At 34.4% G+C, this 57,671-nt stretch carries 47 protein-coding genes (2 of these 47 running past the window's edge); 14 read left to right on the plus strand and 33 right to left on the minus strand.

Annotated features, from left to right (window positions below):
* From K0U91_RS15760 to hemN, 5 genes are all read right to left on the minus strand, one after another.
* Positions 1-1,245, minus strand: partial view of a lantibiotic dehydratase family protein gene (locus K0U91_RS15760; RefSeq protein WP_220179419.1) — the 5' portion only. It extends 924 nt beyond the left edge of the window; only the first 1,245 of its 2,169 coding nucleotides appear in the window; its start codon is at positions 1,243-1,245; its stop codon lies beyond the left edge, outside the window.
* 6 nt (positions 1,246-1,251) lie between these two features.
* On the minus strand, positions 1,252-2,388 hold the full coding sequence (locus K0U91_RS15765) for a lanthionine synthetase LanC family protein (RefSeq protein ID WP_220179420.1): 1,137 nt from the start codon (positions 2,386-2,388) through the stop codon (positions 1,252-1,254).
* Between the two features lie 88 nt (positions 2,389-2,476).
* Entirely contained in the window at positions 2,477-2,710 is a 234-nt protein-coding gene (locus K0U91_RS15770; protein WP_220179421.1) for a hypothetical protein, read from the minus strand.
* 244 nt (positions 2,711-2,954) lie between these two features.
* A complete protein-coding gene (locus tag K0U91_RS15775) occupies positions 2,955-4,175 on the minus strand; it encodes a glycosyltransferase family protein (protein WP_220179422.1) in 1,221 nt (406 codons plus the stop codon).
* Between the two features lie 4 nt (positions 4,176-4,179).
* A complete protein-coding gene (hemN, locus tag K0U91_RS15780; RefSeq protein ID WP_220179423.1) occupies positions 4,180-5,538 on the minus strand; it encodes an oxygen-independent coproporphyrinogen III oxidase in 1,359 nt (452 codons plus the stop codon).
* Positions 5,539-5,983: 445 nt separating this feature from the next.
* On the opposite strand from hemN, the gene K0U91_RS15785 reads away from it, so the two are divergent.
* On the plus strand, positions 5,984-7,162 hold the full coding sequence (locus K0U91_RS15785; protein WP_220179424.1) for a hypothetical protein: 1,179 nt from the start codon (positions 5,984-5,986) through the stop codon (positions 7,160-7,162).
* Positions 7,163-7,183: 21 nt separating this feature from the next.
* Here the strand turns inward: K0U91_RS15785 and K0U91_RS15790 are convergent, their stop codons facing one another.
* Genes K0U91_RS15790 through K0U91_RS15805 form a run of 4 tightly spaced genes read right to left on the minus strand, consistent with a single transcriptional unit; the run spans position 7,184 to position 12,739 of the window.
* On the minus strand, positions 7,184-9,688 hold the full coding sequence (locus K0U91_RS15790; RefSeq protein ID WP_220179425.1) for an Hsp70 family protein: 2,505 nt from the start codon (positions 9,686-9,688) through the stop codon (positions 7,184-7,186).
* A gap of 1 nt (position 9,689) precedes the next feature.
* A complete protein-coding gene (locus K0U91_RS15795) occupies positions 9,690-9,980 on the minus strand; it encodes a hypothetical protein (RefSeq protein ID WP_220179426.1) in 291 nt (96 codons plus the stop codon).
* Positions 9,981-10,032: 52 nt separating this feature from the next.
* Positions 10,033-11,046, minus strand: a complete 1,014-nt coding sequence (locus tag K0U91_RS15800) for a beta propeller repeat protein (protein ID WP_220179427.1) — start codon at positions 11,044-11,046, stop codon at positions 10,033-10,035.
* Positions 11,047-11,095: 49 nt separating this feature from the next.
* On the minus strand, positions 11,096-12,739 hold the full coding sequence (locus K0U91_RS15805; RefSeq protein WP_219968645.1) for an APC family permease: 1,644 nt from the start codon (positions 12,737-12,739) through the stop codon (positions 11,096-11,098).
* 164 nt (positions 12,740-12,903) lie between these two features.
* On the opposite strand from K0U91_RS15805, the gene pnuC reads away from it, so the two are divergent.
* The 5 genes from pnuC to K0U91_RS15830 all read left to right on the plus strand — a co-directional run bounded on the left by pnuC (position 12,904) and on the right by K0U91_RS15830 (position 18,748).
* Positions 12,904-13,581, plus strand: a complete 678-nt coding sequence (pnuC, locus tag K0U91_RS15810) for a nicotinamide riboside transporter PnuC (protein ID WP_220179428.1) — start codon at positions 12,904-12,906, stop codon at positions 13,579-13,581.
* On the plus strand, positions 13,578-14,156 hold the full coding sequence (locus K0U91_RS15815; protein ID WP_220179429.1) for a hypothetical protein: 579 nt from the start codon (positions 13,578-13,580) through the stop codon (positions 14,154-14,156). Before pnuC ends, K0U91_RS15815 begins: the two co-directional genes overlap by 4 nt.
* Before the next feature lie 92 nt (positions 14,157-14,248).
* Positions 14,249-15,016: a diaminopimelate epimerase gene (dapF, locus tag K0U91_RS15820; protein WP_220179430.1), complete on the plus strand. Its 768-nt coding sequence runs from the start codon at positions 14,249-14,251 to the stop codon at positions 15,014-15,016.
* Positions 15,017-15,050: 34 nt separating this feature from the next.
* The gene (gene mltG / locus K0U91_RS15825) at positions 15,051-16,076 is read left to right on the plus strand and encodes an endolytic transglycosylase MltG (RefSeq protein WP_220179431.1); all 1,026 of its coding nucleotides are present in this window, start codon (positions 15,051-15,053) and stop codon (positions 16,074-16,076) included.
* A 167-nt stretch (positions 16,077-16,243) separates the two neighbouring features.
* The gene (locus K0U91_RS15830; protein WP_219968640.1) at positions 16,244-18,748 is read left to right on the plus strand and encodes a TonB-dependent receptor domain-containing protein; all 2,505 of its coding nucleotides are present in this window, start codon (positions 16,244-16,246) and stop codon (positions 18,746-18,748) included.
* Positions 18,749-18,797: 49 nt separating this feature from the next.
* Here K0U91_RS15830 and K0U91_RS15835 read toward each other — a convergent pair whose 3' ends face one another.
* From K0U91_RS15835 to K0U91_RS15850, 4 genes are read right to left on the minus strand one after another with little or no spacing between them, the layout of a single operon-like run.
* Entirely contained in the window at positions 18,798-19,232 is a 435-nt protein-coding gene (locus K0U91_RS15835) for an adenylyltransferase/cytidyltransferase family protein (RefSeq protein ID WP_219968639.1), read from the minus strand.
* Positions 19,233-19,262: 30 nt separating this feature from the next.
* Entirely contained in the window at positions 19,263-20,285 is a 1,023-nt protein-coding gene (gene galE / locus K0U91_RS15840; protein WP_219968638.1) for a UDP-glucose 4-epimerase GalE, read from the minus strand.
* Between the two features lie 38 nt (positions 20,286-20,323).
* Positions 20,324-20,758, minus strand: coding sequence for a hypothetical protein (locus K0U91_RS15845; protein ID WP_219968637.1), 435 nt, complete (start codon positions 20,756-20,758; stop codon positions 20,324-20,326).
* Between the two features lies 1 nt (position 20,759).
* Positions 20,760-21,884 carry a DegT/DnrJ/EryC1/StrS family aminotransferase gene (locus K0U91_RS15850; protein ID WP_220179432.1) on the minus strand — a complete coding sequence of 375 codons (1,125 nt, stop codon included), beginning with the start codon at positions 21,882-21,884 and terminating at the stop codon, positions 20,760-20,762.
* A 172-nt stretch (positions 21,885-22,056) separates the two neighbouring features.
* Here K0U91_RS15850 and K0U91_RS15855 point away from each other — a divergent pair, with 172 nt between their 5' ends.
* From K0U91_RS15855 to K0U91_RS15865, 3 genes are read left to right on the plus strand one after another with little or no spacing between them, the layout of a single operon-like run.
* Positions 22,057-23,661: a S8/S53 family peptidase gene (locus tag K0U91_RS15855; protein WP_220179433.1), complete on the plus strand. Its 1,605-nt coding sequence runs from the start codon at positions 22,057-22,059 to the stop codon at positions 23,659-23,661.
* Positions 23,662-23,689: 28 nt separating this feature from the next.
* A complete protein-coding gene (locus K0U91_RS15860) occupies positions 23,690-24,076 on the plus strand; it encodes a hypothetical protein (protein WP_220179434.1) in 387 nt (128 codons plus the stop codon).
* Positions 24,077-24,114: 38 nt separating this feature from the next.
* A complete protein-coding gene (locus tag K0U91_RS15865; RefSeq protein ID WP_220179435.1) occupies positions 24,115-24,498 on the plus strand; it encodes a hypothetical protein in 384 nt (127 codons plus the stop codon).
* A gap of 106 nt (positions 24,499-24,604) precedes the next feature.
* Here K0U91_RS15865 and K0U91_RS15870 read toward each other — a convergent pair whose 3' ends face one another.
* Positions 24,605-27,139: a phosphoenolpyruvate carboxylase gene (locus tag K0U91_RS15870; protein ID WP_220179436.1), complete on the minus strand. Its 2,535-nt coding sequence runs from the start codon at positions 27,137-27,139 to the stop codon at positions 24,605-24,607.
* An 859-nt stretch (positions 27,140-27,998) separates the two neighbouring features.
* Between K0U91_RS15870 and K0U91_RS15875 the strand changes: the two genes are divergently transcribed.
* The 4 genes from K0U91_RS15875 (at position 27,999) to K0U91_RS15890 (ending at position 31,481) form a co-directional block, all read left to right on the plus strand.
* Positions 27,999-29,162, plus strand: coding sequence for an iron-containing alcohol dehydrogenase (locus tag K0U91_RS15875; RefSeq protein WP_220179437.1), 1,164 nt, complete (start codon positions 27,999-28,001; stop codon positions 29,160-29,162).
* Positions 29,163-29,327: 165 nt separating this feature from the next.
* Positions 29,328-29,786, plus strand: a complete 459-nt coding sequence (locus K0U91_RS15880) for a lipocalin-like domain-containing protein (protein WP_219968631.1) — start codon at positions 29,328-29,330, stop codon at positions 29,784-29,786.
* Positions 29,787-29,851: 65 nt separating this feature from the next.
* On the plus strand, positions 29,852-30,508 hold the full coding sequence (locus tag K0U91_RS15885; protein WP_220179438.1) for a GDSL-type esterase/lipase family protein: 657 nt from the start codon (positions 29,852-29,854) through the stop codon (positions 30,506-30,508).
* A 7-nt stretch (positions 30,509-30,515) separates the two neighbouring features.
* Positions 30,516-31,481, plus strand: coding sequence for a tetratricopeptide repeat protein (locus tag K0U91_RS15890; protein ID WP_220179439.1), 966 nt, complete (start codon positions 30,516-30,518; stop codon positions 31,479-31,481).
* Positions 31,482-31,514: 33 nt separating this feature from the next.
* Here the strand turns inward: K0U91_RS15890 and K0U91_RS15895 are convergent, their stop codons facing one another.
* The 3 genes from K0U91_RS15895 to K0U91_RS15905 all read right to left on the minus strand — a co-directional run bounded on the left by K0U91_RS15895 (position 31,515) and on the right by K0U91_RS15905 (position 34,386).
* Positions 31,515-32,867, minus strand: coding sequence for a DEAD/DEAH box helicase (locus K0U91_RS15895; RefSeq protein WP_220179440.1), 1,353 nt, complete (start codon positions 32,865-32,867; stop codon positions 31,515-31,517).
* A gap of 110 nt (positions 32,868-32,977) precedes the next feature.
* The gene (locus K0U91_RS15900) at positions 32,978-33,592 is read right to left on the minus strand and encodes an NADPH-dependent F420 reductase (protein WP_220179441.1); all 615 of its coding nucleotides are present in this window, start codon (positions 33,590-33,592) and stop codon (positions 32,978-32,980) included.
* 20 nt (positions 33,593-33,612) lie between these two features.
* Positions 33,613-34,386, minus strand: a complete 774-nt coding sequence (locus K0U91_RS15905) for a type 1 glutamine amidotransferase domain-containing protein (protein ID WP_220179442.1) — start codon at positions 34,384-34,386, stop codon at positions 33,613-33,615.
* Between the two features lie 106 nt (positions 34,387-34,492).
* On the opposite strand from K0U91_RS15905, the gene K0U91_RS15910 reads away from it, so the two are divergent.
* Complete coding sequence (locus tag K0U91_RS15910; protein WP_219968625.1) at positions 34,493-34,840, plus strand: winged helix-turn-helix transcriptional regulator; 348 nt, start codon at positions 34,493-34,495, stop codon at positions 34,838-34,840.
* Positions 34,841-34,866: 26 nt separating this feature from the next.
* Here K0U91_RS15910 and K0U91_RS15915 read toward each other — a convergent pair whose 3' ends face one another.
* The 16 genes from K0U91_RS15915 to K0U91_RS15990 all read right to left on the minus strand — a co-directional run.
* Positions 34,867-36,510, minus strand: a complete 1,644-nt coding sequence (locus K0U91_RS15915; RefSeq protein WP_220179443.1) for an ABC1 kinase family protein — start codon at positions 36,508-36,510, stop codon at positions 34,867-34,869.
* A 451-nt stretch (positions 36,511-36,961) separates the two neighbouring features.
* Complete coding sequence (gene guaA, locus K0U91_RS15920; RefSeq protein WP_220179444.1) at positions 36,962-38,491, minus strand: glutamine-hydrolyzing GMP synthase; 1,530 nt, start codon at positions 38,489-38,491, stop codon at positions 36,962-36,964.
* Positions 38,492-38,719: 228 nt separating this feature from the next.
* Positions 38,720-39,958: a phosphoribosylamine--glycine ligase gene (gene purD / locus K0U91_RS15925; protein WP_219968622.1), complete on the minus strand. Its 1,239-nt coding sequence runs from the start codon at positions 39,956-39,958 to the stop codon at positions 38,720-38,722.
* Positions 39,959-40,089: 131 nt separating this feature from the next.
* Positions 40,090-41,604: a bifunctional phosphoribosylaminoimidazolecarboxamide formyltransferase/IMP cyclohydrolase gene (gene purH, locus K0U91_RS15930; RefSeq protein WP_220179445.1), complete on the minus strand. Its 1,515-nt coding sequence runs from the start codon at positions 41,602-41,604 to the stop codon at positions 40,090-40,092.
* A 423-nt stretch (positions 41,605-42,027) separates the two neighbouring features.
* Positions 42,028-42,594, minus strand: coding sequence for a phosphoribosylglycinamide formyltransferase (gene purN / locus K0U91_RS15935; RefSeq protein ID WP_220179446.1), 567 nt, complete (start codon positions 42,592-42,594; stop codon positions 42,028-42,030).
* 76 nt (positions 42,595-42,670) lie between these two features.
* Positions 42,671-43,663, minus strand: a complete 993-nt coding sequence (purM, locus tag K0U91_RS15940; protein WP_220179447.1) for a phosphoribosylformylglycinamidine cyclo-ligase — start codon at positions 43,661-43,663, stop codon at positions 42,671-42,673.
* A 243-nt stretch (positions 43,664-43,906) separates the two neighbouring features.
* On the minus strand, positions 43,907-44,458 hold the full coding sequence (locus K0U91_RS15945) for an NADPH-dependent FMN reductase (protein WP_219968618.1): 552 nt from the start codon (positions 44,456-44,458) through the stop codon (positions 43,907-43,909).
* A 222-nt stretch (positions 44,459-44,680) separates the two neighbouring features.
* The gene (locus K0U91_RS15950; RefSeq protein WP_220179448.1) at positions 44,681-45,409 is read right to left on the minus strand and encodes a pirin family protein; all 729 of its coding nucleotides are present in this window, start codon (positions 45,407-45,409) and stop codon (positions 44,681-44,683) included.
* A 257-nt stretch (positions 45,410-45,666) separates the two neighbouring features.
* Complete coding sequence (locus K0U91_RS15955) at positions 45,667-47,070, minus strand: MFS transporter (protein WP_220179449.1); 1,404 nt, start codon at positions 47,068-47,070, stop codon at positions 45,667-45,669.
* Position 47,071: 1 nt separating this feature from the next.
* The gene (locus K0U91_RS15960; protein ID WP_220179450.1) at positions 47,072-47,602 is read right to left on the minus strand and encodes a nuclear transport factor 2 family protein; all 531 of its coding nucleotides are present in this window, start codon (positions 47,600-47,602) and stop codon (positions 47,072-47,074) included.
* A complete protein-coding gene (locus K0U91_RS15965) occupies positions 47,589-48,344 on the minus strand; it encodes a toxin-antitoxin system YwqK family antitoxin (protein WP_220179451.1) in 756 nt (251 codons plus the stop codon). Before K0U91_RS15965 ends, K0U91_RS15960 begins: the two co-directional genes overlap by 14 nt.
* Position 48,345: 1 nt before the next feature.
* Positions 48,346-50,190, minus strand: coding sequence for a glycoside hydrolase family 13 protein (locus tag K0U91_RS15970; RefSeq protein ID WP_220179452.1), 1,845 nt, complete (start codon positions 50,188-50,190; stop codon positions 48,346-48,348).
* Positions 50,191-50,456: 266 nt separating this feature from the next.
* Positions 50,457-52,616 carry a glycoside hydrolase family 97 protein gene (locus K0U91_RS15975; RefSeq protein WP_219968612.1) on the minus strand — a complete coding sequence of 720 codons (2,160 nt, stop codon included), beginning with the start codon at positions 52,614-52,616 and terminating at the stop codon, positions 50,457-50,459.
* A gap of 78 nt (positions 52,617-52,694) precedes the next feature.
* A complete protein-coding gene (locus tag K0U91_RS15980) occupies positions 52,695-53,714 on the minus strand; it encodes a SusE domain-containing protein (RefSeq protein WP_220179453.1) in 1,020 nt (339 codons plus the stop codon).
* A 20-nt stretch (positions 53,715-53,734) separates the two neighbouring features.
* On the minus strand, positions 53,735-55,366 hold the full coding sequence (locus K0U91_RS15985; RefSeq protein ID WP_220179454.1) for a RagB/SusD family nutrient uptake outer membrane protein: 1,632 nt from the start codon (positions 55,364-55,366) through the stop codon (positions 53,735-53,737).
* Positions 55,367-55,378: 12 nt separating this feature from the next.
* Positions 55,379-57,671 carry the 3' portion of a SusC/RagA family TonB-linked outer membrane protein gene (locus K0U91_RS15990; RefSeq protein ID WP_220179455.1) on the minus strand. 443 nt of this gene lie beyond the right edge of the window, so 2,293 of the gene's 2,736 nt are visible here — the last part of the coding sequence; its start codon lies off the right edge, out of view — the gene reads right to left on this strand; the stop codon is at positions 55,379-55,381.

Below are 57,671 nucleotides of genomic sequence, written 5' to 3' on the forward strand. Positions count from 1 at the left end.
TCTTACTGTTTCTAATATTTTTTCAAATAGCAGCTTTTGTTTACTATTCAGATTCAGACCATCGTCACCTTGGGTAGTTTTCGAAGGTAATCTTAATCCTTTAATCAGATCATTCAAATATGGCTCCCCGTTATAACTTACCGGATAACCGATGCCAACATCTGCATCGCAGACGAAAAGAAAATCAACCTCTCTTTCGTTAAATTTTTCAGTAAAAACTTTTTTAAATAATTCTAAATTTTCATTTTTATTACCACCATGATCCAATTTGGTTAAGAATAAAACTGCAGATAATATATCATCGCATATTTCTTTATTCAGATTAGAAATACCAGCTCCTTTATATAAATCAATCTGAAAAATATTTTTCTTACTATAATTGTTTCCAAACCCATCAAGTATATCAATCACCAATTTATAGCTGCTTTCTGGATTTATAGAATTATAATTCTCAATTATATTTTTTATATTAATTAATGGAGAGACAATATCGGATTGTACATTTCTTTGAATTAAGATACTAATTAAACAATTTAATGGATCTCCATTTGTAATAGCAGGTGTAATTTCGCTAATAAGAATCTTAGAATCTATCAACTCCAAAATAAAATCTTCTGCATCCTGATCAGACACTCCATTTTCTATTTTTGTTACAAATGAAACTATATTCTCAATTTTGGCTCCTTTTTGTGAATACTTTAGAATTTTTTTTAATGTAGATGTATTATGAACTGATGAGATTGAATACTTAAAATATTTGCTTTCACTAAACTTTGCTTCATAATATCTTGCTTCATTATGGACATTATATAGAGTATCATTGGGAAAATAAAAAATTTCATATTTTACGATTTTTTCTAACTTTTCTATAATAGAACAAATAACCTCCATGTCCAGTCTGGTAAATCTAATAAGTTGATTATTAAAAATAATCTCTGTAGATTCTTCTGATGTTATGGAACCTGCAGTAACGGCAGAAAACAATCCATATGGAGTTGTTCTTGTTCTCATCCTTCTCCAATATTTAAATAAAGAACTAAATATTTTTTCTTTTTCTTTTTCATTCGTCACACGATTTTCAAAGAATTTTTCCATCTCATAATATAATTCAATAGAACTAATAAATATAGCTTCTTTGAAAAGTAAATTATCTTCAAATTTCACTTTACTTATCTCATCTATATTAAATCCTAAAGCTGGAGTTCTTAATAGAAATTTATTGAAATTTATATATTTCTCGTTCATATCAATTTAAATCAGTAAAAATTTTTGCCATTCAGACCGTATATTATTATGAATAGATAAAATTGCCAATGCAATACCTATTTTCCCTTCCAATAAGCTTAGCCTCTCATTATCATATCGGTTTTGATTTACTAAATAAAATATTTTTTCTTCCCTATATAATTCTATTGTTTTATCGAGCCAATACTTTGCAGTGTCCAAATAATTATCATCTTTCATCTTAAGATATAAACTATAAAAAAACATTGCAATTCCCGAGGCTCCATGACATAGACTAGCATCCACTATAAAATTTTCTTCTAAATTTCTTCTAGTAGATGCACAATTTATTATTAGTAATGCTTTTTTCTTAAGTAAATCATCATTTAATATTTCTGAAGCATTCAATAAACATAGAGCAACACCAAGATCACCGTAGCACCAAGCTAGTCTGCTTCTAATTTCTTCAGAATTTGACTTATTGGGAAAAAATGATCCATACTTAGAATAATCTATTTCCTGTGATAAAATATAATTTACAGCTCCTTTTAGAATACGCAAAATATCTACATTAAAATCAATATTTTGCCTCAGCAGATTGCATAATAAAATAACAATACTTGCCATACCGTGGGATAATGAAATATTTGTACTTTCTTTCCATCTTAGCATACTATTTTCCCAAATACCTGTCTCGTCTAGATGAGATAGTAATGTTTCAATATGATGTTTATACTTTTCTTCATCTTCTTTTAATCTTTCCACATAATAAAAAGCTATTCCTGTTGCTCCATGTAAAAAATCAATATTATCGTCTTTTATATAGCTTAAGTAATCTAAGTCTATAAATTCTTCAACTTCATCTGAAATAAAATCAAACCTGCCATCTTCTCCAAAATTACTGAAATTCAAATAACCAATTCCAAGACATGCTCCAGATACCCCTGCACAATAAGTAGAAATAGAATCATAATTTTCAATAGAATTGAAAATATCCTCTATATAAATTTCATTATCAATATCATTCTTGGGATAAAGCTTTCTATACTCATGCATTAATATTGCTTTCCCCGTTAATCCCGATAAAAGTCCATAATCATTTTGTAGTAAATCTCGGTTATCTTCTAAAAGATCAGTTATTTCCGTTAATATATCTTCATACATATTTTACAGCATTATTAAAAATATTTTACAATGAAAAAGTCGGAATAAATTATTCCGACTTTAGTTATTTTTGAATTTTACAATTACATTAATAACATCTAGCTGTACTGGTATTTTTTGTGGTAACTCCTTTAGTACAATCAGTAGTACAATCAGCATTAGTACAATTAAGAATACTTTGCATACCTCCACAGCCATCTGTACATCCTCCAGTCCAAATTCCGTTATCCATACCAATCTCTCCCCCTTTGATTTTTGATGCTAAAGTTTGATCAAGACTTGAAATAGTTTTCTTTTTTAGCTTTAATGATTTTTTTTGCATTTTTTAATGTTTTAAATGTTTTAATGTATTGCAAATATACTAAATTATTAACATATTTATTAAAATTGTGCTTTAATTTTCACTATTGTCAGAAAAAATAATTTCATTTCTTTGATTCTCAACATTCTGATATTAACATTTTAATTTTTGAGTTTTCTTATTTCTAAAATTTAGCACATAAATACAATGTAAATTAAAAAGATTCTAAATAATCTTTTCTGGATTTTCCATAAATTTCATCATATTAAATATTTGCCTCAAATTTTTTTTGAGGCTTTTTTAAATACCATAAAATCAACGTAATAAAAGGTACTAAAATTAAAAATTTCAAAAAAAGAGAAAACCTCTCAATCTCACCATCAAACAGAGGGTTTGCGAACATTGATACTAAAATAAGACACAGAATAAAGATAAACAACATCCATAATGAAACTTTAGAAGAAGATGTGTCACTTTTATTTTCAGAACTTAAAACCCAATAACCAAGAAATAAAATCATAAAAGGAAAAGACCATATTCTATAAGTATCCCAGGCAATTGCATGGAGAAGCTGGGGTATTAAAACACAGACACCTAAAGACATCAACAAGTATAAATTAATTTTTTTAAACTTTTTATACATCAAAAATCCCATAAATAATATCGGTATACCATACAATAAAGAACATGTAGAAACAAAGATCCGCTGAAAAAAATGAGGACTTTCCATTTTCAAATAATAACTGAATTTTTCTGTATATGCAGATGCAACAGTATGAGCCGGAGCATCATTGATAAACGCAATACTTTTCAGGTAACACACTATTTTTTCGTAGTATGACATTCCGTACATCTCTTGATAAATAGATACCGTTACAGTTGCAACAAGTGGAAGCAGCAAAAACAGAACGGATCTTTTACAAATTCTGGTCACCAAAACGTTTTTCAAGATTTGATCATAATTTTTAAATTCCATCAAAATGAGAGTAAAAAAGCAAATGGGCAACATCAGAAAAAAAGAGATTTCATGAATCAGTACAGCAATTGTTACAAAAATAGACGAAAGAAAAATCATTTTCTTTCTTATTAAAAAAATCACTAAAAAAGTCATTAGAAAAATCAGATGATCAAGATAACCAATCAAATGTGCTGAAAAAACAATATATTGAGACAGAAAAAATAATACATAAAACATAAAATCATACGTGATTCCCTGCTTTAAAATATCGGTTTTCCTGACAGCAATCAAAACCAAAACGGTATATAACAAGAATAAAATAACTGCAGAAAGAATGACAATACTTAATTCTGTTTTGGCAAATAACAGCCCGAAAATTTCTCCCGCCAAACCTCTTTTTATAAATCCGAACCGGTAATCAAGCATCCAATGTGCTTCTGACCAGTCGTTTGGGAATCTTAATGTTTTTAAAACACTAAAAAATAATGCATACAGATAAATTAAGATAAGAAGAAGCCTTCGGTTCATATATTTATATCGTCATCGAAAAAATCCTTGTTTCCGGCTTGTTCCGCATCATTCGCAGGTCAAAAACCATAGCAACGTTTCTTGTAAATGCACGGCCTTTTTCAGTGATCTTTATTTGATTATCGTGAATTTCAACCAATTCATCATTCTCCATTTCTTTCAGCATTTCAAAGGCGTTTTCAAGTTCGGGAAAAGTATTGTTAATATCAAAATTTGTCTCAAGCTGACACATTAAATTTAAAATATGTCTTCTCACAATCAGATCTTCCTGATTCAGAATATGACCTTTCACCACAGGAATTATGCCCTCTTCTACTGTTTTCTGATACTCTTCCACTGTTTTTACATTCTGTGCAAAAGCATACCAAGAATCTGAAATTGAAGACATCCCCAAACCAACCATCAATTGGGTTTGACTTGATGTATAGCCCATAAAATTCCGGTGAAGTTTTTTCTGAATTAAAGACTGATACAAATCATCATGTTCCAGAGAAAAGTGATCCATCCCGACTTCAATATATCCTAAATCTTCCAAAAGTTGCTTTCCGTCTTCATACAAACGGCGTTTTTCTTCCCCGCTTGGAAGATCATTTTCGTCAAATCCTCGCTGTCCGACACCCTTTATCCATGGAACATGAGCATAAGAATAGAAGGCTAATCGATCGGGTTTCAATTCCATAGTTTTATGAATCGTGTGTTGCATAGCCTCCCAGCTTTGATGTGGAAGCCCGAAAACCAGATCATGACTGATGCTTACATATCCTATTTCTCTTGCCCATTCAGTAACGTCTTTTACTTTTTCAAACGGCTGGATTCTGTTGATCGCTTTCTGCACTTTCGGATCATAATCCTGAACCCCAAAACTCGCTCTTCTGAAGCCTAAATCATACAAAGCCTGGAGATGTTCTCTGGTTGTATTATTCGGATGTCCTTCAAAAGAAAATTCGGGATGTTCAGCAATTTCAACAGTTGAAAAGATCCCATCCAGTAAGGTTTTTAAATTTTGTGGAGAGAAAAAAGTAGGTGTTCCGCCGCCTAAATGAAGCTCTTTTAGTTTTGGCTTTTCGCTAAATAATTCAAGATATAATTTCCATTCTTTTAAAACGCTTTCCAGATAGGGAATTTCTACGCTGTGCTGCTTCGTAATGCGCTTGTGACACGCACAAAATGTGCATAAAGCTTCACAAAAAGGTAAATGAATATAAATTGATATGCCTTCTTCTGTATTGCTTTCATTGAATGACCTGATTACAGTTTCTTTCCATTTTTCTGGTGAAAAAGTACTCTCGTCCCAATAAGGGACGGTGGGATAAGAAGTGTAACGAGGTCCCGGAATATTATATTTATCGATTAAAGAGTTCATTCTGAAATTTTAAATAAGATTAAATCCTTACAGATTTTCACATTGCAAAATTAACTATTACAGATGACTTTTTACTTATGAATTATATTAGGTCTTATTTTATAATCAGTCTAAATACTTTATCAATCTGGATAAGATGATTGTGACAAACAAGTATTAATGTGAAAGATTTAATCTACAGAAGTTTTGATGGTTCCGCTCCTACGGAGCTCGCCGTCAACCCTTTTATTTTTCTACAACCATTTTGCACCTACGAAGCAAATCTTTAGTAATACTACTTTTTAAAATCAAAAATTTCAAATTTCGAAATTAATACTGGTGATGAGAATAATTAAAAATAATTTTTTTTATTTTGCACAACCATTTGATAGCCATACAGAATTTGTAGCAAAACGAGTTGTAATAATTGCTGTAAAAATTTTATGGGCAAAAAAAATTCTTAATTATGGCACAGCTGAAGTTACTGGATATCATTAAAGAAACCCTTCCTGATTTTGACGCAGGTAATTCTTCTGATTTGATAAAAGCCGAAAAAATTCTTAAAATTTATCAAAAAACAAATCCTGAATTACAGCTTAATGAGATTGAAAATTTCATCAAATTTTATAAAGATAACGGTAATAAATACGCCGTTATTCTTCAGGATGAGAATCTGCAAAAAATTCTTAAAAATGAAAATTTCAACATCAATTCTTCAAAGAATATTTTTTCGCAACCTTCTTCACTGCGTGACGATTTTGGAAATGATTATGCCGAAAATATTCAGAACTATATCCAAATGAATATTAAAAACAATACCTGGAGTAACCTGCGCATTTTCTACAAAAATTATTTTCCGATTATCAGTTTTGAAAATAAAGACCGTTTGATTGACATTATCACTGCAAAAAATAATCTTGTAAGGGGTACTATTCCGTACACTGATCAGTATGGTTTGTTGCTTAATCAGTATAAACATTCTATTGACCCGGATTTTTATGCGTTGCAGTCGGACATTGATTCGGCTTATTTTAATGAGGAGATCATGGACATTAATAATGACTTGGCAAAGTATCAGCACACCACTCAAAACAACAGAGTTTATTTAGGGAAAATTTTTATTGCTCTTTCAAAATTTGATGCTTATACAGAAGAGTTAAAAGGTTTGTTGATTAAAAATTCAAAAATCGGCAGGAAATGGGCAAATCTTGATTCTACAGTTGTACTTAAAAAGAATTCGACTCAAAAGTTTGCTGAAAAAGATTATGGTAAAACCGCAGAATGGATTTTGCTTTCAATATATCTATCTCTTCTTGCCTTTCTTACTTATTTTCTATACACAAAACTGGGAAATATTTTTTGGGCACTCGTAGGAATCGAAATTTTTCTTTTTTTAGTGTTGAATAAGAAACTCAACGGTCATTATGAAGAAAGCTCAGAGTCGAAAGATGATAAATCATACCGCAGAAAGCTCAAAAAATGGTCATTCAAATTTTTTATTCTTCAGATTTACTTGATAGCTATAGCTGTTTTTCTTGGCATTGCAGGACTTCTCATTGCAGTTACTGTAGGCTCAGGCGGTATCGGGCTCGGCGGAATTATTCTGGTAATTTGGGTAATCCGTGCCGTAATTAAAAAGAAATAAAAAAGCACTCATTTGCTTTTATTACTTTAATCCCAAATTTCCATCTGTGTCTTCAAATGGATTTTTTGGTTTCACTTTAAGCAAATCATATAATCCCTGGATGACATATTTTACTTCTTTAAAATTGTTGTTTTCCATCGCTTTATCGCCGTTCTCAAAAAGTTTTGAAGCTCTTTTCTCATCTTTATATTCATCAATATCCCTGTACTTATAGTAATAGTATAATGATGCATACGACTCATCTTTTTGATAATAAATATCTGCGTGAAGCTTGTCTAGTTCCTTTGTTTTTCTTTTAATGAGCGACTTTTCGTTAGATTCCAAAAATATTTTTTCATCTTTTATGATCTTCTTGAACTGCTCTTTTTGTCTTTGGGTAGCCTCTTCCAGCAAGCTTTCCATATCAGCTTTTGAGATTTTGTACTCATCTATTTCATAGATCACATCACGGAAACGCACGATCTTATCATATTCCTGCAGCGCACGTCTTTTTCTTTCGTCAAGCTGAAAAATTCTTTCGGTTTGCTCATCTTCCTGCACTTCAATCAGATCAAATTTAATTCTGAAAAGCTCGTCCTTGATATTTTTAAATTTCACAAGAACTGATATATCTTCAGGATCGGCCTCATCTACATTGTTGACATAGCTCAATTCGGTTTCAATTTCGTCAATTACTTTGTCGATATCTTCCTGAAATTTATCTTTATTGATGTGCTTCGTATGTGGATTAAAAATTTCTTTTTTTTCAAAATCTACCGAACTGATGTACACCGAAACCGATAGGTCACGAGATTCACTCATGCTGAATTTCAATTCGATATCCATACCTTTTAAAAGATTGATAGGCAGATCTTTTGAATTGATTTCGATATAACCTATGCTCATATTGCTTGCAGGAAGCGTGGCGGTTTTACCTTCCAAAATATTGATAATCAGCTTATCATCAGCTTCTTTGTTGAAATTTTTTGAAGTGGTTTTATAAATTGTTTTGGTAAGCGGAAGAATATCGTTTTTCTTAAAAATCCTTTCAAGATAGGTGCTGCCGAAATTATCATCTACTTCCAGACAAATGTCATTCGGCAAAGGCTGTCCCGAGATATTGTAAATTCCGTGGTTGATGGAGATATTATTCTGTTCAAAAACCACATTCTGATTCTGGTCTGAAACCGTCAGATTAAACAGATTCACCTGCTTTGGAAGAATCTTTACAAATTCTGAAAATTTATTTTTAAAACTCATCAGTCCGGTGTCAAAACCTCCATCTTTTCGGGTAATTCTATAATACCCTTCAAAATCTCCGGCGATATTTCCCACCATTAATTCTTCATCATCCTGTGTATTGACGTCGTAGATTAATTTCAGGCCGATAGCATTAGAGTCTTGATCTTTTGTATTTTCTACTGATATATTTTCAGTTTTAATTAAATCTTCTTCTTTGGTTCCTGCAAAATAAGCTGCACCCACCATGACAGCTGTGGTTGGATCAATGGAATTATCTACTGTGATTTGAAAAATCTCTTTCAAATGCTCTCTGATGTATGGAATGTACGTTGTTCCACCCACTAAAATAATCCTTTCAATATCACTTGCTGATTTTTGATTTTCTTCTAAAAGCTTTTTGATCAATGTAATCGTTTCATCGACTTTTGGAGCAATCACCTGATTGAAATCATTGCGTGAGATGGTAAAATCAATATAGTGATCACCGTCATTCAATTCCACTTCGGTATTGACGATTTCTTTTACAGAGAGCTCTTTTTTAATTTCTTCGGCTTTATAGAGAAGTTCGTAATATAATTTAGCATAAAAACCGTTCTCCTTAGACATCATCTTTTTGAAAAGTGATTCTTCGTGTAAAACCTTTTCAATTTTCGGAACAAATAAATGCTCTATTACCAAATGGTCAAGATCTACACCGCCAAGGAAGTTGTTTCCTTCATGGTCTGTAATTTTCAGTTCGCGTTCATTGATTTTAACCAAAGCCACATCGAAAGTTCCGCCGCCGAAATCATAAACGAGCCAATTCTTTTCTGAAGACTGATCCTGAGTCTGAAAATTGGCATATGCCAAACAAGCTGCAATAGGTTCCTGTAGAAGAACGACCTGCTGAAATCCGGCTAATAAACCAGCTTTTTTAGTAGCATTTGACTGCACGGTATCGAAAGATGCCGGAATAGTAATAACGATCGATTGCGGTTTCTCGTCGGGAATAAAGCTCTGGAGTTCTTTCAGAATCATTGCTGACAGCTCCACCGGACTTTTTTGTTCGTCAGTATCTTTAACATCATAAAGATGCTCGGTTCCCATTTTTCTTTTAAAGGAAGAAAAAACATCCAGATGTGCGGATTTCAAAAGTTCTCTTGCTTTGTCACCAATCAGGATTCTTCCTTTTTTATAAGCAACTATCGATGGCAATGTATCGCTGAAGCCGACAGGATTTTTATAAATATGCACCTTTCCGTCTGCAAACTTTGAAATCCCTGAGTTGGTGGTTCCTAAGTCTATCCCAAAATTTATATTTCCCATATTATTCTGCGATTACAATTCCTTTTTGTAATAATATTGTACCTGAACCGTCATTCTGAAAGATCGCCGGTTTCAAAACTTTTGTTATGACTGGTCTTGCAGAATTTCCCACAATATTGGCTTCCAGCGATGTGTCTCGGGAATCATATATTTTCCCAATAGGATTGTTGACAGAATAGCCTAATTCTGTGAGCTCGTGGTGTATTCTTTCAAAGTTTCTTTCAAAAATTGAAATATCCTGATCTTTTGATTTTTTTTCAATTTCAAAAAGTTGATTGATAATATTCAGCATGAAGTGTTGATATTTTTAAAAGCACAATTTAATTATTTTTTGTTTAAAATAATCAATCCAGTTTCATTTTTATAATTCTGTCTTTGCCTGCAAAAACCACTGCATTTTTATCGATCCATTCACAGACAAAAAGTGCTTTTTCATCGGAAATTTTCTTCCAAGTTTTCCCGAAATCTGAAGAATAACTGATGTGCTGATCTCCTACTGCGATGATCTCTTTTCCTTTTGATCCCGGTTTTATCTTTACGCATGTCGTGTAACCTGAATTTTTACCTGATGCCTGAATCTGCCATGTTTCACCACCGTTATTGGTGGTTGCAATATTGTTGATATTGGCTTCTTGTTTAGTATAATCACCACCAACAGCGATACCGAATTTATCATCAGAAAAATCTATTGAATAAATTCCCTGGGAAGATATACCTTGAACAAAAGGAGTATCAAAAGCTTCTAATTTGTCATTTTTAAGATTTAATCTCAAAATCCTTGAAGAATTTCCTCCGGTTCCAATCCAAATGTAATTTAGTCCTCCAGAAATATTGGTATTACTCGCTGCAAAAGCCGCTTCACCCACATTCATTTTTAAATGTGAGTACTTTTTAATTTCGAATTTTCCTTTATTCAAATTGAATTGCAACAGTTTTAGATTCAAATCTCCAGAAGGATCTGAAAAAGCATAGAACTTATTTTTATTAAAATACAGAGCATCATAAAAAGCTGTTTTTGCTGTATCCTGATAAACTACATTAAATTTCAGGCTCTTTTTGTCAATTTTGAAAAACTGCGCGGGACTTTCTATGTTGATCGTGTAAAATGAATTTTTATCCTGCGCCAAAGTTCTGAACTGCAATTTCTTTTCAGAAAGCTTTATTTGCTTCTGATTTTGAATATTTTTTAAATCAACATATCCAAATTTAGAATCGGTTCCGCTGTACCAGACTTTGCCTTCCGATATTTCCAGGGCTCTGATGCTTATCTTGTCGGTAAGCAGTGTTTCAAATTTCACATTCTGTGCAGAGATAAATGTTCCAAATATTAAAAGGAACAATGGAAAAAGTTTTTTCATAGCAATTAAATTTAATCAAAAAAAATTCCGCAAAACGCGGAATTTAAATTTAGTCTTTATTATCAATATTGATATCTACATCTTCTAAAGGTTGCTGTTCAGCCTTGAAAGTTTCACCATAACCGCCATTTTGCAGCTTAGAATGTTTTTTACTGTAAAGGAAATAAATAATAAACCCGATAATCAACCAACCGAAAGAATATTTTTGTGCTTCTACACTTAAATTAAAAATCAGGTATACATTGATAGCAATTCCTAAACAAGCAATTACAGGCAGTGCAGGAACTCTGAAGCTTCTTACCAGATTGGGTTCTTTTACCCTTAAAACCCAAACAGCAACACACACCATTGTAAAGGCAAATAAGGTTCCAAAACTTGTCATGTGTGCCAATTCGTTAATAGGTGTAAGTGATGCTATAACCGCAATAACCGCACCCAAAATCATTAAGTTTTTTCTAGGAACTCCGGAAGTAGGATTCACTTTTGAGAATGTTGCAGGTATAAGACCGTCTTTAGACATTCCTAAGAAAATTCTAGACTGCCCCATAATCATGACCATCAATACAGAAATTAAACCTACAGTAGCTGCAACGGTGATAATATAACCTGCCCAAGCCTGACCAGCAATATCAAATGCATAAGCTACAGGAGCTTTGATAGCATCAGGATATTTTCCTAGCGGATTAAAATCAGTATAATGCATCATCCCTGTCAAAACAAGCGACACCAAAATATAAAGTATTGTACAGATCACCAATGATGTGATAATTGCAAAAGGAACATCTTTTTTAGGATTAATCGCTTCACCAGCCTGCGTAGAAACCGCATCAAAACCAACATATGCAAAGAAAATTGCAGATGCTCCGGCAACAATTCCGGCAACGCCATATGCTTTGTGGGTGACCCCGTTTTCTGTGATAGTAGTTGCTTCAGGGATGAATGGTGACCAATTTGCCGTATCGATAAAAAATAAACCGGCTATAATTACAAATATAATCGCAGAAACCTTTAAAATTACAATGAAGTTGTTGGCCTTAGCGGCACCTTTTGTACCTCTTAATAAAATCCAGATTACAAATAAAACGATAAGTAATGCAGGTAAGTTTAGGAAAAGTTTAAAATCCAAAAGTTCAGGAGCAGCATTAAAGTTTGCTACTGTTTCCTGAAAAGCCAGCAATTTATCTGCCGGCAGTTTGCCTTCTGCAATCTGTTTGCTTGCCTCACCAAAGGCTTTGTGTGCAGTTCCGGGATCTGTAGTCATCCAGTAAGGAAGATGCAGACCAAACATTTTGAGTAGCTTGGCAAAATAACCCGACCAGGACACGGCGACTGTCATCGATCCCATTGCGTACTCCAGAATTAATCCCCATCCGATGATCCATGCGAAAATTTCACCAACCGTCCCGTAAGCGTAAGCATATGCAGAACCTTCTACAGGAAGTATCGATGCAAACTCAGCATAACACAAAGCAGCAAATACACAGGCAATTCCTGCAATTACAAAAGAAAGTGCCAATGCAGGACCTGCATTATAGTATGCTCCTGTTCCTGTCAGCACAAAAATTCCTCCTCCGATAATAGCTCCGATTCCGATAGCAGTAAGGCTCCATTTCCCCAGAACGCGTTTCAGCTGGCTCTTTTGGATATCAGCTTCATAGGCGCTCATTGGTTTCTTAATCCAAATTTTAGACATATTTTTTTATTTATTAAAGATTTACGAAAATATAAAAATTTTAACGATATTAACATTTATTAATAAAATTTCATCATTTAATTTACATTAAAAAATATAAAAAACTGATTTACACTTGCTTTATAACATTTCAGGGGCACTTTATTTTTCTTATTTTTGAGGTCATGAATTTATATGATCTCTTTATAAAACCTTATGAAACCTATACAAACCTCCAAATTCTGCTGGAAGCTTCGGGTGCAATTTTCGGAATCTTAAGTGTTTTTTTTTCTATTAAAAAAAATATTTGGGTATATCCTACCGGAATTGTTTCTACACTAATTTACGTTTACATTTTATTTAACATCGGTTTGCTAGGTGACTGCATGATCAATGCATATTATGCAGCAATGAGCATTTACGGATGGGTCTTGTGGTCAAAAAATTCAAAAGATCATATTCATGTAGACGTTTCGTGGGCTACGCTTAAAGAATGGATTTTTGCAAGTGCTCTTTTCCTGTTCAGTATTATTATGGTAACTGTTTTATATTATTATAAGCCGTATATCGATAATCGATTTTCTTTTGAGGGCATTAGTCTAGGTTTATATCATCTCGATTGGGCAAACTGGCTAGATGTGGTCACCACTTCTATTTTTTTGGTTGGGATGTGGCTAATGGCGAAACAGCGCATTGAGAACTGGTTTTTCTGGATCATCGGAGATTTTATTTGTATTCCTATGCTAATTTATAAAGAGCTGGGTATCACTTCGGTTCAATATTTGGTATTTACCATAATGGCGGTCATTGGATACGTCAATTGGAAAAAAAGTTTTAAAGAAAAAAAATCAGCAAAGTCATGAAAAATTTAATAAAAATAGCACTCGGAGCATTCGTTACAATAAGTTTATCTTCTTGTATGTCTTACAATAACGGATATGCAGATACATACGGAGATCCATACTACAACAATGGATATTATTATGCGCCTCAAGGATATTACAATTCCGGAGGATATTACGGTAATGACGGATACTACTACAGAGACAATATGAACTACTATTACGACAATGGTGTACCTTATTATTACGGGAATAACCGAACAAAGGTTTATGTAGAAAGACAAAATACAACGCAGAGACCGGCAAGCGGATTTAGAAATACCCCGACCGACAACGGAAGCACATATACAAATTCAAGAAATAATAACAGTAGCAATACTAATAGAAACAGCAGCGGCTTCAGAAATCAGCGGTCGAATAGTAACAGCGGACAACGTTCACAGCAGCCACAACAACAAAGCACGCCGAGATCAAACAGCAACAGCGGCTTCCGAAACAGCTCTAGTACGAACAATACGCCAAACACACCACCTGCGACTCCTCAAAACAATACCCAGGATAACTCTACAAGATCGGGTGGCGGATTCAGAAGATAATCATTCTAAATTATAGAAACGAACAGCAATTGCTGTTCGTTTTTGCTTTAATTATAGTAATTTTGCAAGTCAGTTTTTTAGACGAATAAAGTATGGAATTTTACAAATATCAGGGAACAGGAAACGACTTTATCATGATCGACAACCGTGATTTAGCCTTTCCGAAAGATAAAAAAATCATTGAAAAATTATGCGACAGACGCTTCGGTATTGGTGCTGACGGCCTTATTTTATTGGAAAATGATGAAAAGTATGATTTTAAAATGGTATACTACAATTCTGATGGCGGAGAAAGTACAATGTGCGGCAACGGCGGAAGATGCTTGGTAGCTTTTGCGTCTTTCTTAGATATTTTTGAAAACAAATGTTCTTTTATCGCAACAGACGGAGAGCATGAAGCTGATATTCATAATGGAATCGTAAAATTAAAAATGATTGATGTTGAAACGATTAGTAAAGACGGTGAAGATTTTGTCTTGAATACCGGTTCGCCACATTATGTAAAATATGTGGAAGATATTGCCGACTTTAATGTTTTTGCCGAAGGAAACAACATCAGAAACTCTAAAAATTACAAAGAAAAAGGCATCAATGTAAATTTCATTGAAAATATTTCTGATGACGAAATATTTGTAAGAACCTATGAACGAGGCGTTGAGGATGAAACTTTCAGTTGCGGAACGGGAGTTACTGCTTCTGCTTTAACTTTCTTACAAAAAAGCAATCTAACCTCCATAAAAGTTAAAACTTTGGGTGGTGATCTCAAAGTGTACGCCGAAAAAGATGGAAATTCTTTCCGTGAAATTTGGCTGGAAGGTCCCGCAAAGCGCGTTTTTAAAGGTAAAATAGATCTTCTTTAAAAAAACACAAAACTTTTAAACTATCAATATCATAATGAAAAAAGCTGTTCTCATTATCATTCTCTTCATTCTTGCTGTAGCAGGATTTTTTGGCTTTAAATTTTATAAAAAATATTACGGAAACAACGTACAGAAAGACGGTTATGTTTTGATTCCGCATGGGGCAGAATTTAAGCAGATTTTAGATTCAATTACGCCTTATATTGATAATAAAGAAGCATTCATTGATGTTGCAAAAGATAAATCGATGGATCAGTACTTCAAACCGGGACGTTATCATTTCGAAAAAGGAGCGAGCAACACTGTTCTTGTGAATATGATTAAAGCAGGAAATCAAACTGCAAATTCTTTTAGAATTGGAGATTTTGGAGACATTTATCAGATGGTTGGGAAAGTTTCAAAGAAAACAGAATTGGATTCTTTAAAATTTATAAATGATTTGAATGAAATTGCGTCAGAAAAAGGATATAACAATGCAGAAGATCTAAAAAAATATTTTTTCATTGACACTTATAATTTTTTCTGGACCGTAACTCCGAATGAGTTTTTTAAAAAATTTGAAGATCAGTACAATGAATTTTGGACTGCCAACAGAAAATCAAAAGAACAGAAATCTGGTTTGACGAGAGAGCAGATTTATTCTCTAGCATCGATCGTTTATAAAGAATCCGGTGGTAAACCTGACGAAATGAAAACCATTGCCGGATTGTATTTAAATCGTTTCAGAACAGGAATGAAACTGCAGTCTGATCCTACCGTAATCTATGCAATGAACAAACAAACCAATTTTAAAGATCCTATTAAAAGGGTCTTGTATAAACATTTGGCTACTCCATCGCCTTACAACACCTATGCTAATGCAGGAATTCCGCCGGGACCTATATGTGTAGTCGATAAAAATTCTGTGGATGCTGTTTTAGATGCAGAAAATAACTCCTATATCTTTATGTGTGCTGATCCTGCAAGAATGGGTTATCACAAATTTACGGCCAGTGCAGAACAGCATGTAATCAATGCAAAAGCATATCAGGACTGGCTGAATTCTAAAAATATCAAATAATAAATATATTTAACTAAAAATTAACAATATAGTAATTAACAAACCGCGATCAAAGGCGACCTATCTATTAAAAATAATAAACAAATCTGAAAATCTGAACACTTCAGCGTTTAATAACATTCATAATATTAAATGTGTTTTTCATGATTTGATCTAAAGAATATTTTATGAATCAAACAGAAATAATCAACATTTTTACAAAGAAGACTTTAGCGCTTACTTTTGTATTATCTGCAGCGGCGTTTGCCTTCGGCCAGGAAAAAGTAGGTGTAAGCGGAACAATTGTAGACAAAAGTAACCAGCCGGTGCCTTACGCATCTGTTACTTTTAGTCACAAGCAAAATAAGCTTTTTAGTGATGCTACCCTAACGGATGAAAAGGGTCAATACAGATTAGAACTTACTCCCGGTAACTACGACGTTTCAGTAGAAGCAATTGATTATAAGAAAAGCACGATCAACAAGCAAATTGCTGCAGCAGGAAATATAGGAGCGTTATCTATTGAAGCTGAAGCATCAACAACCAATCTAAAAACACAGGATATACAGGGTGTTACGATTACTGCTACTGTAAAACCTTATAAAGTTGAGCTGGATAAGAGAACATACGACCCTTCTCAGGACATCGTAAGCAAAGGTGGAAACCTTCAGGACGTTCTCTCAAACGTACCTTCTGTGTCTGTAGATACAGACGGTACCGTGTCAATGAGAGGCAGCTCAAACGTAAGATTTTTGATTAATGGAAAACCTTCTGCTCTTCTGGGGATTGATGACGGCGCAAATGCTCTACAGAGTATTCCTGCAGACCAGATTGAAAGAATTGAAGTAATTACCAACCCATCTTCGAAATTTGAGGCAAGCGGAACGGCAGGTATTTTAAATATCATTTTAAAGAAATCTAAAAAAACAGGTTTTAACGGAAGTGTAACCGGAACTTTAGGCTATTTACCTCAAACCAATTTAAATACTAATTTAAGCTGGAGAAAAGGAAATCTGACATGGTTTTTGAATGGCGGCGGCGGCTATCGTGAATCTAAAAACACCAATAGAAACAACGCAACCTATTTTAATGCTGTTGCAGATAAAGATAGAACCGCGATCAATCAGGAATCTATCTCAAATAATAACAACAACAATTACAATGCATCTTCAGGATTCGTTTATGATTTTTCTGATAAAACATCGATAAATGCATCGGCAACCGTGCGAACTTTTGACAGTGAGAATATAGGAAATGTAACCTATGATGAGCGTTTCAAGGACGGAACAGGCGCATTCTCTCAAAGGCTGAACAATGGTTCTAATGACAATCTTGCTTTTCAGGGTGATTTTGGATTGGATCATAAATTTGATGATAAAGGGCAGCTTATATCATTGTCAGCAAGTTTACAGAGCAACAGATCATTTAATGATACCTATGTAAATCAAACTCAAAACGGTTTATATGAGCTAGAAAATTCCATTAATCAGACAACTAAAAATAAGACATTAGTAGGTAAAGCTGATTATGAGCTTCCTATTGGTGAAAATGCTAAAATTGAGGCAGGCTACAGATTAGACATCAATCAAAATGTTTATGATAATGATGTTTTAGAAAGAACAGTCGCAAATCCTGTATTTCATTTTCTGAATAACTATACTTACAATGCTTATTACAGGGAAATTTTCAATGCGGGATATGTTCAGTTCAGAAGTAAAATCGGAAAATTAGGTTATCAGCTAGGACTTAGAAATGAATATTCTCAGGTTGATATCAAATATTCAAATTTAGATTATTACACGGACAATATTAACAGTAAAAAAACTTATAATAATCTATTTCCTTCTGTATTTTTAAGCTACGAGATTGCAAAAGACAATCAGTTTTTAATCAATTATTCAAGAAGGATTGATAGACCGAGATCATTCTTTTTGATTCCAAACCCAAGTTATACCGATAATCAGAATATTTTTGAAGGGAATATTGACTTAAATCCATCTTATGTAGATTCTTATGAGTTTGGATACAGTATTTCAAAAGGTAAATTCACTATAAATCCGACTCTTTATTACAGACATTCAACAGATGATGTAAAAATGCTTGTGTATTCTGACAAGGGAGTTTTTAAAACCAGACCTATTAATTTGGGATCTGATGACCGCTACGGTTTAGATTTAAATTTCAATTGGGATGCTACAAAATGGTTGAAGTTCTTAGGTAATGTTGATTTATTCGGATATAAGACAACAGGAATCTATACTGATCCTGCAATTCTCACCAAACCAATGTCTTTTGAAGGTACAGGTTTTTCTACAAGAGCAAGACTGACTTCCACTTTCAAGATTGATAAGACATTCAGCTTCCAGCTGCAAGGTTTCTACAGAGGTGCCCAGAAAACTGAAAACCAGACAAGAAACGATATGTATGCTTTAAATCTTGGCGCATCAAAAACGATCTGGGACGGTAACGGAACAGTAAGCTTCAATATTCAGGATATTTTTAATACACGTTCTATGAGAAGTGTAACTAATACCGCTGAATTTAGCAGAGATTCTTATATGCAATGGCAACCAAGACAGTTTGCAGTATCCTTGACTTATAGATTCAAGCAGGGTGAAAAAATTGAGCAGCCTAAGAAAAAGAAAGATGTGAATTCTAATGCTACAGGAGACGAACAGCAGGCTCCGATGTAATTATTAATGAATATAAATAAAAATCCCGAAATTATTTTCCGGGATTTTTTTATTTCAGTTTTGCCATTTCGGCTTCATAGATTCTTTTCCTAAGATCACTTGAAGAAAAGCGGTGATCTCTCTTATTATAAAAAATTTCAATTCCTTTTTCTTCACAGTATTTTTTTCCTGTGAAATCCTTGTCCATATAATCATCACCAATAATCCGAACATCAATCACAAAAGATTTCAAGATATCTTCCAGATCTTCTTCCGTATAGTAAGGGATAATTTCGTCCACAGCATTCACAGCTTTCAGCTGTATATATCGTTCAACAATGGTTTGAGTTGGCTTATTCTTCGTAGGACGATCATGTGAAGGATCGATTTGAAGACCAACAATCAGATAATCGCATACAGTTTTGGCTTCCTCCAACATTTTGATGTGGCCCGCATGAAGTAAATCAAATGATGAGAATGTGATGCCTATTCTTTCGGTTTTCATATGTGTATATTATGAGTCTATTATTTGTATTTAATTTTTTCTTGAATTTAAATACTTCTGCCAATTCCATACCGTTTTTAGTGCTTCTTCCAATGAAGTTTCAGATTTCCACCCAAGTTCTCTTTCTGCTTTATCAGCATTTGCATAGGCCACGGTAATATCTCCTTCTCTTCTGTCACAAATTTGATAAGGAACCGAAACATCATTAGCAGATTCAAAAGCTTTCACAACCTCTAAAACCGATGATCCCTTCCCTGTTCCTAGATTATAAATATCAATTACAGTTTTTTCTGAATTTTTATTGATCAGATTTTTCAAAGCGGCAACGTGAGCTTTCGCCAAATCTACAACATAGATATAATCACGGATTGCTGTTCCATCCTCAGTAGGATAATCATCTCCCCATACGTTCAGTTTTTCACGAATTCCTGCTGCAGTCTGCATCACATAAGGCACAAGATTATTCGGAATTCCGATAGGCAATTCTCCTAACAGAGATGAAGGATGTGCTCCAATCGGATTAAAATACCTCAACAAACAGATTTTTCTTTGATAAGCCTGAGCAAAATCTTTTAAGATTTCCTCACCCATTTGTTTTGTTTTGCCATAAACGCTTTCCGGCAATTTGAGCAAAGTGTTTTCATCAATTGGCATTTCGTCTGCTTGTCCATAAACAGTACAGGATGAACTGAAAATAAAGTTGGAAATATTTCTTGTTTTAAATTCCTGAAGAACATTGATCAACGAAAATAAATTATTTTCATAATAATCAACCGGTTTTTCCTGGCTTTCACCTACTGCTTTAAATGCTGCAAAGTTGATACAGCCTTCAATATTATGTGCGTCAAAAACCTGATTGAGAAGTTCTTTTCTTTTTAAATCAAAAGGATAAAAAATAGGCCTCTTACCTGTAATTTCCTCAATATTGCTTAAAATAAATTTTTCCGAATTGGATAAATCATCTATAATAATGACTTCAAAGTTATTATTGATCAGTTCTACTACGGTGTGAGAACCGATGTACCCAAGTCCGCCTGTTACAAGTATTGCCATTGTTTTATAAGTAATATATGATTGGTAATGTCTAATTTTTATTCTAGTTTTCCTAAATCTTCTATTTCCAAGAAATCTATGTTTCTATATTTAAAAAAATTAGTAATAAATAAAAGCATGAAAATAATTGAAAATACTATAATAAATTTAAAGTTATCCTCTATGAAATAATCATTTTCATAAATTAATTCCACTAACGCAAAAAGAAAAAAAAATAAAATAATTGAGTAATGAACATTTAGTATTAATATGGTTTTTCTAAATCTTAGTAAAATCGAAATTATACTTAACATTGCTGTAAATGCTATCATTGAAGCAAATACAAAAGTCATATTTTCCCTTGAAAGTGTTTTATCAGAACCAAACTCTATAAAACTATCATAACTTCCATAAGAAAATAAAATTAATATAAAGAGTTCTATTATAAATAATAAAACTCCAATAATTTTATACTTAAAAATTTGTTTTTTCATTTTATCTTATAAACTCCAACACAGCATCTGTAATATACTTCAGCTGCTCTTCGTCTAATTCTGTGTGCATCGGAAGAGAAATTACCTGATCCAAAAGCTTATCGGTATTCAAAAAATCGCTATCGTTGCTTTCCTGATAATAGGCTTTCTGTTTTCTTAAGGCGACAGGGTAATAAATCATTGCCGGAATTTCTTTTTCAGTTAAGAATTTCTGCAATTCATTTCGTTTTCCGTTAAGGATTCTCAAGGTATATTGATGGAAGACGTGTGTTGAATATGCTGCTCTTTTCGGAGTTAAAATATTTTCATTTCCTCCGAAAGCTTCATCATAATAATCAGCTGCTTTTCTTCTGGCATCGTTATAAGAATCCAGATTGGGAAGTTTTTTTCTTAAAACTGCCGCCTGAATGCTGTCTAATCTTGAATTTACCCCGACCTCATCGTGATAGTATCTTTCGTACATTCCATGATTGACGATCCCTCTTAATCTATGGGCTAACTCGTCATTATTGGTAAAAATTGCACCTCCATCACCATAACATCCTAAATTTTTAGACGGAAAAAATGAAGTTGTCCCGACAATTGACATCGTACCTGCGTGTTTTACGCTTCCGTCTGAAAAGGTAAACTGAGAACCGATTGCCTGTGCATTGTCTTCGATCACAAATAAATTATGTTCTTCAGCAATCTTTAAAATCTCCTCCATATTCGCGCACTGTCCGAAAATATGTACCGGAATGATTGCTTTTGTTTTAGGAGTAATTGCTTTTTTGATCTGCTTTGTAGAAATTGTAAAAGTATCGTAATCAACATCTACCAATACAGATTTTAATTTAAGCAAATGAATAACCTCTACCGTCGCTGCAAAAGTGAAGTCCGCAGTAATAACCTCATCACCTTCCTGTAAATCTAACGCCATGAGTGCGATTTGCAAAGCATCGGTTCCATTGGCACACGGAATTACATTTTTCACATCCAAATAGGCTTCCAGCTCGTTTTGGAAAGATTTTACTTCAGGGCCATTGATGAAAGCCGCAGAATCCAACACATTTAAAACCGCATTATCTACATCATTTTTTATTTTATAATACTGACTTTGCAAGTCAACCATCTGTATCTTTTTCATATGGTAAATGTTAATTTTTAAAAGTCAAATGTTATCGCTATTTTTATTGGTATTCTGATATGCAGAATGTTGTACGGCGATTTTTATACACAAATATTTTCGTAAAAATAAGGAATTTAAAATCCTGCGAAAAATTTTATTGAATTTGTTTTATCTTTATAAAAAATAAACAATGAAAAAACTTTTATTAATTTGTTTTTTAGCAGGTTATAGTTTAAGCCAGGCTCAAACCGAATTGGTTTTTGTCTATTTTAACAGCAAACCCAATAAAACAGCTTTCTATGCCAATCCTTTGTCTGAGCTTTCTCAAAAGGCACTCGATCGACGTACTGCTTTAGGAATAGCCCTGAATGACCAGGACGCGCCGATTGAACAAAGCTACATCCAAAATCTTCAGAATTTAGGATTTACAATTACAGACTCCTCAAAATGGCTAAATGGTGTTGCCGTAAATGCCAATCAGGCTCAGGTTAATTTAATCAAAGCTCAGCCTTTTGTGCAGTCTGTAGAAAGTTTTGCGAAAAACTCTTCATTGATATTAAAAACTCAAAATACCAATAAATGGGAAAGTTTCGAAAAAGCTCAAAAAGATTTGACAACATTTAATTATGGTTCAGGATCAGAACAGATTGATCAGATCAATCTAAGACCGCTTCATCTTGCGGGGTTCACAGGAAACGGCGTTTCAATCGCGGTGATCGACACAGGTTTCCCTAATGTCAATACGGGCACGGCATTCTCCAGATTATGGACTAACAATAAAATTAAAGCCGGTTATGATTTTGTGACAAAAACTACCAATATCTATAATACTTCTTTAAATGCACATGGGACCGTGGTATTAGGAGCAATTGGCGGATACATTCAAAATACTTTTGTAGGTTCTGCACCTGATGCAGATTTCTATCTTTACCGAAGCGAAAATGCGGCTGTAGAGGTTCCCGAAGAAGAGCTTTACTGGATCGAAGCTGCCGAAGAAGCCGACAGAAAAGGTGTAGATGTCATCACAACTTCTTTAGGCTATAACGTTTTCGATGACCCAAAATATAGCTATACTTACGCCCAAATGAACGGAACAACTTCTTTTATTGCGAGAGCAAGCCAGATTGCCGCAAGTAAAGGAATTTTTGTTTTGATTGCGGCCGGAAATTCGGGTGAGCAAACCTGGCATTATATTACAACACCTGGTGACAATGCACAGGTTTTCACCATCGGATCTGTAGATTCTGCAGGATTGTCTTCAGGATTTTCATCGTATGGGCCTAATTCTCTAGGTGTTATAAAGCCCGATGCAAGCGCAAGAGGAACAGCTGCAACAACTGTTGATAACAATACTACAACTTCAGTCTCGGGGACATCAATTGCTACACCCATTGCTGCCGGCGGAGTTGCATGTCTGATACAGGCTTTTCCTACGATGAGCAGGGATTTAATGAAAACCAAATTAAGACAAACTGCTTCCCTTTTCCCCAATTATACGGACCAAATGGGTTATGGGATTTTGAATTTCGGAAATTTATATAATTCAGTGTTGAATACTTCTGAACTGGTGAAAAAAGATAAATTTGCCATTTTCCCGAACCCAGTAAAAACAATTTTAAATATCGCAACTGAAGGTGAAGTCTCATCTCTTGAAGTGTATGATAATTTAGGAAAATTAGTTTTAAAATCAAAAAAACAAAAATCAATCAACGTTCAGGATTTTTCTAATGGGACCTATTATCTGAAAATTCAGATGAAAGATCAGGTTTATTATGAGAAATTTTTGAAAGAATAAAAACCCTTAATTATAAGTTGAAAATTGGATGTTTAAAACAATTTTAACAGTACTATTTATTTTACAATTTTTTTACTGTAAATCTCAAATTATTGATTCTGATAATGATGGAATAAGGGATGAAGAAGATGCATGCCCAAAAATCGCAGGGATAAGTGACAGCCATGGATGCCTGGGAATTAGTAAAGAAGAATACGCCGTAAACAACCAAAGACAATTACAACAGTTTACAGAATTTGAAAACAGTTTTAACTTTAAACAACTATCAAGTTTAATTACACAGAAACTAAAAAAGAAGTATTTTGAAAAGAGTGATATAATTCTACTAAATTTTAGATACGAGGAATGGGGAAATGACATCAGCAGCTCAAAACCTAGATTACCATTAGATAATGTAATATTCGTCAAAATTTAACTAATAATTTGTGGAACAAAGAAAATTTCGAAAATTTTATGAAAACTAATCGTAGAAAAAAAATAGTTCTCGTACAATCACTACAATATCCAGATAATATATTTGTAAATAATTTTGAACATCAAAACCCCTTCATTAAAAAATTTGAAAGCGGAAAAGTTTTAACTGATAGAAAATTCATAACACGTCCGCCGCAAGAATTATCCTATTATAGTTATTATAAAAAAACTGACAATAGACCGTTAACACTTGGTGATGATGTATATAGGTATTCGGGACTGGCAATTTATTTATCTCACAAAAATAATTTTGTTAAAGCAGATTATTATTATAATTTTAAAATTTCAGTCTCAAAATTTTTCAAATTCGAAAAAGGTAAATGGCAAGAAAGCAGTCTTACAGAATTTGAAAAACTTAATTGATAAAAATCACCAATGAAATATAATTACTTTTGGTTGGTGATTTTTGAGGTTTGGTCTAAATTAAATAGACATATTTTAAGTACACATTAAACTAAATTATGTGACTTTAAGCCGAATTTCTACTCGCATTAATATTTCCAAAAAGCGATCTTGTTACCAGTTTTTCATACGCTTCCTTGTTTCCTTCACCTTTCTGAATTTTCATTAAAGCGTATTGCTGAATGCTCAACAACGGAAGTACAATTTTCTCACGTATTTTCACAGATTTTCTTGACAACGGATCTTCTTCCTGAAGCATCGTAAAACCTGTCAGTTCAAGCATGATATCTTTTGAAAGATTGTATTCTTCGAAAAGCACATTCCAGAATTCACCGAATTTCGGATTGTCTTTGATGTAATAGGTTAACGGAAAATACGATTTGTTCATGCTCATCATCGAGTTTAATACTAAAGTTTTAAAGAAATCAGAACCTCTGTACAATTCTCTCACTTCATTAAATCTGCCCTCATCTTTCAATTGCTGCATCGCAAAACCAAAGCCAAAAAATCCAGGAACGTTCTGTTTAAGCTGTGACCATGATCCCACAAAAGGTATAGCTCTCAAATCTTCAAATTTCAGTTCATTTCCACCACCGCGTTTTGAAGGTCGGCTTCCGATATTGGTTTTTCCGTAATATTCTAGCGTGCTCATCTCCTGAAGATAAGGCACAAACATGGGATGCGCTTTTAAATCTGAATATTTTTTATAACTGATATTGGCCAGCTCAAGAATCAGAGCTCTTTCTTTTTCCGTAAGATCTTTTTTAGAGTTTTTAAAAACATCATTTTCAACGCCAGCCGTCAGAAGCTGTTCAAAATTATATTTTGCCTGCTCTTTATTTCCAAAAATGCTTGTAATGGTCTGTCCCTGAATGGTCAATTCAATTTTATTATTGGCAATTGTTTTTCCCTGGGAAGCATAGAAATCGTGGGTTTTGCCTCCGCCTCTAGCCGGCGGACCACCTCTACCGTCGAAAAAAACAACTTTAATTCCGTTTTCTTCTGACAGTTTAGTGAGCACTTCTTTGGCTTTGTAAATTTCCCAGTTGGCTTTCAGATAACCACCATCTTTAGTTCCGTCGGAGAAACCGAGCATAATCGTCTGCTGATTTCCTCTACGTTCCAAATGTTTTTGATAAATTGGATTTTCGTATAAATCTTTCATCACCTTTTCGGCATTATCAAGACCTTCCATCGTCTCAAATAGCGGAACAATATCCATATTAATTTCTTCATCTCTGTACCCCGAAATTTTGAAAAATGCATACACATTCATCACATCTTTCACCGCATCAGAATTGGAAATAATATACCGATTCATCCCTCGATGTCCGTTTGCTAACTGAATATCTTTTATCTGTACAACATTGAGTAAGGTGTCTTTTACAATATCATTAAAATCACCGGCATTTATTTTTTCTGAAAGCTGAATCAGCTGATTAAATTTTTCTTCATGACTTGCTTCAGATTCACCCAACTGAGCTCTGTAGACATCATCAATCACCTGCTGATGAATCCTGCTGTCTTGTCTGATATCTAAAGTGGCAAAGTGAGTCCCGAAGATTTTTACTCGATCTCTGAAGTTTTCAAGCTGGTCTAAGAACAGCGAATTATGCTGACTTATCAATATTTCCTCTGCGTCATCAAGCCTTTTGATTATATGTTCCGCAGTGATTATTTCATTTCTAAAAATAGCACTGTACAATTCTGCACTCAACTGTCCTAAAATTTCTGAAACACCCCTGAAGCTCAATCTTCTTCTGACATCTTTCAGATTTCCATAATAAGATTTTAAAATTGCAGAGCGCAGTTCTTCAGAAACTCTTTTTGTAACATCAGCAGTAACAAAAGGATTTCCGTCTCGGTCACCTCCCGGCCAAAAGCCGAGCTGAATTAAATCCTCATGCAAATGATAATGCTCTGTACCAAAAGTTTTTTTTATTTTAGTGAACAACTCACCAATGGTATCATAATAAACATATCTCAGATAATGAATGATGCTCAAAGCCTCATCAATCGGAGTTGGTTTTTCTTTATTGACGAAAGGCGTTTTCCCTAACTGCTGCAAAAGCATGTCGATATTGGTAATCGAATCATCGGTAATAGACTTTCTTAAATCATGCAGAATTCTCTGAACCGAACTTGGATAAAACTGTGTAGGGTGAGCCGTAAAAACCACTTTTACTGTAAAATCCCGTAGCTTTTCGCGCACTTTTTCTAATTTATGATCCTGCAACGAACGCTCAAAAAGATTGGTCGCGGTTCCGCTGTCACTTTCAGAATGCAAATTCGGAAATGCTGCATCTTCAATACTGTCAAACAAAACCACCTGTCTTTCTATATACTGAATGATTTTAAACAGCAATTCTAATTTTTGTTCTTCTGTCTGCAGATCTGTATGATTGGTAAAGAATTCTTCTACGATATCTTCAGGAGTTTTCCCTGATTGATAACCTTCTTTACTTTCTTCATACAGAAAAGGAAGAAGCATCCCGATATTGGTCATTTTATCATAAGGGAGGCTCATAAATAATGAGTTGTAAATCTGAAATTTATTTTCTACAATCTGCCTGAATTTTTCTGTGCGCTGGTCTTGTCTCATACAACAAATGTAAAGTTTTTTGTATTCAATTATTATTTTTCGGGATGATTTTTACAAAAAATTTAGCACAAATAGTCAAATTGCAATCGATTACATACATCATTTATTCTGCATGAATGATGCGGTTTGATGAATCATATTTATTAAAATTGAAATGCTAAGAATAGAAAAAAATTCCAGTTCCGCTCCATTTGATATAAATTAAAAGAGGTGATACTTGTTTATTCATATAGAAAAATATTCTTCGTTAATCTCAGACATTTTGAAATGTAAAAATGATGAGAAAAAAAATATTATTTTTTTTTAAATTCAAAATCGCAACTTATCAAACTTATTTTGAGCAACATACAGCACCATCATCTTCTATGTATCATCAAATAGGGAATTTTATACTGTCAGGTTATTTTATTTTTTGTAATTTAGATTTTATTTATTCTAAACCAATCACAATGCAAAAGAAGATATTCTCGGATCAAAGCCTGGAAGAATTAAAACGTACGAAAAAAAAATATCAGTCTACAATAATAATCTTCACCTTAATTATCTTACTATTCACAGGAATTGTTATTTACATTACAAATAAAAATGGCTTTTCGATTTTCACAATATTTCCGCTAATTTTTATTCCTATCTATATTTACACTTTATTAAAACTAAAGAAGGTAAAAGACGAAATCAAGACAAGATCTTCTTACATCCGTTTACAAAATAAAATTAAAGAAAACGATTCGAACTGATATTTTTAAAACAACTCAAAATTCCATCGTTTTATTAAAACATAATCATTCAAATTTTAAACATTTATTAACTGAAATTTCATCATCCGATGCGTACATTTGATCTAAATAAATTTAGAACAATGCTTAATTTCGAATTTAAAAATCCCACAAAAATATTTTTCGGTAAGGGAGAAATTGCCAAAATTTCAAAAGAAATCCCACAAGATGCAAGAATTTTAATGATCTATGGCAGTGGAAGCATCAAAACCAACGGCATTTACGAGCAGGTAAAGCAAACTTTGAAAGATTATGATCTCTTTGAGTTCGGAGGTATTCCTGCCAATCCTGAATATGAAGTTTTGGTGAAGGCTTTACAAGATATCAAAGAAAACAAGATTACCTATCTGCTCGCTGTAGGAGGCGGTTCTGTGATTGACGGAGTGAAATTTCTATCTGCAGCAGCCAATTACGAAGGCGAACCGTGGGAAATTTTGAAAAAGCCTATTAGAACCTTGGAAGGTAAAGGAATGCCATTCGGGACTATTTTAACGTTACCGGCAACCGGATCAGAAATGAATTCAGGATATGTAATCTCGAGAAGAGAAACTAGGGAGAAATTATCTTCAGGCGGACCAGGGCTGTTTCCTCAATTCTCGGTTTTGGATCCTGAGGTTGTAAAATCTATTCCGAAAAAACAGATTGCGAATGGTATTGCTGATGCTTATACTCACGTTTTGGAACAATATATGACTTTCCCGTCTTCTGCAGATCTCCAGGAGAGGATTGCAGAGAGCATTTTGATCAGTCTCCAGGAAACCGCGCCAAAAGTAATGGCTGAAAATTTTGATTATGATGCAGCTGGAAATTTTATGTGGTGTTGTACCATGGCTCTTAACGGCCTTATTCAAAAGGGAGTAATCACCGATTGGGCAGTTCATGCAATGGGCCATGAGCTAACTGCTTATTACGGTATTGATCACGCAAGAACTCTCGCAGTAATCGCACCTTCTCATTACCGCTATAATTTCGAAAATAAAAAGGAAAAATTAGCTCAATACGCTGAAAGAGTTTGGAAAATAACTGAAGGAAATACAGAACAAAAAGCTGAAGCTGCTATCAGGAAAATGGAAGAGTTTTTCCACAGTCTGCATATTCAGACCAGACTTTCAGATTATACTGATGATTACCTCAACACTGCAGAACGTGTTGAGAAAGCTTTTACGGAAAGAAATTGGATTGGATTGGGTGAACATAAAAAACTGACTCCTCAGGACGCATACAAAATTGTGGAGATGAGTTATTAGAATAACAGTTTAAGTTGGATGACCATTCAGTGTTGATTTCCCAGATTAAATCTATGCTTCTTTTTTGAAATTGTCTTTTTTACAAACATTCATCTAAAAAACCTTAATTTCATTATAAATATTTCAAATTTATTTATATTTTAGCATATTCTAAAATTTGTGAAAATGAAAAAATACTTACTTTTATTTGCCTTTGCTGGTTTGGCACTTACTTCGTGCGAAGATGATGACGTTCAACACTTTGAAATGGATATGCTGAAAGGTGAATGGAAGGTTTCTAAAGCTGAAATTATTTCAGGAGCAGACAATAAAACTGTAATTTCAACTGATACCCCTACAGGCTGTAACGCGAAAAGCACAACTGAATTCAGAATTGATTTTTATGCAGCATATACAGCTGTAACCGGTGTAGGAGCTACATGTACCAGTTCTAAAACTGAAGGAACTTACACTTATGATGCCGAAACGAAAGAATTGGTTATTAAATATAACAATGATACCGCAAGAAAATATAAGGTTGTCATTCTGAGCAGTTCAGAGCTAAGACTGATGGAAATGTTTGACAGTATAGATTACGACGGAGACACGGTCATCGATTACACCTTTATCAATTACGTAAGATAAGTTAACAAGCTCCCGAAAATCTCGGGAGTTTTTTATTCTATTTATTTTAACTAAAAATCAGAATAATGAAGAAAATCATTTCAGCATTTCTATTGCTGACCTCTATCCTTATTTTTTCACAGAAAGAAAAACCGATGTTTTGGCAGGACATTGAAAATTTTAAGAAATCAGATCTTAAAAAATCCTCTCCGAAAAATGCTATTTTGCTCATCGGAAGCTCATCTTTTACTAAATGGCAGGATGTTGCAGATTATTTTCCAGGTAAAATAATCATTAACAGAGGTTTTGGAGGTTCAAGATTAACAGATTTAAATTTTTATTCTGAAGATTTACTCAAACCCTATCAACCCAAACAAATTATTATCTATTGCGGTGAAAATGATTTTGCTGATGATGAAAGATTAAAAGCTGATGTCGTAGTGGATAGATTTAAAACATTTTACATAAAAATACGTGAAAAGTTTCCGAATATTGAAGTTGATTACATTTCAATAAAATATTCTCCGAGCCGCGAAAAACTCTGGCCTCAAATGACAGAAGCTAATGAGAAAATTGCAAAATTTATGAAGAAGGAAAAGAACGCAGAATTTATTGACATTACAAAAACAATGAATGATTCTAATGGAAATGTAAGAAAAGACCTTTTTCTAAATGATATGCTTCATATAACTCCGGAGGGGTACCAACTTTGGGCAAAAGTGATAAAACCTTATCTAAAATAATTACAACATGATAAAAAAACAGCTAACCACTTTAATTGCATTAGTCATCTGTTGCTTAAGTTTTGCACAGAAGACCCCAAACAATAAAAAATTGATTCAGGAACTCTCTGACAATGCCTGTAAATGTGTAGATTCCATAGAAATTTTTAACAGAGATAAATCGGATATCATAAAAGATGTTCACGGTTGCATTGACAAGCATACAGGTGCTTTACAATTAGGTTCTCTTCTTTCAACTGTTGATGAACTGTCTAAAAACGCTCCTGAAGTAGATGGTAAAAAAGAAGTGAATATCAATCTTGATCTTGATAAAGATTCTAAGCAATATATAGAAAGTTATAATGAGATTGAACGTTATATGATGAAAAACTGCTCAAGTCTAAAAGATGCAGTAAATGTTGCAGAAAGCAAAATAGAAAAAGTCACTAAAAATGATGAAGCTTTAGACTTTTATCACAAAGCAATTGAAGCATCAAAAAAAGAAGATTGGGTAGAAGCAATAAAAAATTATGAGAGAGCTGTAAAAAAAGATCCATCTTATACCTATGCATGGGATAATTTGGGGTTGTGCTACAGAAGAATTGGAGAATATGATAAAGCTCTTGAGGCGTATAAAAAATCTCTTGAAGCAGATCCTGCAGGAAAAATGCCGTTGCAGAACATTCCCGTCATATACATTTACAAAAAAGAATATCAAAAAGCTATTGACGCTTACTTAAAATTAGATAAAGTACATCCCGGAGATCCTGAAGTATATTACGGAATTGGAAATGTCTATTTCTCAGGTATCAAAGATGATGAAAAAGCATTAGACTACATCTGTAAAGCCTACAGAATTTATAATGACCAGAAATCGCCTTACAGAACAGATGCAGAAAGCATACTATCATTAATATATAAAAATATGAAGGAAAAAGGACAGACCGAAAAATTTAAAGAAATTCTGAAAAAAAACAACATAGATATTAAATAAACAAAAAACGATTCCAAATTGGAATCGTTTTTCTTATTTCTTTCTTTTAGATTTCGAAATGGCTTTCTGCTGTGATCGGTTGGCACCGAATTTTTTAGGCTCTTTTCTTTTTGAAGGCCCACCCCAGTTTTCTTTTTTATTTTTGTCTTTCTTTTCATGAAATGCACCTCCTCCTTCATACAATTTTCCCTGTGCGGGATTTTTCATCAAAATGACATCTTCCTCAGATGCAATCTTTTTAGGATTGATTTTGACCTCTGATGGGAAATCAATGTACTGTAATTCTTTGTCCATCAATAATTCGATATCTAAGACAAGAGTTTCTTCTTTTTTAGCAACAAAAGTAATAGCTTTTCCATCCTTATCTGCCCTACCTGTTCTACCAATTCTGTGAATGTACTGCTCAGGAACTTCCGGAGTTTCAAAATTGATAACATGCGTAATGTTTGAAATATCCAGACCTCTCGCCATAACATCAGTTGTAATTAAACCTCTGATCTCTTCCTTTTCAAATCTTTTCATCGCTTTTAAGCGGTAATTTTGAGATTTGTTGGAGTGAATAACATCAAACTGCTCTGGAAAAAGCTCATCTATTTTGGTAAAAAGTATGTCTGAGTGTTTTTTATTATTAGCGAAAATCAAAACTTTAGACATATCTGCATTGTTTTTCAGCAAATATTCAAGCAGGTTGATTTTTGTGTTAAAGTTTTCAACTTTGTAAGCAGTCTGCTCAATTTTTTCAAGCGGAGTTCCCGATTTTGCCAGTGAAATTTCAATAGGACCTGCAAAATACTGTTCCAGCATTTCGTCAACAGCTTCTGTCATGGTTGCAGAAAAAAGAATATTCTGTCTTTTTTCTCTCATCATTTCAAAGATATGTGTCAATTGAGGTCTGAAACCCAAATTCAACATTTCATCAAACTCATCAATAATCAACTTTTGAACTTCTCTCAGTGAAATGGCATTATCAATCGCCAGATCCATGATTCTACCCGGAGTTCCGACTAAAATATCGCAGCCATCATTGAATAAAAGCTTTTGTGTATTGATATTCTTTCCACCGTAAATTCCTATTACTCTTGCAGTGATATTTTCTGTCAGTTTTTCTACAATTTCCGTTACCTGCACCACCAGTTCTCTTGTAGGAACCAGCACAACAACTGTAGGATTTCCTGTTTTATTATATTTCCAGGTCTTTAAAACCGGTAAAAGATACGCTAACGTTTTACCCGTTCCAGTCTGTGCAATTCCCATCACATCCCTTCCGGAAAGAATAGGACCTATACTTTTTTCCTGAATTGGGGTAGGCTCAAATAAATTTAAATCTGCTAAAACATCAAGAACTCTAACCGGAAGGTCAAAGTCTGCAAAAGTGAGTTTTTCCATTTTGCAAAGATAGAGAATTAATTTTTGAACTTCTTATAGAGTAAGGTTTTGTGTATGAAACGAGCAGATAATATAAGAGACAGAAGCAAAACTGCAGCCTTATTCACAAATTATCTTTTCAAAACTTTAAACGCCATATTTCTTCCATTGCCTTGCATTATGGCAAGATTAATCCAGGAAAGGGCAAATTTTTCCAACAGTTCTACTTTATCCGCTTTTCCAAAATCTATACAGGAATCAAAACCACAATCCAAAGCTAATTGCTTGGCAACTTCTTTTGCTTTCTCACTGTCTCCCGCCATGAACATATCTATTTTTTCACCATTATATGATGGATTAAGCATATTTTCAAAACCTGTTGTATTGAAACATTTTACAATTTCAGCCTGAGTTTTGTCTGCTAAAGCATGATAAACAGTTTGATACGGTTCGGGAGCATTCATCACTGCATTTGTAGCGTCAATGATTACTTTTCCGGATACATTTCCTAATTTCTTGATAATTTCAAAAATGGCCATTGGCGGTGTTGCAATAAGAATGACGTCACACTGCTTTACTGCATTTTCAATAACGGCAAAACGATCTTCACCGATTTTTGTAGCGAGAGAGACATTTTTTTCACTAAGAGGAAACTGAGCGCCTATCAAAACAGTGTGCTTCATTTTAATCCATTGTTGCGCTAATGCGCTTCCTACGTTTCCAGAACCAATAATTGCTATTTTCATCTTGTTATTTTTTTACAATATTAATTATTTTTCCCGGATAATTGATCAACTACCAATCCTGCTGCGGCTGCACCTGAGTTCTGTTGTTGCCCTGTAATCAGGTTACCATCTGCAATAGCATAAGCGCTGAAAGGAATTTCAACTTTAAATGTTGTTCCGTCAATTTTCCTTGCTTCCGTTTCTATTCTGTAGGGCTGAATTTTCATTCCAACCGCCTGATCTGCAAAATCTTCTTCTGCATCTGCAAAGCCCGTCCATGTTTTTCCTTTTACCAATAACTCGCCATCAGATGTTTTAGCTTCCAATAATAAAGCGGTTGAGTGGCACACTGAAGCGCTTGGCTTTCCGTTTTCGTAAAAATTTACAAATAAGCTTTCTAAATCTTTGTTTCCCCTGAAAGTATACATTGGCCCCTGTCCTCCAATAAGGAATATAGCATCATATTTTTTTTCATCAATTTCAGTTAGTTTCTTCGTATTTTCAAGCATTGCAGTAAATTCAGGTTTTTGCAAATATCCTAAAGAAATTATGTCATGAGATGAATAACCGCTTTCGTCCAGAGGATTTGAATAACCATCCATTTCCAGTTTGCCACCATTTGTAGAAACCAATTCCACATCATATCCGGCTTCCTGAAACACTCGTAAAGGATGAGTGAGCTCTGCTGCCCAAAAACCGATTGGCCAATTGGTTTGCTGACTTACACTCGGTGAACTCGCGACCATTAAGATTTTTCCTTTTGAAGGCGCACCGTGAAAATGAACATAGCTATGTACTTCTTTTACTTTTCTCATATTTGCCTTTTTAATTTTTTTTTAATTTTATTAAAACAAATATAATTCTGAGTTTTGGCTAAAACAATAATGGTTATCTTTGTAAGTAACGCACAAAGATGTAAGTATGCCTGATTTTATCTCTGATAAGCACCTGTTTCACAACCCTGTTGAATTTGCCATGAGCAAAATAGGAGGAATGTATAAAATGCCAATTCTCTGGCGTTTAAAAGATAAAACCTGGCGGTATTCTGAACTTGCCCATCATATTCCTCATATTTCAGACAGAATGCTATCAAAAAGTTTAAAGGAATTGTTAAATGATGGTTTCATTTCCAAGAAAATATTCCCTGAAGTGCCGCTCAGAACAGAATACACTATTACAGAAAGAGGAAATAAAGCCATAATAATTATTACCGCTTTACGCAATTATGGTTTTGAACTGATGAATGACTTTGGGATTAAGGAGAAATAATCGGTCAATGATGTTTTGCGAGAGCATTACTTTCTCATAATTCTTAATAAAATAATGGTTACTAAAAGCATCGAAAACATAAATCCTACTATTGCAACCAAAGACATGTTACCCATTCTCGGACCGGTTTCAGAGACAAAAACAATGGCTGTTGCGATGATATTTGCTCCCAATACCATTGCCAAAATTAAATTGATGATGCTTGATTTTATGAGCTGATTTGTTTTTTCAATATTTTTTATCTCGCTCGAAATGGTAAATTTATTATCATCCAGCTTCTGTAAAACCGAACGCATTTCTTTTGGAATTTCGTCAATATTATCCGTAAAAGTTATCATTTTCTCTATTCCGGTTTTAAGGAGCTTTTTCGGGCTTACTTTTCTGGCGAGAATTTTTTTGGTGTAAGGATGAAGACTTTTTACAAGATCCAAATCCGGATTAATGGTTCTTCCTACCCCTTCTATGAGGCCAATCCCTTTAAACAGGAGATAAAAATAATCAGGCATGTAAAGCCTGTTTTCTTTCAGAACATCTTTCATTTTATTCATGATCGTGTTCGGATCAATATTTTTCAGGGACGTGCTGTGAACAAAATTCAAAACTTCCTCTACATCTTTTTCAAATCTTCTTTCATCCGGAATTTCATAGCTGACCGCCATTTTCTTGAGATAACGAACAATTTTATTGGAATTTTTAGCCACGAAAGCAACAATCAGACTTTCAAGAATTTCTTTGTCATTGGGCTGAATTTTCCCTATGGCTCCGAAATCGATGAAAACAACTTTTCCATCTTTTTTTACCAAAATATTTCCAGCGTGAGGATCTGCATGGAAAAATCCGTAATCTAAAATCTGTGAAACGAAAAGTCTTAAACCTACTTCAGAAACAGTCACAGGATCAATTTGATGTTTTAAAAGTTCTTCTTTATCGGTAACTTTTATTCCGTCAATAAATTCCATGCAGAGGACGTTATTGTTGGAGAATTCGTCATAGATAATGGGAACGTAGGTTTCTTTATGATTTTTAAAATTTAGAGCAAACTGATGGATATTATTTCGTTCGTTAACGAGCGAAACCTCTTCCAGTAAAGATTTTTCAAAAGTGGCAATGGCCTGCTTTAAATTTAATTTTGAGCCAATTTCAGAGTATGTCGAAATCAACTTTACCAGATCTTTAATGAGCAATAAATCATCTTCAATAATAGAAAGAACATCAGGTTTTTTGATTTTAAGTATAACTTTTTCTCCGCTACTGAGTGTTGCTTTATAAACCTGTGCAATCGAAGCGGTAGCTAATGGTATTGTAATAATTTCAGAAAAATGGTCTTTAACAGAAATATTAAATTCGTTTTCAAGAATTTCTTCCACATTCATATCGATAACCTCTACCCGATCCTGAAGTTTCTGCAGCTCCTGAATCAATTCGGGTGGAAGCAGATCTTCCCGGTTGCTGAATGTCTGACCAAGTTTCACAAAAGTGGGACCCAATTCTTCCAGAACCATCCTGATTCTTTCATAAACGGTTCCTTTGGAAATGATTTCGTCATTCTGCAAAGCATTTTCTTCCGGTTTTTTGCCCATTCTGGCAATCATATCTTTGAAGCCGTATTTGCTTAAAACGGAAATTAAACGTGCAGATCTTTTTAGCTTTCGCTGCTGTTTGTCAAACATAATTTTGAAGATGAATTGAATTACAAAGTACGTTCAAAATTTATTCCTATTGAAAAATAGCACTATATTTATTGAAATATTTTAAATTCGAATCTCAATTATTAGTTCAAAATGAAATATTTTCATCTTACTCATTTTTCCACAATTCTAATTATTTCTTTTATAAGAATTATTTTTTCTGATTTTAAAAAGGCATTATCTCACAATATAAATTTATTTTCATACTCTGAATTTGAAGAACGTGATACAAATAGTTTAGTTTATTTTGTTCTGATGCTTTCAATATTGATAAACTATATTCTCCCTGCAAAAAATAATATATCGAAGGGAGTATATTGTATTTTGATAGCGCTCAATATCATAATTATCATTCTGCATTTGCATCAGTTTTAAATTATAAAACAAAAAAACCAGCCTCGAAAAGCTGGTCTATATTATTTACGCATCAAAATTATTCCCACTCGATTGTTGCAGGTGGTTTGCTTGAAATATCGTAAGCTACTCTGTTGATTCCTCTCACTTCGTTGATGATTCTGCTTGAAACGGTATCTAAAAACTCGTAAGGAAGTCTGCTCCACGTTGCGGTCATAAAGTCGATAGTATTCGCAGAACGAACCACGGCAGTGTATTCGTAAGTTCTTTCGTCACCCATAACTCCTACGGATTTTACAGGAAGAAGCACTACGAATGCCTGAGAAACTTTCTCATACAAATCGTTTTTGTACAACTCTTCAATGAAAATATCATCCGCTTCCTGAAGGATTTTCACTTTTTCAGCATCTACAGCACCCAAGATTCTGATTCCCAAACCGGGACCCGGGAAGGGATGTCTGTGTACCAAATGATGAGGAATTCCCAATTCTTCACCTACTTTTCTTACTTCGTCTTTGAAGAGTTCTCTTAAAGGCTCAAGAAGCTCAAACTCCATTTCTTCGGGGAGTCCGCCCACATTATGGTGAGACTTGATTACTGCTGAAGGTCCGTTTACCGACTGGCTTTCGATCACATCCGGATAAATTGTTCCCTGAGCTAAGAATTTTGCCCCTTCAATTTTATGAGATTCTTCGTCGAAAACATGGATAAATTCGTTTCCGATAATTTTTCTTTTAGCTTCCGGATCGTCGATTCCTGCTAATTTTGATAAAAATCTTTCTTTGGCGTCAACCAATTTGATATTCATATGAAAATGCTCTCCATAATTTTCCATCACTTTGACGTCTTCATCTTTTCGTAAAAGTCCGGTATCTACAAAGATACACTGCAATTGATCTCCGATTGCTTTGTGAATCAGAACGGCAGCAACAGAAGAGTCTACACCTCCGGAGAGACCAAGGATCACTTTGTTATCACCAACTCTTTCTCTGATTTCTTCAACCGTTTTTTCGATATAATTGGTTAGTTTCCAGTTTTTCTCGGCGTTACAAATTGCGAAAACGAAGTTTTCCAACATTTTTCCACCTTCTTCTGTGTGAGAAACTTCAGGATGAAACTGTACGCAATAGATTTTTTTATCTTCATTAGAAATGGAAGCAATTACTCCGGATTTTGCATTTAACTCAAAACCTGCAGGCAGTTCTCCGACTTCGTCAAAATGACTCATCCATACAATAGAATTGTTGGTAACTCCTTTTAACAAAGAACTTTCTTTCACAATATCCAAATGCGCTTTCCCGTATTCGCCTTTTTGGCCTTTATGAACTTTTCCTCCTAAAAGGTGTGCGGTAAGTTGCATTCCGTAGCAAATTCCCAAAATTGGAATTCCCTGTTCGTATAATGATTTTTCAACCAAGTGCGCATTTTCTGCGTTTACAGAACTTGGTCCGCCTGAAAGAATGATCCCTCTCGGCTGCTTTTCTAAAATAGTCTCTAATGATGTATTGAATGGCAAAATTTCGGAATACACCCCCATCTCACGGATTCTTCTTCCGATAAGCTGGTTGTACTGAGATCCGAAATCTAATATGATAATACCGTTGTTCATTTTCTATAATTGATAATTTATAAATGATAAAACAAATGATGTTGATTTACCTAATTTTTTAAAGGGACGAAAACCCTAGCCCTGATGGGAGCGGCATCCTTTTTTGTTATTGCAAGTCTGCGAATGTTCTAGGGATAACTTCAGTAGTTTGCAATGACAAAAAAGATACAGTGGACAGCAGGTTCCCGGCTTCTAATAAAAAAAGCCCCGAAAAATCAGGGCATTATATTAAAATTTACCGATATCTTCTCTGTAAAAACTGTAATCGAAGTGCACATGATGTGCGTCTTCATACACTTTCTTTCTAGCTTCGTCGTAAGTAGCGCCGGTAGCAACTATATTAATTACCCGACCTCCATGAGAAACTATTTTGTCTCCTTTTTTGACAGCTCCTGCACACAACACCTGGCTGTGCTTGGCTTTTTCTATTCCTGTAATTTCAAAACCTGTTTCGATGTTTCCAGGGTACCCGCCTGAACACATTACCAGACAAACTGCTTTTTCGTCTTTGAATTTAAGGTTTAATTCTTTTCCGTTCATACAGTCGTTGATCACGTCTAAAAGATTGTTTTCCATCAACGCCATCAAAACCTGAGTTTCAGGATCTCCGAATCTCATGTTGTATTCTAAAAGATAGGTTCCGTTTTTGGTTACCATCAATCCGAAGAAAATGATTCCCTTAAAACTGAAACCTTCTGCCTTGAGACCTTTAAGAGTAGGCTCTAAAATATTTTTTTCAAAATCTGCAGTATGCTCTGCCGTAAATTCCGGGCTTGGTGCTACAGATCCCATACCACCTGTATTTGGGCCTTTATCGCCGTTTCCAGCTTTTTTGTAATCTTTTGCAGCAATACACGGGAATATTTTTTCACCGTTTGAGAATGCAATAATTGATGCTTCAAAACCTTGTAAAAATTCTTCAATAACCAAACGAATCCCTGCATCACCATGAATTCTTCTGATCATAAAATCGTGGATGGTAGCTTCTGCTTCCTCAAGAGTATCACAGATAACAACGCCTTTTCCGCCTGCTAAACCACTTGCCTTAATTACTAAAGGATAATCCTGAGTTTTTACATAAGCCTTCGCTTCGTTGTATGAATCAAAGACTACAGCTTTAGCTGTTTTGATATCATAGGTCTGCATAAATTTCTTAGAGAAAGCCTTACTTCCTTCAAGACTTGCCACTTTTTGGTTCGGACCGAAAACTTTAAGGTCATGCTTCTTAAACTCATCTTTCAAACCAGCTACCAAAGGAGCTTCAGGACCTACAATTGTAAGATCTACTTTTTCTTTAATCGCAAAATCTCTCAATTCCTTAATCTCAGACATATGAACATTTTGCCCAATTGCGTCTGTAGATGCATTTCCGTTGGCAAAAAACATTTTGGTAACCCTGTTGTCCTTTTGAAGTTTTGCTGCCAGTGCAGATTCTCTTCCACCTTCACCTATGATTAATATTCTCATACTTTATTTATTATCTAGTCTAATTTACAAATATATAATTTTGAATGCTATAAATACAATTAGAAAATGTAATTTTCTGCTGTTAGCCATTGACTTTTGGTTACCAGCAATTGTATTTACACAAAAAAAAATTAATGAAAGAAATGCCTTACACCTGTGAACATCATTGGGATTTTGTGTTCGTTAGCAGCATCAATACTTTCCTGATCTTTTACGCTTCCTCCAGGTTGAATAATCGCTGTAATACCTTCCTGCGCGCAGAAATCTACCACGTCGCGGAAAGGGAAGAATGCATCAGAAGCTAAAACTAATTCTCCTGTGAATTTCTCTTTTGCTCTTTCGATTGCCTGTTGAGTCGCCCAGATTCTGTTGACTTGTCCGCCACCGATTCCGAAAGCCTGAATACCGTTTGAAACAACAATCGCGTTTGATTTTACATATTTTACGACTCTCTGAGAAAATAATAATGCTTTTTTCTGCTCTTCTGTCGGTTGAGTTTCAGTAACCACTTTAATATCATCTGAGAAAGTACTGTCGTTGTCCTGAACCAATATTCCACCGTCAACTTTTACCCAGGTTTGTTTGTCAGAAACCGGATTAACGATTTTTATGATTCTTAAATTTTTCTTTTTTCTTAAAATTTCCAAGGCATCCTCTTCAAATTCAGGAGCCATTACGATCTCAAGGAAAGTTTTGTTTAATTCTTCAGCCGTTGCAGCATCGATTTTAAAGTTGGCAGCAACGATTCCACCGAAAATAGAAACAGGATCACATTCAAAAGTTTTCTTATATGTTTCCAAAGCAGAAGTTCCGATTGCCACTCCACAAGGTGTAGAATGTTTTACGGCACAACAAGCCATTTCTTCTTTAAATTCAGTAACCACTTTCCAGCAAAGATCCATATCACGAAGATTATTGAAAGATAATTCTTTACCTCCCAATTGTTCGAAATCTTTCATTGCTCCGTTTTCGAAAGTTGAAGTGTAGTAAGCTGCAGTCTGGTGCGGGTTTTCTCCATATCTTAAATCTGCCACTTTCTTATAAGAAGCACTTAAATAAGTTGGATAATCTTCTTCTAACAGCATTCTTGAGATGGCCGCATCGTAAGCTGAAGTCAGATTGAATACTTTTCCTGCTAACCTTTTACGAGTTTCGATGACGGTGTCACCGTTTTGTTCCATTTCTGCTTTTACTATTCCGTAATCTTCAACGTCAGTAATAACAGTGACAGAATCAAAATTTTTAGCAGCTGAACGAAGCATGGATGGTCCTCCGATGTCGATGAATTCTACTTTTTCATGTAATGAAATGTCTTTGTTTACATTTTCAAAAAAAGGATACAAATTCACAATCACCATGTCGATCAACCCGATATTATGCTCTTGAACGGTCTTCATGTGCTCTTCGTTTGAACGAACTGCCAATAAACCTCCGTGAACTTTCGGGTGTAAAGTTTTCACTCTTCCGTCCAACATTTCAGGAAAATCGGTTACCTCATCGATCTGAATCGGATTTAAACCAGCGTCTTTCAAATGTTTGAATGTGCCTCCTGTAGAGATCAATTCATAATTTTGAGATTCTAAAAACTGTGCGAATTCTGTTAATCCGCTTTTGTCAGAAACACTGATCAAAACTCTCTTGCTCATAGATTTTTTTCATTTTTTGAAGCGAAAATCGCAGGATTGCGATTTTCACTCATTTTTACTTTTGCCTTTGAGGCCTTTCAACTTTTACTTTTTACAGTTATTTCAAACTGTAGACCGGTTCTTTCACCTCCGATCTTACTTTTACCTAGATTTTTTTGAAATAATTTTTGTTTATCTAAGTGTGTCTTTTTATTTTTATTTAGCATTCATTTTGTCATGCTGGGAGCATCTATGCTGTTTTTAGATTCCTACGGAATGACAAACTGGATGTTACTTATAACACATGGAGCCCTATCTTTTCTTTCTGTTGAGCACTTCCTGTTGTTACTCAATTATTGGATGCTTTAACCACCCTTCAAAAATTCTTTGAATTTTTGCCACCCTCCAACGGAGGGGAATTTTTATGTCTCTAATAATTAAATTCTAATTATTTCCCAATACCTTGTTGATAGCTACGGGAAAAATTTCATATTCAATTTTGTGAACTTTTTCTGCTAATGTCTCGGGAGTATCGTTTTCTGTGACTTCGAATGATTTTTGGAGAATCGCTTCTCCTTCGTCAATTCCTACTGTTACAAAATGTACCGTTGCTCCGCTTTCTGCTTCTTTGGCTTCTATTACCGCATTGTGAACGTGATGTCCCCACATGCCTTTTCCTCCATATTTTGGAAGTAAAGCTGGATGAATATTGATGATTTTTCCTGCCCAACTTTCTACAAATTCAGGTTTGAGGATGGATAAAAATCCTGCCAACACGATTAAATCTGTATTTTCCGGAATGATGTTACCCAATTCACTGCTGAAGTTTTTCCCTCTCGGAATCAACACAGTTTCAATGTTATGGTTTTTTGCTCTTTCGAGTCCGTAACATTCTCTGTCCGCAACAACTAACGATACCTTTGCATTCCGGATTTCTCCGCTGTCGATGGTATCGATAATTCTCTGAAGATTGGTTCCTGAGCCTGAAACGAGTATAACTAGGTTTTTCATTAATTTAGATGATAGATTTCAGATATTAAATTTCAGACTAAAAGTCTGTCGTTTGCTATCTACAATCTGATGTCTTTTAGAATTTCAAATCAATTTTCTCGCTTCCTTCTGTGATTTCTCCGATTTCGTACGCGTCATCTAAAAGGTGAAGCACTTTTTCAGCGTGTTCCGGATCAACGACAACGATCATTCCGACACCCATGTTGAAGGTTCCGAACATTTCTTCACGAGCGATATTTCCTCTTTTTTCCAACTCTAACATTACGGTTGGAATCTGAATTTTTGAAGCATCGATTGAAGCACATAATCCATCACCGATGATTCTTGGAATGTTCTCGTACAAACCACCTCCTGTAATATGGGCAATTCCTGAAACTTTTACTTCTTCAATTACTTTGTGAATATCTTTATAATATAATCTCGTAGGAACCAGAAGAGTTTCATACAAAGGTTTTCCTTCAAATTCTTCTTCAAAATTCGGGAATATTTTTCTTACCAGAGAAAATCCGTTGGAGTGAAAACCTGAACTTGGTAAGGCAATAATTTTATCTCCTGTCTTGATTTTGGATCCGTCAATAATTTGATCTTTTTCAACAATTCCTACGCAGAAACCCGCTACATCATAATCTCCCGGTTGATACATTCCCGGCATTTCGGCAGTTTCACCGCCAATTAATGCGCAATTGTTATCTTTACAGGCTTTTACCATTCCCAAAACGATTTCGGCAGCGATTTCAGAATCTAATTTTCCGCAAGCCAAATAATCAAGGAAAAATAAAGGTTTTGCGCCGTGACAAAGGATGTCATTGGCACACATTGCGAAACAGTCTACCCCGATAGAGTCATATCTTTTTGAATCTAAAGCAACTTTCAGCTTTGTTCCTACTCCATCAGTTCCTGAAACTAAAACAGGGTTTTTGTAACCTCCGATTTCATAAAAAGCACCGAAACTTCCCAGATGATTCAATACATTTGAATTGTGCGTTTCGCCGACCGCCTTTTTGATTTTATCAACGGTTTTGTAGCCTTCTTCTTTGTCTACCCCTGCAGATTTATACGTATTGCTCATTATTATTTTAGATTTTTAGATGTTAGATTTCAGATTACAAGCTGACATCTTTTGTCTTTATATTTACTTTTGATTTAAAAAATAAAAAGCCGACAATCTCGGTAGATTATCGGCTGATGTTTTATCTGAGAGTTTCAGAGTCCACAGTTTCTCCATTAATTGAAAAACATTCTTTGAAAGTGGACTGAATCTTCATCTATTTTCTTTTTGCAAAGATATTAATTTTAAGTTAATATTCAAATTCTATTTTTCCAAGATTGTCTCAACCTGAGAAATTTTATTTATTTTTTCTTTTAACTCAGTGTCTTTTTCGAAGTTAGAGATTTTCTGCGCTTCTTTATCAAAGTTGTCATTAAAAAACGGAAGGGTAAAAGTATCAATAATATTTCCTCCATGTAATGGGAAACGTTTTTCTGCCGCTTCAAGCACGCCCAATCCTCCTCTTGCACCGGGAGCTGTTGCCATAAGAATCATCGGAACCTCGTTCCATACGGCTCTTTCTTTAATTCTGGAAGTCCAGTCAAATACATTTTTAAACGCAGTTGTATAAGTTCCGTTATGCTCAGATAAAGAGATTAAAAGAACATCTGCACTGTCAATTTTTGCAGCGAATTCTTTTGCCTGATGCGGAACTCCACTTTCTACTTCTCTTTGGTGCTTATAGATCGGCATTTCAAAATCGTTCATGTCTACCACTTCTATTTCTTCGTTTTCGAATAGTGAAGCTGCGTATGTTACCAGTTGTCTATTAATTGAGGTATCGGAATTACTTCCTGCTATGGCTAGAATTTTCATTTTTAGTTGTTATATATATATTGATATCTGAATGATTTCGCCCTTGCAGGGCTGAAATATGGATTTTATTATTCATAGGGTCTTTCCCTACGCCACTGAATGTCGTGATTTACGGACTGGTTTTTCTATTTTATTTTTTAAAACTACCCCGTCTCAGTTTTCTTCGAAAATTGATCCTACCCTCCAGAGGAGGGGAATCTTTGGTGGTGCAAAATTAGTTGTTTATTTTAAATAATCCGGTAGGTCCATAGGAACTTCCATGAGAAGAATTTCGGTATCCTCTACCGCTTGGATATTGAAACTCTGAGTATCCCAGATTCCCAAACCGTCTTTTTCGTTTAAAATCCTGTCTCCTACTTTTGCGCTTCCTTTTAAAACGAAAGCATACACCCCATTTCCTTTTTTATTTACCGTGTAATTTTTGCCATTTCCTTTTGTAAAATTAGCCAGGTTAAACCATGCATCCTGATGAATCCAAACGCCATCATCATTTTTGTCGGGTGATAAAATTTGTTGGAATCCATTTATTTTCTCGCCTTCTTTGATGCTTTTCTGATCGTATCTGGGCTCAACACCAACTTCTCTTGGGAAAACCCAGATTTGTAAAAATTTCACTGCTTCGTCTTTATTTTGGTTATATTCACTGTGCATTACCCCTGTTCCTGCGCTCATCACTTGAATTTCCCCTTTTCTGATCACGGCGGTAGTTCCCATAGAATCTTTATGCTCTAAATTTCCTTCCAACGGAATAGATATAATTTCCATGTCTTTATGAGGGTGAGTCCCAAATCCCATTCCCTGAGAAACGGTGTCGTCATTTAATACTCTCAACACTCCGAAATTGGATCTTTCTCTATTTTGATAGCCTGCAAAACTGAAGGTATGATAGCTGTTTAACCATCCGTGATCTGCATGGCCTCTGGAATCTGCTTTGTGATATACTGTTTTCATATTGTAGATATTTTTTGATTATTTATAGTACAAATGTACATCAAGTGTTGTCGGAAAATGTTGATGTAAGGTAAGAAAGGAATTCGGATGAATATTGAGCTGACAGTTTTTTGAAATAAATTTTCCTATTAAGGTTTATTTGTTTTTTAAATAATTAAGTTTTTGGATAAAGCCATTTTCGCATAACTAAAAAAAGCGTACCTAAGTCCGCTCCTATTGATATTTCTAGTCACATTTTTATATCTTAAATTTAATTTTCAGAAATGTACCTGCTGAATTTCTTCTTCAATTTCTTTTGGTGTTTCGTGATGAGATTGAACGAAAATAATGGTTAAAACGGCTGCAATCAACATACAAACTCCCCCCACCACAACATAATCCATTGCTTGATCTGCAAACATGCTGCTTACAATGGGACCCCCGAAAAGTCCGTTCAGAATTTGCGGAATGACAATAAAAAAATTGAAAATACCCATATAAACTCCCATCTTTCTTTGCGGAATTGTATCAATCAGCATTGCATAAGGCATTGCTAAAATACTTGCCCATGCAAAACCTAATCCTACCATGGAAATCCAAAGATGATTGACATCTTTAATGAAATACATGGAAATCAAACCAAAGCCGCCACAAATCAACGCCAATGCATGAGTCTGTTTTTTTCCTATCACCTTGGCAATCGGAGTTAAGGCAAAAGCAAAGAAAATAGCATACAAATTATATCTCCCAAATAAATGACCCGTCAAATCACCTGCTTTATTAAACTGCACAGAATGTGTATCATCAGGCGAAAGCCCGAAATGATGAGTTGCCAAAGCGCTTGTCGTAAAAACCCACATTGTAAATAAAGCAAACCATGAAAAAAACTGAACAATTCCCAGTTTCTTCATCTGTACCGGTGCATTATTGAAATCTTTAAAAATATCTGAGAATTTAGATTCATTTTTCACAATAGGTTTTCCGCCTTCAAATGATGCAAATTCCTCCGGTGAATATTCTTTGGTAGTTAAAATCGTATATAAAATGGATACAATTAAAACCGCGGCACCGATGTAAAAAGCATAAATCACATTATCTGCCACAAAACCTTGCGGAGCGGCATTAGAAACTCCCATTTTAGTGAGCCAATTGGGCAATTCAGAGCCGATTACTGCTCCGATTCCGATCAAAATCGTCTGCACAGAAAATCCGATTGTTGCCTGATGTTTAGGGAGCATATCTCCCACTAATGCACGGAAAGGTTCCATAGCGACATTAATGGAAGCATCCATCATGGCTAAAAAAATCACAGCTAATAAAAGAACATTTGCTGCCATCATTTGTGTTGCTGAAGCTGCATTGGGCAACATCACCAAACCGATGGCACATAGAACCGCACCGATTAAAAAGTAAGGTTTTCTTCTGCCAAGCGGACTCCATGTATTATCACCCATGTGACCGATAATCGGCTGAACGATTAGGCCTGTAATTGGTGCTACCAGCCAAAACCATGACAACTCATGAACGTCTGCTCCAAAATTAGCTAAAATTCTGCTTGCGTTTCCGTTTTGCAATCCGAAAGCCATTTGGATTCCGAGAAAACCCATGCTCATATTGATAATCTGAGCCATGGATAAATTTGGTTTTATTCTTTTTGAAAGGGTACTGTGAGGAGAATTCATTTTATCTTTGTGTTTTTAATTTTTGTATTAAGAGATCTTCAATTGCGGTTTTTTCAGTAACTACTTTATCCACGATATCATTCGGGACGGTTACTGAAAGAACATATTGTCTTATTTTCCAAACTCCGTTTATTTTTTCGACAACTCCGGAACCGCGGCAGATTTTCATCTGGGTATCCAGTAATTCATCAAACCAGGCCAGTTTTCCGTCTTTGCTGAAGTAAATATTTCTTTTCAGAGAAGTAAAATTCCATGTTTTCTTTTTATCGAAATAAGGTTTTGCCCAAATCATAAACTCTTTTTTGTTCCAGACCTCTGTAGCATCTGTGCCTATGAAAGTAGATTCGTCGGCATAATAATTAAAATAGGTATTGAAATCAGACTGTGCCGCAGCGATATTAAAGCCGTCAAGCAGTGTACCTATTTCTGTTTTTTCTTTTTCATAAAAACCTTTGTTTTGTGAGGAAAGTTTCATTGAAATAATTCCAAAGAATAACAAAAGTGCTATTTTAAATATTCTATTTTTTTTCATTTTTTATCCGTTTACCTTTTTCGTTAAAATTTATAATAGATCCTGCAATCGGCTCACAACAATTATTTCCGTCAAATTCTTTTATTGTTTTTATATTTCCGTTTTCATAATACTGTGTCCAAATTCCTGATCTACTGCCATTTTTATAACCGCCAATTGTTTTTTCTCCCAATTCATTAAAATATACCCATTCTCCTATCTGCTGATCGTCAAGAAAGTATCCCTTTCGATAGAGTTTCCCATCAGGAAAAAAAACTTGGTTTAAACCATACACTATTCCTTTTGATGCCGAATAAATTTCGTGAGGCTGCCCATTTTCATAAAATGTTCTGCAAGTTCCCTCTTCCATTTGATTGGTATAAAATGCCTTCGTTTCTATTACTTCATATCCATTATAATAGTATACTCCTGATAAATTGCCATTTGGATGATAGGTCGTTCTTTCACCTATCCGATTTCCATTTTTCCAAGTGGTTCTATCTTTTAATTTTCCATTTTTGTAATATTCTAGTTGTACACCTTCTTTTTTTCCATTTTTAAGATGAGAAATCTGAATAAAAAAATTTGCCTGATACGTTTTTACTGTTTTTATCTCGTCTTTCCCTACTTTGTGAGTTTGTGAAACTTCTTTAACCGTAGCTACTCTATTTACATCATAATATTCTCTTACCTGTTTTTCCTCCTGAGCTAGACAAAAAACTGTTGTAACGAGAAAAATAAAACAGAAAGTATGTTTTTTCATTTTACTTGATTTCTAAAATCATTGAAGATTTCCCAGAGATTATTAAACTATTTTGTAAAGAAATTTCTTCGTCTGAAATGACGTCTTTTCCTTTGGTAAAGCTTTTAAGACCTTCTGAGAATCTTTTCAAATTCACAACCTGTTTTTCCGGGTTATTGTTGATTACTGTCATTATTCTTTCTTTATCATTATATCTGAAATAAACATAAACATTGTTTTCAGGTACGTAATGTAATGTCTTTCCTGTATGAATAACTTCTTTGGATTTTCGCCAGTTCAATAATTTTTTAGTAAAATCAAAATATTGATTCTGAGTTTTGGTTCTTCCTGACTGTACAAAACCATTATTGGAATCATCCTTCCAGCCTCCCGGAAAATCTCGGCGAATATCTCCGTCTCCTTTTCCTTTATCTCCCGCCATACCGATTTCCGAGCCATAATACAACTGCGGAATTCCCCGAACGGTCAAAATTAGAGACATAGCAAGTTTATAATCTTCAATTTTAGGATAAGACTCATTGAATCTCTGGGTATCATGATTTTCGGCAAATACAAGAATATTATTGATATTGGGATACAAAAAATCATTGGCAAAATTATCATATACTCTCTGCATCCCGGAATCCCAACCTGAATTTTCTTTAAAAACCTGACCGATAGCATCATGCAGGGTAAAATCCATTACAGAGGGCAAATATGAATTATAGTTTTCTATTGCAGAAATTTTGCTGCCTTTCTGCCAATAAGACATTTGTGCCTGATCATGCATCCATACTTCACCTACAATATTTAAATTCGGGTATTCATCTGTGATTCTTTTCGTCCATTCTGCAATTCCTTTTTTATCGTTGTAAGAATAGGTATCTACACGTAATCCGTCCAAACCAGCATATTCTGTCCACCAGATCGCATTTTGAGCCATATAATTGACCACCAATGGATTGCTTTGGTTCATGTCGGGCATTGTGGTATCAAACCATCCATCCATACAGTTTTCGGCGTCTATTTTTGCAGCATTGGTATCAAACTGTGTCGTCATTCTGTAATTGCTTCTTTTAAAACCTTTGTCACCGTCTTTCCAATAATGTATCCAGTCTTTTGAAGGCATATCTTTAATGATCCAGCTTTGTGATCCCCAATGATTGGTCACATAATCCATAATAAGCTTCATATCCCGCTGATGGAGTTCACCCGCCAATCTTTTATAGTCTTCATTTGTCCCATAACGCGGGTCAATTTTATAATAATCACTCTGCGCATAGCCATGATAAGAATAAGCCGGCTCATTATCTTCCAACAATGGAGTGTTCCAAAGCGCGGTAACTCCCATTTCTTTAAGATAATCTAAGTTTTTGATAATTCCTTCAATATCACCACCATGACGCCCGCCCGGATTTTTACGGTCTGCTTTTTCAGCAGTATCATTGGTATTATCGTTCGATGGGTTTCCGTTGGCGAACCGATCGGGCATGATTAAATACATGACATCTTTTGAAGAAAATGATTGCCTGTTCGCCGAATTGGGCTGTCTCTCTTTTAGCTCGTAGGTGTAAGAATCTATATTTTTACTTCCTTTTTTGATATTGATTTTAAATTTTGAAACGTTGATTTCATTGGTATTGACCGTAACAAATACATAGTTCGGGTTTTCTACTTTCTGAATGTTTTTAATCTGAATTCCGTCTGAAAGCTCAATTTCGTTGCTGGCAATATTTTTTCCGTAGACTAAAATCTGAAGCTTAGGGTTTTTCATTCCTTTCCACCAGAAAGCAGGTTCCACTTTCTGAATCTGCAAATGAAACATCTGAAATGCTAAAAGTAAAGTAAGTAAAGTTATTTTTTTCATTTTCTGTATTCTAAAAACTTGTGATTTGTGTTTTTAATTTTAAACTAAAACTCTGTCAAAGACTTCAACTTTGACAAAGTTTGTATGACTGTATCTCTTCTAGCCCCGATCGCAGCGGCATCCTTTTTTGTTTTGGGAAAAAGCCAGGGACAAAAAAGATACAGCGAAGAGCGGGAAATAGCTTCTAAAAAAACCTTTTTAATATGATATAAATTCCGTCTTTTCTGTGTTGCGCTCGAGATTCAACACTTTATGGAAGGGGGATTTTATTTTACAGGCTTAATTGAGATGGCAAATCCGCCGCTTCTTACCATTTTAAAATTGATTTTAGATTTTGCCGTAATTTGTTTTTTATAGATATTATAACTTTGAGGATTGTCAATATAATCAGCATCTTTTCCATCTTCATAAATGGTGGCTTCATATTTTTTATTTTTATCCAGAAAAGAAAAATCTACGGTATAATCGCGTTTGTTTTCATCTGTGATTCCTCCCACGAACCAATTTTCTGTACCTTTGGCTTTTCTTGCCGTGATCACATGATCTCCCGGTTCTGCAGACAAAATCTTGGTATCATCCCAATCTGCCGCAACATCCTTGATAAACTGGAAAGCATCCATATGCTTTTTATAATTCTCTGGTAAATCTGCAGCCATCTGAAGCGGCATATACATCGTAACATATAAGGCCAACTGCTTTGCTAATGTTGTTTTTACAAAACGCTTATCGCCAGGGAAATAATAATCTAATTTGGTCTGGAAAATTCCCGGTGTATAATCCATAGAGCCACCCATCCATCTTGTAAACGGTAAAATCGTCTGATGGTCAGGATTATTTCCTCCGAAAGCTTCGTATTCCGTTCCACGCGCTGCTTCAGCAGAAATATAATTCGGATAGGTACGACTTTCCCCTGTCGGGCGAACCGATTCATGAGAATTGACCATTACTTTGTATTCATTTGCTTTTTCTGCAATTCTGTAGTAATGATTGATCATCCACTGCGAATAATGATGTTCCCCTCTTGGAATGACATCTCCAACATAACCTGTTTTCACAGCATCATAACCATATTTATTCATCAACTGGAATGCTTTATCTGCCCATCTTTCATAGTTTGTGGCAGAACCCGATGTCTCGTGATGCATGATCAGTTTAATACCTTTAGAATGGGCATATTCATTCAACATTTTGATATCAAAATCCGGATATGGAGTGATAAAATCGAAAACATATTCTTTTGAACGACCGAACCAGTCTTCCCAACCAACATTCCAGCCTTCAATTAAAAGTCCCTGAAAACCATTTTCGGCGGCGAAATCGATATAATCTTTTACTTTGGTATTATTGGCACCGTGATTTCCGTTGGGCGTCAGCTTTGAGAAATCTGTCTGACCCAAACGTACATTAGATTCCGGCTGACCATAAGCCCACTGTGATTTTCCGATAATCATTTCCCACCAAACACCCATATATTTTGTAGGATGAATGTAAGACGTATCGGTGTATTTTGTCGGCTCATTCAAATTGAAAATCATTTTAGAATCCATCACATCTACCGCTTTTGAAGCAACGATAATGGTTCTCCAGGGTGTCACCATCGGAGTCTGCATGTAGCCTTTTGCACCCTGTCTGTCGGCTGTAAGGTGAGTTTTGAATTTGAAATTCTGAGCATCTACCTCAAGATGAGAAGCCGGATAATCTAAAACTGCTGCCTCTGCAACGTTGATATATAATGGTACTTTTCCTTCTACTTTTAACATTAATGGTGACTGAACTGCATTTTTGATTAAAGTCTGAGAAGCATTTGCATCTGCTGCTTTTGCCCATCTTCCCGGAATTTCAGAAACTTTGGTTTCCTGATACTGATATTCCTGAGAGTCGTAGTCTGCTACCATCCACCAGGCTTTCATGTCTGTCGGAAAATCAATTTCAGAATCTTCTTCCCTAATGACAAAATAATTGAGATTTTTCTGCTGCGGAAATTCATATCTAAAACCTAAACCGTCATTGAACAATCTGAATTTTACAACGATGCTTCTGTCAGTACTTGCCTGATTGAGCGTAATCGCCAATTCGTTGTAATTGTTTATATAATTTTTCTTTTCACCTAAAACCGGTTGCCAAGTTTCGTTCTTTGAATCTGTTTTTTCTGCCGTTTTTGTAAACCCACTATTTAAATCGAATTTAGCATCTTCAGGTTTAGCAATTTCTGAAGCAAATTTAATGGAAGAATCCTTAAAAATTCTCAATCCCAATTTTGAATCTTCAACTACTGTTTTTCCGTTGAATTTTAAATTATAAAATGGCACTCCACCTTTAAGCTGAAAATTCATTTCAAATTTTCCATCGGGTGATTTTAGAGATTGTGCATTAGCGACTCCAAACATCATTGAGAGCAAAAATGCTCCAACCGTAATTTTCTTCATGATAACTATTTATAAGTTTAAAAATATAAAAACTGCTGCTTTTTAGCAACAGTTTTTTGTAAATATTCTGAAGTTAAATTATAGTTTTACAGCTGTATAAACTAAGTTTACCTCATCAAAAGTAATTTTATAAGTTCCTGCTATACCAATAGCAATATTTGCACCACCAGCATCTAAAGTTCCGTTATTTCCATCATCACCAAAGTTGGTTCCCCAGTCATTATTAAGTCTGAATTTAATTTCTCCAGCAGTTAAAACAACAGTAACCTCCCATTTTTCTGTATTGCTATTCCAGATTAAATCTGTATCCGGATCACTCCAACCATTTGGTGTTGCAGAACCGATAACTCCCCAAGAATAAGGTGCTAAAGTAAATTTATTAGTATTGGTATTTACTGTTAGTTTTTGACTTCCAGCATTTACTGCTTTTAAGTTGTTACTACCTCCATCATATATTATATCTATATTATTATTGGTACCATAACTGTGATCCCAATTTTTCATTGGTGTAATTTTAAATTCAGAATTTGGTGCTGTAAAATTAATATAACCAATATAGATTCCGTTGCTTGTAGCAGATTTTAAAGCTTGAGCAGTTGGCGGATCCCAACCCTGATAAGCACCCGGCGCATACATGTAAGAAACCAAAGCATAAGGAATTACAGAGATTTTCTGTACTGCAGAATAAACAGGAGTTCCTTTACCAACAGTAGTTTTTAATCTTACATCTACATTAGTAGTAACACCAGTTGGTAATCCAAGACTTAACATCAAAGCATTAAATTCTATTACTGTGTAAGATTTAGATAGTACTCCATTGCTCAAACCTGCTTCTTTTGGTGAAGCAAAATTAGTACCCGTAACTGCAAATTGTAAAACATTGGTAATTTCTACTTGAGGAGTATATTCTGCAGGAGTGATTGTAAAAGTAACTGCATTGTTATTTGCATTTGCACTAGATAGCGTCAATGTAGTTACACTTGCTTTAAGTGTAGGCTCAGATTTTAAAGATAAAACAGCCTGATCTTCATCTTTTTCGCAAGACAAAACCATCATAATAGCTACAGCTGCGAAAAGAAATTTTATTATATTTTTCATTATTGTAATATTTTTAAAAATTAATAACCCGGATTTTGAGTTAAATTAGAATTAATATTCAAATATTTATTTGGGATTGGGAACAAAACTCTAGTAGAAGCTATAGATGATCCATTTTGGATTCCTCCTTTCCATTGCCAAGTATAACCAGATACGTAATGATTTAATCTAATCAAATCTTGTCTTCTTGTACCTTCCCAATACAATTCTTTAGCTCTTTCATTCAAAATAAACATTTCTTTAGCATCTGTTGTAGTAAGAGCATTAATATCAGACATTGTAATGTTTGCAACACCACCTCTTGTTCTTAAAGCATTGATATATCCTAAAGCTGTGGCTGTACTACCTTTTCCATTAACAATTGCTAATTCCGCATACATTAAATAAGCATCCCCCATTCTGAATAAAGCAAAATCTGCATCTGCAAAAGTACCATCACTTCCACTTGCTCCGCCTGCTTTTTTATTAGAAAACTTAATCAACTTTGTACCTTCTTCAAACTTCGAATAATCTGAAATCGATGTAGGATCTGTACTTCCAGCTACTTTCATCACTCTCGCATCTGTTCCTGTAGATTGAATAAATTCCTGACGAGTTCTAAAACCTGCCCAACCTGCATCAACACCTAATATTGTTGCTACTGCATTGGTACAGCTTGCGTGGATTAAAAATGTAGTTCCTCCGTACGTTTTTGTTTTAATACCATCGAAAGTGATAGGAAAAATAGCTTCGTCTTGTGCTCCGTTGATATTATTGTCTGCTTTAAATAGATCAGCGTAAGGTATTGTTGCTACTTTATATGGAGAACCAATTACTTTTGTAATTTCCGTCAGAGCTTCTGTACTTCTATCCACACCAGTATATACCTTTGAATTTTGGTATAGCTTGGCTTTCAACATCCAGGCAGCAGCTTTATCTGCTCTACCGTACTCATTGTTTTTTGCGCCTGCTAAATCTCCATCTATCTCATTCAGCTCTCCTAATAAATAGTTGAAAACATATTCTCTTGACTGTACTGATGGTTTTACACCAGAACCGATAACATCATTTTCTGTAGCAAAAGGAATTTTACCATAAATATCAATAGCATGATAGTAAGATAAAGCTCTTAGGAATCTCGCTTCTGCACGGAAAGTTTTTATTTGAGTTTTTAAATCTGCTGAAACTCCTCTCGATGATAATTTTTCATCTGTCGTTTCTCTTAAAAACTCATTCACTAAGCCAATTTGGAAAAATATTCTTGCAAAAAAAGCTTCATTGAACTTATTATCTGCGTTCCAAGTATTAAAGTTCAAATCTCTGATCCCAGGATTGTCAGATTCTCCCCAAGCGATGATCGCTTCATCAGTTGTTAATTCTTGTAACTGCCAATACCCTCTAATATATTGTGAAAAACCCTCGTTCGGTCCACCATCTGCTTCCAATCCTAAATCTGAATTTCCATTAGGAGAAGTTTGTCCTGTAACCGCTAAGCCTGCATAAATTTTAGCCAAAAACTGTTTATAAGAATCAGGATTGGCATAAAACTGCTCAGATGTATATAATTCATCATCATTTACTTTAACATCTAAATCATTAATACAAGAGGTTGCTGATAGTAGAAATACGCTTGCTATAGCAAGATTTCTTAATTTTATTATATTTAATTTCATTTTCTGTGAATTTTAAAAGTTAGCATTAATCCCTAAAGTGAACATTCTTGCTCTTGGATAAATAGAACCATCTCTACCTTCATTAAACACTTCAGGATCCAGGTTTTTATATTTAGTAATAATGAGGACATTATTTACACCGGTATAAAATCTTATAGAACCATTGTTTTTTAATAAATTATTAAACGTATATCCTAAAGTTACATTATCTAATTTTACAAAACTTCCGTTTTTAACGAAATAATCAGATTCTTTACGGGTTTGTGAAAAATTAGTATTATTAAAATCTACAGGAGCATTATTGATCGTACCATCTACAGTATTATAAATATTACCCAATTGAGCTCTATCTGCAGATATTTGATCATAGACGTAATTTCCAATACTCGCTCTCCAAGCCATAGAGAAATCAATATGTTTTCCAAAAGTTGCATTGGTCATAAAGCCCATTGTTACATCTGCCTGTGGTTTTTTAAAAATATACTTATCTGCAGAAGTTATAACACCGTCATTATTTCTATCAACATATGCTCCTTCTATGGGCTTACCATTAATGTCATATACTTGCTGATAAACATTAAACGCATACGGAGAATATCCTGTCGTAAATGTCTGTATAAAAGCACCTAAACCTACACCACCCTTGTCAATTTTATCTAATTCTAATTCTTTAATATTGATATTATTGTAAGTTGCATTATAATTGAAATTTAGAGTAAAATTTTCTTTTTTCACAGCCTTTATGTCCAAGCCTAATTCTACTCCTTTAGACTGCAATCTACCAATATTTTTAGGACCAATAATTCTTAAATTTTCTAATGGTCCTTCTGGAACAATAGATAGTAAATCTTCTGTATCTGCTAAATAAAAATCTAATGTCCCTGTTACTCTATTCTTAGCAAATCCAAAATCTAATCCCAAGTTATATTTTATACTTTCTTCCCATTTTAAGTTTTCATTATATCCATTGGCTTTTGCAATTTGATAAAATGTATTTCCCAATTGATAAAATAATGTTGTAGAAACATCATAAGTTTTTAAATAATCAACCCTTGGTCCGTCACCAATATCTTGATTCCCAATCTTACCAACACTAGCTCTAAGTTTAAGATCAGATAATGAGGAGTTTCCTTTTAGGAAACTTTCTTCTGAAATTTTCCAAGCAGCTGCAATACCCCCAAAATCTCCCCATCTGTTATTTTTTCCAAAACGTGAAGATCCATCCCTTCTATAATTTACGGTAAGTAAATATTTATTGTTATATCCTAAATTTAATCTACCAAAAAATGCTTGCAAATTAACATCTGGTTTAGAATTCGGATTATAAAATTGAGCAGGGTCTATACCATATACAAGTATATTACCACTTCCAAAGCTTGTCTTATGATAATTTTGATACTCATGACCTCCCATCACATCAAAATTGAATTGCCCAAAAGTTTTAGCATAATTCAACTGTACATTTGCATTTTTATTGAATAGACTTTCACCAGAAAAAGATTCTGATCCATAATATGCAAAAGTGTTATTAATAGAATAATATCCGTTTCTCGAATATTTATTTGTCGTTACATGACCATCGTATTCTCTGGTATCCAAACCTACATTCGCAACTAACCTTAATTCTGGTAAAAAATGGAATTTATATTCCATGTTTACATTTCCAAAAAATCTTTTGAAATTTTGAATATCATGCTTATTTCTTAGCTGTGCTACAGGGTTCGAAACCCCATTAGGATTATACGTTCCTGTAGTAGAGTTAAAATTACCCATTCTATTTTCGTAATAACCATCTCCATAGATAGAATTGTCTTCATAAACAGATTGTGTAGGATTCATAGAAAGTGCATTACCAATAGCTGCTTCGTCGGCATTATTTTTAAATGTATAAGAATAAGTACCTGTAATGTTGAATTTCAAATGATCGTCAAAAAAACTTGGACTGATTGCGATGTTTCCCGTTGTTCTTTGAAAACCTGAAGTTATTAATAAACCGCTATTTTCTAAATGATCTACAGAGAAACGAGTTGGTACTTTTCCAAACAAACTTCCGGAAACTGAAGCATTAATATCATTCGTTACAGAAGTTTTAAAAATTTCGTCTTGCCAATCTGTATTAGAAGTACCTAATTGAGATACTTTATCCGGGACAAATTGATTGATTAGGGCTCTAAACTCATCACCACTATATACTTTAATTTTCTTAGCTAAAGTATTAACAGTGGTAAAAGCATTTAATGATACTCTTAATTTTTTTCCACCTTTTTTTGTGGTAATTAAAATAACACCATTTGAACCTCTAGAA

The sequence above is a fragment of the Chryseobacterium sp. LJ668 genome (assembly GCF_019613955.1).
GTDB lineage: Bacteria > Bacteroidota > Bacteroidia > Flavobacteriales > Weeksellaceae > Chryseobacterium.

What these genes read in the sequence shown, in the direction of transcription:
- K0U91_RS15885 (WP_220179438.1), top strand. Translation starts at nt 29,852, where the DNA reads ATGAAGAAAATCATTTCAGCATTTCTATTGCTGACCTCTATCCTTATT.
- K0U91_RS15975 (WP_219968612.1), bottom strand. Translation starts at nt 52,616, where the DNA reads ATGAAGAAAATTACGGTTGGAGCATTTTTGCTCTCAATGATGTTTGGA.
- K0U91_RS15970 (WP_220179452.1), bottom strand. Translation starts at nt 50,190, where the DNA reads ATGAAAAAAATAACTTTACTTACTTTACTTTTAGCATTTCAGATGTTT.
- K0U91_RS15890 (WP_220179439.1), top strand. Translation starts at nt 30,516, where the DNA reads ATGATAAAAAAACAGCTAACCACTTTAATTGCATTAGTCATCTGTTGC.
- purN (WP_220179446.1), bottom strand. Translation starts at nt 42,594, where the DNA reads ATGAAAAACCTAGTTATACTCGTTTCAGGCTCAGGAACCAATCTTCAG.
- K0U91_RS15805 (WP_219968645.1), bottom strand. Translation starts at nt 12,739, where the DNA reads ATGTCTAAAATTTGGATTAAGAAACCAATGAGCGCCTATGAAGCTGAT.
- K0U91_RS15775 (WP_220179422.1), bottom strand. Translation starts at nt 4,175, where the DNA reads ATGAACCGAAGGCTTCTTCTTATCTTAATTTATCTGTATGCATTATTT.
- K0U91_RS15790 (WP_220179425.1), bottom strand. Translation starts at nt 9,688, where the DNA reads ATGGGAAATATAAATTTTGGGATAGACTTAGGAACCACCAACTCAGGG.
- purH (WP_220179445.1), bottom strand. Translation starts at nt 41,604, where the DNA reads ATGAGCAAGAGAGTTTTGATCAGTGTTTCTGACAAAAGCGGATTAACA.
- K0U91_RS15900 (WP_220179441.1), bottom strand. Translation starts at nt 33,592, where the DNA reads ATGAAAATAGCAATTATTGGTTCTGGAAACGTAGGAAGCGCATTAGCG.
- K0U91_RS15895 (WP_220179440.1), bottom strand. Translation starts at nt 32,867, where the DNA reads ATGGAAAAACTCACTTTTGCAGACTTTGACCTTCCGGTTAGAGTTCTT.
- K0U91_RS15800 (WP_220179427.1), bottom strand. Translation starts at nt 11,046, where the DNA reads ATGAAAAAACTTTTTCCATTGTTCCTTTTAATATTTGGAACATTTATC.
- hemN (WP_220179423.1), bottom strand. Translation starts at nt 5,538, where the DNA reads ATGAACTCTTTAATCGATAAATATAATATTCCGGGACCTCGTTACACT.
- K0U91_RS15960 (WP_220179450.1), bottom strand. Translation starts at nt 47,602, where the DNA reads ATGAAAAAAAATAGAATATTTAAAATAGCACTTTTGTTATTCTTTGGA.
- guaA (WP_220179444.1), bottom strand. Translation starts at nt 38,491, where the DNA reads ATGAACAACGGTATTATCATATTAGATTTCGGATCTCAGTACAACCAG.
- K0U91_RS15875 (WP_220179437.1), top strand. Translation starts at nt 27,999, where the DNA reads ATGCTTAATTTCGAATTTAAAAATCCCACAAAAATATTTTTCGGTAAG.
- K0U91_RS15955 (WP_220179449.1), bottom strand. Translation starts at nt 47,070, where the DNA reads ATGAATTCTCCTCACAGTACCCTTTCAAAAAGAATAAAACCAAATTTA.
- K0U91_RS15765 (WP_220179420.1), bottom strand. Translation starts at nt 2,388, where the DNA reads ATGTATGAAGATATATTAACGGAAATAACTGATCTTTTAGAAGATAAC.
- pnuC (WP_220179428.1), top strand. Translation starts at nt 12,904, where the DNA reads ATGAATTTATATGATCTCTTTATAAAACCTTATGAAACCTATACAAAC.
- K0U91_RS15915 (WP_220179443.1), bottom strand. Translation starts at nt 36,510, where the DNA reads ATGTTTGACAAACAGCAGCGAAAGCTAAAAAGATCTGCACGTTTAATT.
- K0U91_RS15965 (WP_220179451.1), bottom strand. Translation starts at nt 48,344, where the DNA reads ATGAAAAAACATACTTTCTGTTTTATTTTTCTCGTTACAACAGTTTTT.
- mltG (WP_220179431.1), top strand. Translation starts at nt 15,051, where the DNA reads ATGAAAAAAGCTGTTCTCATTATCATTCTCTTCATTCTTGCTGTAGCA.
- K0U91_RS15980 (WP_220179453.1), bottom strand. Translation starts at nt 53,714, where the DNA reads ATGAAAAATATAATAAAATTTCTTTTCGCAGCTGTAGCTATTATGATG.
- K0U91_RS15860 (WP_220179434.1), top strand. Translation starts at nt 23,690, where the DNA reads ATGTTTAAAACAATTTTAACAGTACTATTTATTTTACAATTTTTTTAC.
- dapF (WP_220179430.1), top strand. Translation starts at nt 14,249, where the DNA reads ATGGAATTTTACAAATATCAGGGAACAGGAAACGACTTTATCATGATC.
- K0U91_RS15855 (WP_220179433.1), top strand. Translation starts at nt 22,057, where the DNA reads ATGAAAAAACTTTTATTAATTTGTTTTTTAGCAGGTTATAGTTTAAGC.
- K0U91_RS15945 (WP_219968618.1), bottom strand. Translation starts at nt 44,458, where the DNA reads ATGAAAATTCTAGCCATAGCAGGAAGTAATTCCGATACCTCAATTAAT.
- K0U91_RS15865 (WP_220179435.1), top strand. Translation starts at nt 24,115, where the DNA reads ATGAAAACTAATCGTAGAAAAAAAATAGTTCTCGTACAATCACTACAA.
- K0U91_RS15835 (WP_219968639.1), bottom strand. Translation starts at nt 19,232, where the DNA reads ATGAAAACCGAAAGAATAGGCATCACATTCTCATCATTTGATTTACTT.
- K0U91_RS15785 (WP_220179424.1), top strand. Translation starts at nt 5,984, where the DNA reads ATGGCACAGCTGAAGTTACTGGATATCATTAAAGAAACCCTTCCTGAT.
- K0U91_RS15950 (WP_220179448.1), bottom strand. Translation starts at nt 45,409, where the DNA reads ATGAAAACAGTATATCACAAAGCAGATTCCAGAGGCCATGCAGATCAC.
- galE (WP_219968638.1), bottom strand. Translation starts at nt 20,285, where the DNA reads ATGGCAATACTTGTAACAGGCGGACTTGGGTACATCGGTTCTCACACC.
- purD (WP_219968622.1), bottom strand. Translation starts at nt 39,958, where the DNA reads ATGAGAATATTAATCATAGGTGAAGGTGGAAGAGAATCTGCACTGGCA.
- K0U91_RS15845 (WP_219968637.1), bottom strand. Translation starts at nt 20,758, where the DNA reads ATGAAAAAACAAATTTTTAAGTATAAAATTATTGGAGTTTTATTATTT.
- K0U91_RS15815 (WP_220179429.1), top strand. Translation starts at nt 13,578, where the DNA reads ATGAAAAATTTAATAAAAATAGCACTCGGAGCATTCGTTACAATAAGT.
- K0U91_RS15795 (WP_220179426.1), bottom strand. Translation starts at nt 9,980, where the DNA reads ATGCTGAATATTATCAATCAACTTTTTGAAATTGAAAAAAAATCAAAA.
- K0U91_RS15770 (WP_220179421.1), bottom strand. Translation starts at nt 2,710, where the DNA reads ATGCAAAAAAAATCATTAAAGCTAAAAAAGAAAACTATTTCAAGTCTT.
- K0U91_RS15830 (WP_219968640.1), top strand. Translation starts at nt 16,244, where the DNA reads ATGAATCAAACAGAAATAATCAACATTTTTACAAAGAAGACTTTAGCG.
- K0U91_RS15850 (WP_220179432.1), bottom strand. Translation starts at nt 21,884, where the DNA reads ATGAAAAAGATACAGATGGTTGACTTGCAAAGTCAGTATTATAAAATA.
- K0U91_RS15870 (WP_220179436.1), bottom strand. Translation starts at nt 27,139, where the DNA reads ATGAGACAAGACCAGCGCACAGAAAAATTCAGGCAGATTGTAGAAAAT.
- K0U91_RS15880 (WP_219968631.1), top strand. Translation starts at nt 29,328, where the DNA reads ATGAAAAAATACTTACTTTTATTTGCCTTTGCTGGTTTGGCACTTACT.
- purM (WP_220179447.1), bottom strand. Translation starts at nt 43,663, where the DNA reads ATGAGCAATACGTATAAATCTGCAGGGGTAGACAAAGAAGAAGGCTAC.
- K0U91_RS15985 (WP_220179454.1), bottom strand. Translation starts at nt 55,366, where the DNA reads ATGAAATTAAATATAATAAAATTAAGAAATCTTGCTATAGCAAGCGTA.
- K0U91_RS15910 (WP_219968625.1), top strand. Translation starts at nt 34,493, where the DNA reads ATGCCTGATTTTATCTCTGATAAGCACCTGTTTCACAACCCTGTTGAA.
- K0U91_RS15905 (WP_220179442.1), bottom strand. Translation starts at nt 34,386, where the DNA reads ATGAGAAAAGTAAAAGAAGTACATAGCTATGTTCATTTTCACGGTGCG.